Source organism: Vibrio owensii CAIM 1854 = LMG 25443 (genome assembly GCF_000817815.1).
GTDB lineage: Bacteria > Pseudomonadota > Gammaproteobacteria > Enterobacterales > Vibrionaceae > Vibrio > Vibrio owensii.
In genome coordinates this window covers 1-49,688 of the sequence record NZ_JPRD01000010.1, presented here as the reverse complement: position 1 = coordinate 49,688, position 49,688 = coordinate 1, and the positions used below count along the sequence as shown (strand labels likewise).

The window sequence follows — 49,688 nt, the reverse complement described above, 5'->3', positions numbered from 1 at the left end:
TCTGTTGCGGAAATAACGCCCAATTAAGGTGTGAAGCACGCGACCACATAACCCGATTTGAACGCCTTAATCACTAAACTAGACCCAAACCAAAAATGCCAAGCGTGCTGAATCACTCTTAAATTGTTTGTTATAAATTTTCTGCGACTTTTTTTGCACACCCTATAGGATCTTCATTAATGTCTCCGCCACGCAATCTTATACTTCTGATCCCAAGAGCCTCCAATTGCTCATCGATTTTTTTGTCTTTTGCTCGCTTTTTAGGGCTGCTATGGTAAGAATTTGAATCACAGAATACTGCCAATTTTTGTTCTCTAAAATAAAAATCTGCATCTGTGATTTGCCTAACTTCGCACTCTCTCTTGTTAGAGCTCAGCATGTGATGCAATGATGGATACGTGCTCCCATCTTCGAAAATTCCCGTTTGAATCTCAGGCTCTAACCCTATTGAGTCAAATGCTTGTAGCAAGAACAATTCTATAGGAGAGTCACACCCCCATATTTTCCTAGGGTTTATATTGTCAAACTTGTTGAAATAACGACGAATTCGATACTTTCGATACTTTTTCTTCAAGAATTCGTTGCAGTCCTTGAGTTCGACTAGGCATATATCGTCAAAATTCCAGTTTTCCGCTAGAGCATAAGTTCCAAGAGTAAAACCAACCATATCAGCGTATTCATCTATTTTGCCCATAGATATAAATGTACTGTACTTACCATACATATCATAACCGAGCTTAAAGGGGTTAAAACCTAAGTAAGAATCGTCACCATCAAGCTTATCTAGACGGAAGTTTCTAAAAAAACCAGCTTCAACTTTTGTCACTTTGCCTCTTTTACTCATCGGCTGTAAACAGATCGAGTATGGCTTTCCATATAAGACGCCGTCGACCTCTTTAAATCCATAAAGGTTTGCGACTATATTCACCATCTGAAAGCGGATATTTTTTTGCTCATAAATATCAATCAAACGCTCACTTGGTTGAACTTCAACCACATCCCCTTTCTTTTCAAAGTGGAATGATTCTAAAGGTTGAATACCGTCTAAATCATATAAATCAAATTGAAGAAAGTCGTGCAATGATGATTTGTCTACAGCTACAGGAATTGCAGGTAGTTCACTATAAAACTCGAATTCTTCAAGCTGCTTTGGTCTTTTTGTAATTTTGTTACTCATAACTTACCTAAAATTTATAACGCCCTGTTAAGGGGTGAGCAACGCAATACCGAAGCCCCCGCATACCACCTTAAACACAAAAACCAACGCATAGTGAAAATGCCACGCGTTGCGAATCCCTCTTGAACAGTTTGTTATAACTCTGATTTCGCCTTAATGTACAGCTTATTAACGCCGTCTGAATTAGAAAAGTCTACACAGTAAGCCAACTCGATCACGTTACCATTTTTTGATTTGTACTTAGACATATCGTCTGTGCCTAATAGCTCGCTTACCTCAAAGAATGACTCTAAAGGAAGCTCGGAGAACTCTCGATAGCCTTGCATTGCGGTTATCGCATCTTTCGCAACATCTGAGTCTTTGTAATAGGTAGCAATACAAGATGAGAGAGCGAAGTTTTTAAACAGTTGCTCATCACTTTGAGTACTGAGTGGGTTTGCGGTAACTCCGAGACTACAAAGAGCCATGCTTATACTGCTTACTAATCTTCTAATTTCCATAAATAAGCCTTTTTTGCGTCCGGAAAGTAACAGCTATCTGTACATCTTGAACCAGTCCAAATACTTGCATGACCTGATGCGTCTAACCAAGTATCTACATCAACAACTAAAATGCCCTTGTATTCAGAAAGTTTATTAGCATTGGGGCTTTGAACCACCAACTCTGGCTCACCAAATTTTTGATACAAAAAGTTGATCAAATCTTTCACACGATAGATGTACCAATTCCCCTGCCCACCGGAGACAGTTTTGTTTTTTATGTAGGGGACTTTGAAACCTGCATAGTTAAGTGCATATGACATACGTATCGCACAAGCATTTTCAAACCGCCCCTGCTCTGGCGTTAAAACATTAATATTGTGATTTACTTTACCACCGATAATGGCACCTACTTCAGACACATCTCTGTTTACCTTAGCAAAGGCAACTTTCATTTTTAGTAGGCTAGGACGTGCTGCCATGAAAATATCTCCCTATCAGTTATTTGTGCGATAAGGTCTCACAAAAGCAGCAGCGGCAGTAACAACAAGTAAACCGTTCTCGAAGGGCTTCAAGCTTAGCTGTGTAACAATGAAACTGACAAAAGAGTTATAACGCCCAATTAAGGTGTGAGCCACGCTAGCACTACACTAAAATTGGACGCCGTAAACACTGAACTAGACCCAAACCAAAAATGCCAAGCGTGGGGAATCACTCTTAAATTGTTTGTTAGCTTATCGAGGTGGTTGAGGTAGTTTTTTGCCTTTAAGAAGATTATGACAAATGACCCAGAAATTGACTTTTTTGACTTTACCCAGCTTTTTCTGCAATGGATATGCACTTTCAATATGAAATCGCATTTTACCTCGCTCTTTCCAAACTCGATAAACTATCTGATAAGTAACTTCTATCCCGTTAGAGTCTTCAAGCTTGCAACTACAGTATCGACTGTAACCACCATGGTAACAAAACTGTTCAGGTAAAGAGGAAATTATACCCGGAAGATGTTTGGAGAGTTCGTAGCGGTCAAGATCAAACATTCTCAAATCTTCGTTTGGAAAAGGATAGACCTGTTTATCAGAAGCGTTTTCACCAGACTTTAGTGAGCGGGTAAAAGCGTGATGGGAAAAAGTGAAATACAAAGTGTATTTCTCTGCACGTTCAGGATGAGTGAACTCATGTTTACAAGCATTGAGATGCTCAAAGGTATAGAGAGTACCTTCAAATTCAAACTCTTTCCAAAACTGATAAGCTTTATCTGGTAGGTTAAAGATTGGCTTAGCCATAGTTATTATTATTTTCCTATACCCTAGATATAACAAAGGCTCCAACTAGGGAGCCTTCGCCAAGAAATAATCTTGGATTCAGAACGTCATTACCGGACACTGCCTCGACCTTGGAAGGTTACGCGGTGTCATACCAAAAGGTATGTCTGCTGCACCGATAACTAAAGTATAACTATATTGACCGCTGCGTCAACAGTTATCGAAACAACATAGAAAAAACCGAACTTGGTGAGAGTAGCATATAAGTCGAAAATTATGAAGGCTAAAAAAGAGAAGCTAACGCCTTGTTAAGGTGTGAGGCACGCAATACCGAAGCTCCCGCATAACACCTTAACCACTAAAACCAACGCATAGTAAAAATGCCACGCGTGCCGAATCACTCTTGAACAATTTGTTATAAAGATTTTTTCTCAGTTGCCTTTTCATAGTCATTGAGTGCTCTATTGATGTGATACACAGAAAACAAGGCACTACCATCATTGAGCATATAAAAGCCTAATGGTAGGAAGATAACACCAGAAATAAGAAGGCTCGGCTCAAATCCAGTAACAATGGAGTAAATCGATAGTAAAAATGTTATGAACCCAAAGCCAGCTATCAGCAATCCAAACACCAAATTATAAGAAGCAATAACCTTATCTAGGACATTTAATCTGACCCGATACGACAAAAGTTCTACACCTGAAATATCAGGTAAAAGTTGGACTGTTTTCAAAACATGTCTGAAAGAGACCGTCGCCCCAACCCTTTCATTAAGTACATAAACTGCTTTTAACATTGGGAAACTAACACGGGTACCATGAATACCTTTAAAACACTCAATATCTAGCTCGTTTTTTAAATGAGTCTTTAGTTCTTCCGAGACACTCGGTTCTTGTAAAGCAGATAAAATTTGAGCCATTCTATTTTTTCTAAGCAAGAAGTAGTACTCGGTTACTCTAGGAGCATTTATAGCAATAGTTACGATCACTACAACAATCGCAATCCAGTAATCACCACTTTTTAGTAAGTCAACAACTAAGTCCATTTATCGTGAAAGTCTCCTAATCTTTATAACGCCTTGTTAAGGGGTGAGCAACGCAATACCGATGCCGCCGCATGCCACCTTAAACACTAAAACCAACGCATAGTAGAAATGCCATGCGTTGCGAATCCCTCTTGAACAATTTGTTATGTGGTTTTCCCACGTAGTCCTATTAAGTTTCCAAATGAATCCTCAACTTGGCACATTGAAAGACCATCTTCAATTTCCATTGGTCCGCGATAAAGGCGCGCACCTAGTTTTTGAAAATGAGCTAGAGCAACACATAAGTTATCTACTGACCAGTAAACAACTGTGCCACTTTTACCAGCACCAACCTTTTTATCTGCTTGGGCTATTTCTAGGGAGAAACCATTTAGATCAAGCGCTGTGAAGTCAAAGTCAGGATGATAAACCGGAACGGCTTCTGGAAAAGCTTTCTTATACCATTCAAGCCCTTTCGCTACATCTGGGACATGAACAAGAACCGCTGATGGATTCATAATTTCTCTCCAACCACATAACGCCCGCTTAAGTGGTGAGCAACGCAATACGATGTTTCCGCATTCCACCTAAATCACTAAAATCAACGCATGATAAAAGTGCCACGCGTTGCGAATCCGTCTTGAAGCGTTTGTTATGTGTATTGGCTTAAGTGATTCTCTATAAATTCGATATCAGCTCGATAAAAATCACCAAGTGGAATAGCACTTGGCTCAAGCCAAAAGAAAGTTTGCTGCCTAACTTCATCAATCATCTGAGGCTCAGTATCATTACCCGCACGTAAAACAACATAATGAATTTCACCACCAAAATCATTTTTAGCTTGATGACTACCGAGTCGCTTTAAACCTTGCAGTCCCGTTTCTTCCCACAGCTCTCTAACTGCTGCTTGATTCCCTGACTCACCAGGGTCAATAGAACCGCCTGGGAATTCAAATACCATTCCTTGCCCTCGTCTGAAGCGCTTTTGGATAAGAACTTTTCCATCTCTTACGACCACGCCCATCGCAATATTTTTCATGTGAACTTTCCTTGTTCTTCTAAATACACATAACGCCCTGTTAAGGTGTGAGCAACGCAATACCGATGTTTCCGCATACCACCTTAGTCACTTAAACCAACGCATGGTAAAAATGCCACGCGTTGCGAATCACTCTTAAACAGTTTGTTAGTTTTTTCCGTAACCCTTTAACCACTCAAGTAATTGCTCTTTGTCTGCCAAAGTTAAATCTAAATTCGTTGTTGCCTCATTCTCAATGAACTCTCTTGCTCCCGATGTAAAAGTAGATGTGGTTACGATGATTCCTACATTGCCGCCGGAACGAGAGTTTTTAACGCCATACAATGCTCTTACGATGTCTACTCCAACTTTATTGGTATCAGCATAATGCTTACATTCGATGATATATTTGGATCGTATACCGAGTTGGTCTTTATGGAACGCAATAACATCTTTGCCACCGTCTCTTGTACGTTTGGTTAACTCAACTTCAAAACCCTTATCTCGGAAAATTTCTGCAGTTACTTCTTCGAACTGACGAGGTTCTAATTCAGTAAGCCAAGCAGGCTCAGCTTGTAAAGCTATAACTAATTCCGATACAGAACTATAAAGGTCGAAGAGGTCTCTAGCTGAATAAATTTCACGAATATATTCGATATCGGGTTCGTTAAGGGCAGTTGCGCCATCACATTTGTCGATTATGAAATTTATAAGACCAATAGGATACTCAGAAACTTCGAAAGCCAAGTTGATCGGGCGGGCGCAGTCGTCACATTCAAAAGCGCAGGATAATTCGTAAATCTCCTCGTCACCCATTGAGCGCTCACTGCCACCAAGACACTCACAGTCAAACTCATCTATCGGTATTTCTCCATAAGATGAACAACTTGAACACTCATATTCAATCTCACCAACGAACTGCCACATCCACATAACTCCAAGAAAAAACTAACGTCGCATTAAGGGGCGAACAACGCGCCGCGTTGAGAGTCCCTCTTGAATGCTTTGTTAGGCAACAATAACGCTATACTTTGTTTTTACCAATTGATTTAACAGCACCTCTGATGACTCAAACTTTAATTTGGTTTTCTTATTTGATGTCCCAAACAATGAAATACCATTACCCAAAATAACAGGTATCGTCGTAACCGTAATTTCATTAAGTACACTTAAGTCAATTGCATTTTGAATCAGCATTCCACCATCAATATAAACCTTTTTTATGCCTTCAGATTTTAATTTCAATAACATTTCTGGCAAATCACCCGTTAGTAACTGTGCTTTATCAGCTAATTCAGAGTCAATGTGCAGTAATGAATTACTTGCTATATAAACAGTTTTTTCATAAGGCCAAAATCCAAATGATGCTACTTTTTGATATGTATTCTTTCCCATTAAGAGTGCATCAATCGATAACATAAAATCTGCAAAACCAAAGTCATTCTTATCTGGATTTTCAATTTCATCTAACCAATCAAGCTCACCATTAACTCCAGCAATATAGCCATCTAAACTTTGCGCCATATAAGCAACTACTTTCAATTTGCACCTCAGAAAAAATAATTATCCCTCTTTAATTATCCATCCCAATGAATAAATATCGAAGCTATTTTTGAAGCTTCATCAAAATCTAGATTTTTGCTGCCTAACGCCGCATTAAGGTGTGAGCAACGCTACCACGAAACCGAAACCATACCACCGTAAACACAAAACCCGACGATGGAATGAAAAATGCCAAGCGTTGGGAATCACTCTTAAATGCTTTGTTAGTTTGCCTTTCGCACAAATCGCATGATTTAATTATATTGACCATTTTGTGCGACAAACTATAATCTTACTGTAATTCCAAACTTGGAGACTGAGTATGCACACACTAACAGCAAATGATGCAAAGCGTAACTTTGGTGAGCTCCTTCTAAGCGCCCAACGTGAGCCAGTAAAGATTAGCAAAAACAGTAAAGATGCCGTGGTGGTAATGTCTATCAAAGACTATGAAGAACTAGAGGCAATGAAAACTGATTACCTTAAACATTGTTTCGAGTCAGCTAAACAAGACTTAGCACAAGGCAATGTTGTTGATGGGGAAGATTTCCTAAGCACCTTGTAACCCACTATGCAAAAGAATAAATACAAACTAAGTAAATTGGCTCAGGCTCATTTACGAAAAATTAAAAGCTATACCATCAACAACTTTTCTGAAATGCAGTGGAACAACTATAAAGATACATTGCTAGCTGGGTTTCAAATGCTTGCCGACAACCCAGCCGTAGGTCGCAGCTGTGACGAGATTTATCCAAGCAGTTTCTATTTTCCGGTAGGAAAACACACAGCTTACTTTACAAAGGAAGACGGTTTTATTTTAGTTGTGGCTGTACTTGGTCAATCGCAACTCCCACAAAACCACTTGTAGCTCAGACATCACCCTAAATAAAAACTGGGGTGATGATCTTGATTGGTAAACTAACGCCTTGTTAAGGTGTGAGGCACGCAATACCAAAGCTTCCGCATACCACCTTAACCACTAAAGCTAACGCATAGTAAAAATGCCACGCGTGCCGAATCACTCTTGAACAATTTGTTATGTGTTAGATTTTAAAGACTAATTTTTGTTTTTGAGCAATAAGATCAACATCTTCAAGTGGTTCATATTTCCATTTGGACAACGCTTGTACAGCTACCTTTTCAAAGATCCCCATTGGGGAGGACTCGATTACAACAATATCAGTCACATCCCCATTTTTAGTAATGTTAAACGTCATGACCACATACCCTGACAGGTTATTCTCTACTGCAACTTTGGGGTATCTCGGCGATACAAACTCTATTGGCTCTAAATCTAAATATTCCGATGAGTAAGTGTTTTCTACAGAACTTGAACACCCTGCTACTAAGATCAAGATAAATAGTTGCAAAAATCTCATAATCTCTCTCTGACACATAACGCCCTGTTAAGGTGTGAGCAACGCAATACCGAAGCTCCCGCATAACACCTTAATCACTCAAACCAACGCATGGTAAAAATGCCACGCGTTGCGAATCACTCTTAAACAGTTTGTTATGCCTCTTTTATCTATTGACACCAATTTTGTGCAAGTGAAACTGATTAGTTAATGCTATCGCTGAAGGCTTAAATTTCGCATCTTCGTTTTCATAATAAAAGTGTTCAATATCTACATCATAGTCAATTAGCGATTCTAAGTTTTTGATGACCTCATATTTATCACTACCCCAACCATCACTAACTACATTTAGCACTTTTCGATGGGAATCATCTAAACCATCAATATTGTTATAATGACCACCCAAGCACAACTCTACATTTTTAATTGCATGCTTAAAGCCTTTTATAAAATGATGCGCATTCGAGAAGTGCAATATAAACCTTCCATTAATGTCTTCTGTTAAAGTGATATTTTCTTTGACAGGTACTTTATTGACAGCCCTTTTTTTATCCGATGCCCCAATTGCGAAAGTCGTGTATCGACTTTTTATTCCATCTCTATTATCCCAGTAAGTACTCCGAAACAAGTTTTCACCATGCTGCCCTTCGACTTCACCAACAAAGCCATATGTGTGCCCTTTTCCATCTGAAATCATAATTAGCAAGTCTGAATATACGAAGCTTCGAGCAATGTTGCTAAGCGGATACGTAAAACCTTGAATAATTTTTTTTCGATTAAATGGCATAGTCTTGTTTGGAGTAAAAACTTTAACATTAGGATCCTCGTACTGCTCAATAGTAGAGTGAAGTGTAGAATCGTCTCCCAACTTAAACACATTAAGATATTGATACTCAAAGTCAGTAACACCATGTTTTCTTAACAAGTTACTAACCAACTCCTTAGTAACATCAACGCCATCAACAGAACGAAGAAAGTCAATCATCAAATACTCTAGCCCATGATTGCTAATATTCCCTCGCATCTGGTTAAGGAAGTTCGCTGGATGCTCTAAAACACCTCTATAACTTTGTAGTGAGTTACTTTTAAAGCGATACTTCAAGTTTTGCTGATAAACCAGAGTTTTCAAAATAGCACAATAAAACATTGCCCAGTATGAACTGGCGTCATTGGTAAATTTTGGTTTGATGAGTATCGTTTTAGACACAGTTAATACCCCATACTGAAAAAAGTGATAGCAAAATAAAGTACGTACAGAAATGATCGGAGGCATAACGCTTTCTATACGGCCTTCAGCCACCTTTCAGGCACGCTACCGCCTTCTTTCATTCCAAAAGAAAGTATGCATGCTAGCACTTATCTTTATGAAAGAAATAGAAATTCAGTATGAATCTGTGTGCTCACACACGCAATTAGACGGCGCATTGGCGCCTAATTGTCCATAAGGGGCTAAGTTAATAAGACTGTATAAATAACCAGTCAAATTGTAACCATGAAAAGTCAGTTTTTACTGAGTGTTAAAGAGCATATGATCTCGCGTCACTATGCGAAGAAAACCATTGAAGCCTACCTGTTTTGGATAAAGCGTTACATCGTCTTCCACCAGCTTGCCCACCCTTCCAAACTTTCTGAAGACGATGTCGAACGTTTTCTTAGTCATCTTGCTATTGATGAAAAAGTGGCAGTCAAAACACAGGCACTTGCGTTAAACGCCGTCTCATTTTTGTATCGAGAGTATTTCCAGATGCCACTTTCATTGAATATGAGGTTTCAAAAATCACTCACTGAGAAAAAGCTACCTGTTGTGCTAACAAGAGACGAAGTGCGCCGTTTTGTTCAACATATTGACCCGAAATACAAACTCCACATCCAGCTTTTGTATGGTTCAGGTTTGCGAATCATGGAGTGCTTACGATTAAGGATCCAAGATATTGATTACGACTATGGTGCGCTCAGAGTATGGCAAGGAAAAGGTGGTAAGAACCGAACAGTTACACTGGCGAAAGAGCTGCATGAACCACTCAAAGCACAAGTCAGTTTAGCGAGAGATTATTATCAGAAAGACCGTCACATGGGCGGTTATGCCGGTGTTTATATCTCTGATGGGTTACGTCGGAAGTACCCCGGTGCAGAATTGGATTTTAATTGGCACTTTCTCTTCCCATCAACCAAATTAAGCGTTGATGGCGATACCGGAGAGTTTCGACGACACCATATCAATGAGAGCGCAATACAAAGAGCTGTTAAACGAGCGACAAAAGATGCAGGAATCGAAAAATCAGTGACTTGCCATACCCTGAGACACAGTTTCGCGACTCATCTTTTAGAATCTGGCGCTGATATTAGAACCGTTCAGGAACAGCTAGGACATACTGATGTGAAAACGACTCAGATCTACACGCACGTCATCGAGCGCGGCGCAGGAGGCGTCTTGAGTCCGTTATCTAGCTTATGAAAAAGAAAAAGCCACCGAGTGACAGTAACACTCCGGTGGCTTTCACATTTAATTGGTTTAGCGACGCTCGCCCAATTTGACGTTGCCTTTGGAATCAAACCAAAGCGCTTGAGCGCGACGGCGGCCGAGCAGAATCGGGCCATCATCATAGAACAGAAAGTTCTTCCAATATTTCTTGAACGTCGACCACTTCGTCTCGATTACGTTGTATTTCTCATAACAGAAGTACACCGTGACGTCATCTTGCCAATCAATAAACGTCGCAATTTCTTCTGGTAACTCGGGTTCATCGGCTTCCCAAGCTGCCATCCAATCAACTTCTTCTGACCAATTAGACTCTTTCATTGGCCAATCAGACGAGCTCAAACGATCCATATCGGGACTTTGTGCACTAATGTTCTCTTTCCAGAACTGCGCGGCGCGAGCTTGACTCATCGGCTTGATAAACTCGAGGTCCTCTTCAGGCACTGGCATTGACTGGTGAGTAAAAATCCATTTTCTTTGGTATTCATCCAAAGGCAAATAAGACATTCAGTCTCCTTTCTTACGACTTCAACCAACCTTTCTCGGTGGCTTCTTCAATCAGTTCTTTGGCCTTGTCCCATAGGGTGACAGAACCAAATTCAATTCTTTTATTGATGGTTAACGCTTGCTCTCGCGTTACACCATGTTCTTTCCAACTTTGACCATCATTGTGGTAGTTGAGTAGCATCGGGATAAGGCGATCTAACGCTTTGGCGTATTTCGCATCATCACTTTGGGCCGCTTCAAATTCCTTCCACAGAGAGAACAACTCTTCACCCTGATCGCTTGGCAACATACCAAACAGACGCTCTGCCGCTCTCAGTTCTTTCTCTTCTTGTTCTTTTGAAGCAGCGACATCATAAACAAAGGTATCGCCTGCGTCGATCTCTACGACGTCATGGATAAGCAGCATTTTCATCACTCGAGCAATATCGATTGGCGCATTGGCATGTTCTTGCATTAATACTGCCATCAACGCAACGTGCCAACAGTGCTCACCACTATTCTCTAAGCGTCGGTCGGCACTCTTTACCCGAGTGCGACGAAGCACGCTCTTTAGTTGATCCAGTTCAATGAGAAGTGCTAACTGCTTATCCAATCTTTCCATTTATCGAGCCTCAGCTTTCCAGTTTGGGTTAGTTAACGATGTAAGCACATGATCTTGCCATTCACCGTTAATCAACAAATAATCTTTAGCGTAGCCTTCTCTCTCAAACCCAACGTGCTGCAACACCGCTTCACTGCGCTTGTTATGCGGCATGTAGCCCGCTTGAATGCGGTGTATCTTTTGCACGTCAAACATGTAATCACAGGCCATTCTTAATGCGCGGCGCATATAGCCATGACCTTGTGCGTCCTCTGCAAGGGAGTAACCCACATTGCAGGCATAGAATGGAAAACGAGTCAGGTTGCTGAAAGAGAGCGTGCCAAGCATTTTACCAGATTCGGCATGAACAAGCAGACAATAGTACCCCAAACCCATGCGATGTAATTCATTCAATTTGATCAGCTTTTGTAGCCAACCATTGACTGAGTAAAATGCTTCTTCGCGTTTCGGTTCGAAGGGCTTCAAGTAGTCGCGATTGCTTTGAAAATATTCTGCAATCATATCGGCATCGCCAATTTCTGCAGTACGTAGAAGCAAGTCGCCGTCCAACTTGTGGACGGCGATTGAAGAGCTTTTATCTTCCATTATGAATAACAACGTCCATTTAATTTCGGGGTCATTTGACAGATAGCCCAGTATTTACCGCGACTCTAGACTTTACGAATACCATAATCACGCAGCTTGTTCGCGATAGAGGTATGCGACACATTCAATCGCTTAGCAAGCTTACGACTCGATGGGAATGATTGATACAAACGCTCTAAAATCTGAGATTCGTAATCACGCATGATCTCATCAAGCGAGCCATCAAGATTCAATGTCGCGCTACCACCACCCATAGCTTGTGGCTGAGGTAAGTTGAAGTTTTCTGCCTTGAGGATATGTCCATCCAGCTCAGTCAGTGCGCGCAAAACCATATTGTCCAATTGACGCATGTTACCCGGCCATTGGTAGTTCGCTAATGCATCCACCAGCTCTTCATCTAGCTCCGGCTTGTCGATACCAAGTTGCTGAGCGTGTTTCGTTACGAACAAGTCCAGCAGCGGCGCTACATCGTTCGAACGCTTACGCAGAGGCGGAATATTCAAGGTCAGAACATTGAGGCGATAATACAAGTCTTCACGGAACTTGCCAGCCTCAGCAAGCTCTGCAAGGTTGTGCTTAGTCGAAGCGATAATGCGGACATCAACGTGCATTTCATCTTCAGCACCCACACGACGGAAGTTACCATCCTGTAAGAAGCGCAGCAGCTTGATTTGTAGATGCGAGCTCATCTCACCGATTTCATCAAGGAAGACAGTACCGCCGTTTGCTTGTTCGAAAATACCTTTGTGACCTTGTTCGTGATTAAACGACCCCGGCGCATGACCAAACAACTCGGTTTCGGCCACATCATCAGGCATGGATGCACAGCTTAAAACAAGGAAAGGTTTGCTCGCTCGGCCAGAGCGGCTGTGACATGCTTTCGCCAGCATCTCTTTACCTGTACCCGTTTCACCTTCAATCAATAGAGGCTGATCGAGAACAGACAACTTCTTTGCTTGGTTCATCAGTGCTTTGTGGCGATTTGATAAGCCGACAAAATGCTCAAAGCCAAGTTGATTATGAAGAGGGAGTATTTCTTCGATTTGCGCACCGTGTTGGCTCGAACGAATCGTCATCAAGGTACTAGCAAGTGTCGAGTTTTGCGCTTCGTCTTTTATGTAGACCGGCATCAATTCAAGAATGTAATCCAAGCCATCGATCACTAGGCTTTCGCGAGTGCGAGCGTTAACGCCTTCAGACCAGCGATTAAAACGAACACTTGGCAATAACATACCAATTTGCGTGCCGATAACATCTTGTTTGTGCTGACCAAGAAGAGAAAGTGCGGACATGTTTGCCATATCGACAGCGCCTTTGAGGTCGATAGCAAACACTGGGTCAGGCAAGTTATCCACCAATGAAAGCAGCTCTGTGTTATGGCGCTCCATTGGCATAAATTGGATTTTACGTACGTCTTTGACCCCCGGAATACGGCGGATCTCGGCCATCAATTCACTAAAGGTATCAAAATCAATATCTGGGCAGTTTAGGTAGATGATGCCGCTGATATCAATTTCGATACCACGTAGGTCGATGCTTTTAGACGCTAAAATATCGAGCAGTTCTCGGGTAAGACCGAGTCTATCTTCACAAAAGACTTCAAGACGCACTGAAAATATCCCAATTCACAACTGTCAGGAAAAGTTGACAGTAGTTTCTACCAAGCTTGGAATGGCGTCAAGCAATCCTCACCGTCAAAGGTGATATTGGTTACGGTTTCATCGTAATTGATGCAACTTTCGCCACTACCTCTTTACGAATGGCACCGAGTTTCACTTGGCGCTCTGGATACCAAGGTAATGGACGAAGTAGTGCCATGGATTTCAGGCCGAGACGCGCAGTCAAAATACCCACGCCTAACCCCTGCCCTGCTCGCGCGGAGATTTTCCCAGCGAGATCCATCGACATCAAATCCATGCTGGCATCAATAGCGAGTTCACTCGCACCCGCTGCCGCCATATTCACGAACACAGCTCGCAATAGCTTGATGCGAGAAGCGTAACCTAATTCAACGCCATACACTTTAGAAAGGTTGTCGATCATTTTGAAGTTACGCCATGCCACCAGCAACATATCAGCAGCAGCTAGGGGGCTGACTGCCACCAAAGCGGCGGACTCAGTAGCGTGCTGAGAAACAATTTTGGTTGCAAGTTTGTCTTGCTGACTGACAACCATAGAATCGTACATCTCAAGGATTTCTGCATCGCTATGAGCAGGATTCACGCTGTTTTTCCAACGATCAAAGCCAGGGTTTTCTGCCAGTACCCCGCTTTGCTCTGCTACCTTTTCACAGAATGCTTTACCCTTGCCGACACTTTGGCTATCGATAAGCGCTTCACTCTCTTCTTGCACACTAAAGTGGTTACGAAGTTTGCGCAGCTTCCATAACTCTTTGCCTAGCGCGCCCAAACCAAAAGAGGCAATGGTAGCGATAAAGCCAGCCCAACTTAGCGCTAACCAATCGGCAGTTTGTACTGCGGTAACGACAGAATCGACCGCTTGCCAACCGACTAAACCGGCAAAGGTGGCAAAGAGACCCGTTGTCAGCCATTTGCGACCCGATTTCGGACGGATGACCTGTTCGAGCTGCAATTCTTGTTCGGTTTCTTCCTGTTGCTCTTCAATCGCGACAGGTACGAAGGTTTCTTTTTCTGAAAACGTCTTTTGAGCCGTCAACTCAGGAGAAACACTCTCTTCATCTCCGTACATCGTTTTTTCTGAGAAGACTTGTTTTTGTTTTAATTCGCTCATTTCAATTTGTCTCCCAATAGGTATTCCAATGCTTTATCGAGGCGAATATGTTTCATCGGCTCGTCAGTCTCTGATGGCATTGGTCGGAAAGAAGTAAAATCAAAGCCACTGTTTTGCCAATAAGCCGCGTTAGGTAACTTCTTCGGCACTTCACCGGGGAACATCGTTATCGACTCCCCTTCAAGCGTTGTACCTTGCAAAGCTGGCACGGTCTTATCTCCCGAAGCAATAAAGCCGGAAGTCGTCGCCTGAATCGAAGCGATGCTCATACAGCTCATTTCTATGTTCTCGTACGCTGCGGTCTGCCACGCAGGATGCACCATCTGTTGAAGCAGAGAGACCAAATGCGGATGTTGATCTGGCGTCACGTGGTCGGCTTTTGTCGCAGCAAATAATACTCTGTCGATCTTTGGCGAGAACAAACGGCGCAAGAAACTACTTCGACCATATCGGAAGCTGTGCATGATCTGTTCAAGCGCTTGGCGCATATCGTAAAAGGCTTCATCACCGGCATTTAGCGGTTGTAAGCAATCTACCAACACGATTTGGCGGTCAAACGTAGCAAAGTGATGCTTATAGAACGCCTTAACCACCTTCTGCTGATACTCGTGATAACGCGCTTCCAACATTGCCAAGTTGCTACCCTTGGCAGGTTTCACATCGGTATCAAATCGACATGGGAAGAACTGTAATACTGGCGCCCCTTCAAGTTCACCCGGTAAGACGAAACGACCCGGCTGAACCCAATGTAAACCGCTGTCTTTGCAAGCATGCAAATAGTCAGTGTAACTTTTAGCGACTTTTTCTAGCTGCTTTTCATTCAATTCCGCAGCTAAATCCAATGCATCTAGCTCTGCCAGCCAGTCGGCAGCAAGCTCACTACGCTGCCCTTTTAACGCGTCAAATTGGGTCTGTGACCACGTCGCGAAATCCATATCGAGCAAAGGCAAATCCAATAACCACTCACCCGGATAGTCGATGATATCGACATTCAACACGGCGGTTTTACTCAGCAGCTTTTTGGTGGTTTTGTTTGGCTTGTATTTCAGTGCCAGTCGTATCTCGCTCACGTCGCGGGTCGGTACTGGCCATTGTGGTGGCGTGGCATGAATTTGGTTCATCGCATCATCGTAAGCAAAACGTGGAACCATCATATTGGATTGAGGCTCACGTTTAGCACCAATTAAACGTTTGTCGCGCGCGGCATTAAGCAACGGCAAATTGTCGTGAGTAGCGGTATGCAGCAATTGATTAACCAGAGAAGTAATAAACGCGGTTTTACCCGCACGCGATAATCCCGTTACGGCGATACGGACATTAGAGTCCATGCCACGGCTAATAAAGTCATTCACTTCTTGTGTTATTCTTTTCATCGTTTTTATTTATCTCATCAATTCTTGCTACGCAGTGTAATTTTACCAACCTTAATCAAAGATGAACAAAGTATTCACTGCAAAACCTATTTCCAAAAACGAAAAAGCCCCTGAGAATTTCAGAGGCTTAGAGATCTTAATGTCTTTACGTGAAGTCTAATCGTCTTCAATCAACTTGTAGATAACGAATAGGCAAACTTCCAGAATCAGCCATAACACACAAGTGATGGTGACGTATTTTTCATCGAAGATACTGATGCCGTGAAGAATCAAGTCGTAGCCAACAAAGCTACCGATCACAACAGCAAGAACTATTTGTAGAATTTGAATAAAACGAGGCATGCCGTCTCCTAATCATGTCAGCATAACAGTGAGATTTGCTATGCCTATAAGTTTATATTTGATTATATAGACAAAAAGTGCAGCTTTCGCTGCACTTTTGTCAAATGTTTGCTAGGTAAATCAGCACTTTGTCACATTCTCTCAATTGAGACGTTCGAATGATGACCAAGTCGATTACGCTTCCATCTCTTGGATTTTCACTTTCCAAGTATCCGGACCAATTTGGTGAGCGTTCGCGCCATTTGAATCCACAGCAACCGTTACCGGCATGTCTTCAACTTCAAACTCGTAAATCGCTTCCATGCCTAGGTCTTCGAATGCCACCACGCGAGCTTTCTTAATCGCTTTAGCAACGAGGTACGCCGCCCCGCCAACTGCCATTAAGTAAACCGCTTTATGGTTCTTGATAGATTCAACCGTTGCTGGACCGCGCTCTGCTTTACCGATCATGCCCATAATGCCAGTTTCTTCTAACATCATGTCTGTGAACTTATCCATACGAGTTGAGGTTGTGGGACCTGCAGGACCTACTGCCTCATCACCGACGGCATCAACAGGGCCAACGTAATAAATGAACTTACCCTTGAAATCAACGCCAGCAGGTAAACCTTCACCCGCTTCTAGCATGCCTTGGATACGTTTATGTGCCGCATCACGACCAGTTAGAATCTTGCCAGATAGCAGTACCGTTTCACCGGTTTTCCACTCTTGAACATCTTCTTTGGTCACTGTGTCTAAGTTCACACGACGAGTATTCGCGCCCGCTTCCCAAGTGATGTCTGGCCAATCTTCTAACTTAGGTGGCGTTAGCTCTGCTGGACCATTTCCATCAAGTGTGAAGTGAACGTGGCGCGTTGCCGCACAGTTCGGAATTAAACACACTGGCTTAGAAGCAGCATGCGTTGGCGCGGTTTTAATCTTCACATCAACAACCGTTGTTAAACCGCCTAGGCCTTGCGCACCGATACCCAGCTTATTCACGCGATTGAAAATATCAAGACGAAGCTCTTCTTCTGCGTTTTGAGGGCCACGATCAATCAAGTCTTGAATATCAACGTGTCCCATCAGAGATTCTTTTGCCAATACCGCAGCTTTTTCAGCGGTACCGCCGATACCAATGCCAAGCATGCCCGGTGGACACCAACCTGCGCCCATTGCTGGTAGGGTTTTCTCTACCCATTCTGCAATGTCGTCAGATGGGTTTAGCATCACCATCTTGGTTTTGTTTTCAGAGCCGCCGCCTTTCGCCGCGATTTGGATTTCGACTTTATCGCCTGGCACCATATTGATGTGCACAACTGCTGGCGTGTTGTCTTTGGTATTGATTCGCTTGCCCGCAGGGTCCATCAGAACCGAGGCACGCAATGGGTTATCCGGATTCGTGTAAGCCTGTCGAACGCCTTCATCCACCATTTGCTGAACCGTCATGTCGGTCGAATCCCATTGAACGTCCATACCGATGTTCACGAAACAAGTCACGATGCCTGTGTCCTGACAAATCGGTCGATGGCCTTCTGCCGACATACGGGAGTTAATTAGGATCTGAGCGATAGCGTCTTTCGCTGCTTGGCTCTCTTCACGGTGGTAGGCTTTTTCAAGGGCTTGAACAAAGTCTAGCGGGTGGTAGTAAGAAATATACTGTAGCGCATCAGCAACACTGCTGATGACATCCTGCGTGCGTATTACCGTCATTGCATGCCTCATTATTGTTATGCTTTGCTTCCATTATTGGCTTGGCTTCTGTCGTGTTTGTTGAGCTTATTGCCCTTAAATGAGCTTCGTTTTATGTAAACAATTGTCGAACGGCTGATATCGACACACGAGTTATTGAAGTCGCCTTCTCATATAGTAAAACCACCTCAAAGCCTTTGTATAGAGGTAGTTTGGCGCTATATCCAAATAACCCCCATATACAAGTTCATAGCGGCGCCACTTAGAGAACTCAGTTAGTGAATCGTTGTAAAACACTTACGAAAGTTCAAACGCAAAGTACTCTTAAAGCAGTGGCTTGCTCCCGAAGGGCGAGTTGCTTTGGCTCGCATACAGTGTTGACGATTCTTGATTTAGACCCACTAAAACATGCAAATCGTCGTCGCGTATGCAAACCAAATCATTCTCGCTGAATCATGTATCTAGAGATTATTTGGGTATAGTGGCGTTTATGATACTCTTGCTGCCCATGACATGCCATGCAGTGAACGAACTCTTTGTCACAATTTAAACAAATGAACAACATGGATACGCAATTGCTTGATTTTAAGGCATTGGATTACGCCAACGACCTCGCTATTTCCCTATTTTCTCGTATCGAACAGCAGCCTTGGGCGATGCTTTTACGCTCCGCTTCTGAGACGCACATCGACAGCCGATTTGATGTATTGGTCGCCAATCCAATCGCAACGCTAGAGACCATCGCTGGCGATACGCAAATCAAAACAGACACGCAAGAATACGTCTCTCAAGATGACCCGTTCTCGCTATTAGACGAGCTCCAACAACAGCTTTTGCCAAACCTTGAGTTGGGCGCAGATTGGGATCTACCGTTTGTCGGCGGTGCGCTGGGTTATTTCAGTTACGACCTGGGCCGCCGTGTAGAATCTATGCCAGAACTTGCAACTAAAGACCTTCAAACGCCAGACATGGCTGTTGGATTGTATGAATGGGCATTGGTGGTAGACCACAAACTAGAAAAAGCTTGTCTTGTAGGCCAAAACATTGAGCAAGCGTTGCAATGGCTTAATTCACAATCTCCAGCTGATGTTGAAGACTTTAAGTTGATTGGCGATTGGCAATCGAACATGACGCAAGCGTCTTACGCTTCACGTTTTGACCGTGTTCAAGAATATTTGTTGAGTGGTGACTGTTACCAAATTAACTTAGCCCAACGTTTTAACGCCCCTTATCAAGGAAGCGAGTGGCAAGCTTACACAAAACTAGAAGCGGCGAACCAAGCCCCTTTCTCTGCGTTTATTCGTATGCCTAATTCAGCAATCATAAGCGTTTCACCAGAGCGTTTTTTGGAGCTGAAAGACAACGTCATTGAAACCAAGCCAATCAAAGGCACACGTCCACGTAGTCAAAATACAGAGCTCGACCAAGCCAACGCCCATGATTTGCAGACGGCAGAAAAAGATCAGGCCGAAAACCTGATGATCGTCGACTTGTTGCGTAATGACATTGGCCGCGTCGCGTCACCGGGCAGCGTTCATGTGCCAAAGCTATTTGATATTGAAAGCTTCCCTGCGGTACATCACTTAGTTAGTACCATCCGTGCCGATTTGGATACACAATACAGCGCAGCCGACCTGCTTCGAGCTTGCTTTCCGGGCGGTTCAATTACTGGCGCGCCAAAGGTACGTGCAATGCAAGTCATCGAAGAATTAGAACCACATCGTCGCAGCGCATATTGTGGCAGTATCGGTTATATCTCGCGTCATGGTCGTATGGATACCAGCATCACGATTCGTACTCTGGTTGCGGAAGATAACAAGCTCTACGCTTGGGCTGGCGGCGGCGTCGTAGCAGACAGTGATTGCGCAGCAGAATATCAAGAGACGCTAGATAAGCTGTCTAAGATCTTACCGGCGCTGAAGTAACTTAAAGCGCTTTTAAGTACTCAGAAAAACGGCTCTGTAGTAATAACAGAGCCGTTTTTGCTAAGCATTGTTTGTCGCTGATCAAGAGGACTTGTGCATCATTCGTCGAGCCACTTACACATGATTTGTTCTATATCAGCAGCGGTGTAAGGCTTGGTGAGAATGTCATCCATGCCCGATTCAATGCACTTTTGTCTCTCTTCTAGGGTTGTTCCTGCAGTCAGCGCAATGATTGGCTTCGTGAAGCCGTCTTCGCGCAAATGTACCGTCGCTTCATAACCGTCCATTTCTGGCATACGACAATCCATAAATATTAGCTCGTACTCTTTCTCTTTTACCGCGTCGAGCGCTTCTAGGCCGTTGTTTTTTAAATCTGGTTTGATATCGAGCTTTTTGAGCATTTGCGTGACGATCACTTGGTTCATACGAATGTCGTCTACCACCAGCACCGAGCGTCCTGCCAGTTCGATATATTTACCGACAGACACGTCACCTGCGGCCCTTCCCTGTGCTTCGCCTTGTTCGAGCGGCACAACAACTTTAAAAGTAGTGCCTTTGCGTGGCTCACTGACGAAACTGATTTCACCATCCATCAAATCGACTAAGTTCTTGCAGATTGCCAAACCTAAACCAGAGCCTTCAAAGCTTCGCTTCGTGGAACGGTCAGCTTGTACAAAAGGGTCAAACAGCGCTTTCTGCGCCTCTAAAGGAATACCAATGCCTGTGTCTTCCACTTCGAAATGCGCATAACCATCGACCCACTCGACGCGTAGAACCACGCCACCGAGATGAGTGAACTTAATCGCGTTACCTATTAGGTTCACTAAAATTTGGGTGATGCGTTCGAAGTCACCCACAAGAAATTCTGGAATACCGAGCTTTTTGTCGATCGAAAAATGAATGCGTTTTTCCGCCGCTTTCGCAGCAAACACACCGGTTAATGCATTCTCTAAGTCCTTCCAAGCAAAAACTTTATCGATGATTTCCATCATACCTGCGTTCATTTTACTGAAATCGAGCAAATCATTGATGATGACACGAAGTAAATCACCGGATTGAATCAAGTTACCAAGGTATTGTTGCTGTTCATCCCCCAGCTCGGTTTTGCTCAGCAACTCTGCACTACCCAAAACGCCGTTTAACGGAGTACGGAGTTCGTGGTTGATCATCGCGACAAATTCTTTGGTTGCTTTCTCAGACGCTTCTGCCCGCTTACGCAGCTCGACCTCTCGCTCTAAGCTCAAATGTCGGCTGATAACCCCGTGCACTAGATCGGAAACCAACACCATTTGTTTGGAAGTGAACTCTTGATCGACTTGATCAAGAGCGACAGAAAAGATCAGCTCACCCAAGATCGCTGAGTCAATAATGATCGGTAAATAGAGGCGATTATCTATCCAATGAGGCTTGGTTTGTATCGCGTTTTCATGAGCGAGCACGAGATGGCCAAACTGATGGCGACGCAACGATGAGAGATGCTCTTGGCTCAAAGATAAGTAGGCACCGGAAACCACCGAGTTTGATGTCAGTTGCTCCAAGAAACTGGCAATCATGGTCTCGTCAAAGGTGCTAGAAAGGAACGTTCGTCCAAACTTGATCAGCGTTGCATCGATTTGTTCTTCAAACTCGAATTTACGTAAGTCGTTCTCAGACTTCATCTCGAGTTTTTTCAATGCGACGCTCAGTTGCTGATTGGACTCATACAGCTCTAAGCTCTTTTGCTCTAACAGTGTTTCTGCCGCTTTTCGTGACGCGACTTCTCGTTTGAGTTTCCTTTCTAGTGAGGAACTTCCCGTCATATTGCCTTATTGAGCCTCCAGCCAAAAACGTACTTGGCTTCCGTCATCCGATTGGTTTTGATGTTTAACAACGACACTCTCATTGAAGTGGTTCGCACAACCTTGTATCAGACCGACACAAACATGCGCCATGCAACGTGCGCTTCGATAATCAAACACCATTTCTGATTCTGTTTCATTAATAAAATCAAACTGCGGTGGATTGGCGTCTGGGTAAAGCTTTTTCACTTCGACATGAATAAAGTCTTCTACATGGCGCACAAATTGGAACGTGGTGGTGCACTGTTGAAGACTGGCATGGTTTGGAATGGACTTAAGTAGATTTTGAAATACACACTCACCAAACACTTCTTGAAGCTTTTCTGGCGGAATGTCAGATACTTTGCTGAGGTTAACGATCAACTTAACAAGGTCTCGGTGGTCATAACTGCCTACCGAGGTGTAAATACCTTCATCGTTAGACAGGTCCAAGACTTGGTCAAGCACTTCCAGACCAAACTTGTCCTCCACTAACTCCATGAACTCTGTGAAAATTATCCCTTTCATCGTCTTCAACTAACCTTATAGTGACGTCTTAAAATAAAGAATGGTGTATAACTCTATAAGTTTCAAATTAATATGCGCACAACGCCATCAAAAGCACACTCAACTTGGGGATAAGGATTTCACTTTGGTCATCGATAAATCAACACTGTTACAGAACTTCCAACTGCAACTGCCAACGGGCTATCACCGTGAGTCTCTTGGGCGCTTAGCTCACCTCAAAGAAAATACCTTACGAGATGCCGCTGTCTTGATTGGATTTGTTGAACGTGAAGAAGGTCTTCAAGTCATTTTGACCAAGCGCGCCGAGCATCTGAGACATCATCCGGGGCAGATCAGCTTCCCTGGAGGAAAATATGAGAATGACGATCACACCTTGGTCAATACCGCTCTTAGAGAGGCAGAAGAAGAAATTGGTATTCACCAAACGCATATACAGGTTTTTGGTCAGTTACCTAAGCTACCTACTATTAGCCAGTTTAATGTGACGCCATTTTTGGCCTTCGTTTCACCAGACTACACAACTCGCATTGACCAAAATGAAGTCGCGGAAGTTTTTGAAGTGCCAGCCAACCATATTTTGAACCCAGAGAAGCTTTACAGTACAAAATTCAACCTAAGAAAGACAAGTCACCGCGTGTTTGCAATCCCCTACCAGCGTCATTTTATCTGGGGAATGACAGCACAAATTATCGAATCGATGCAAAAACACATCATTTCTAACTAACTGTCTTATCAATGGCAACTCCCCCATCAAGCCAAACATTATGTGCACCTATATTAATAAAAAGTTATTTTTCAAACATCAATTCACATTAGTTTAATTTGATTTTTATAAGGTAAACGCTTGCGGTGAGAAAAATTTATACACCAACCGCTTCAGATAAGTTTTTCTAATTCCACTCATTAGCAATAATCACGTGTAGCACGCCATTTTCGTGATAAAAAGCAGGTTTTTGACATATCATTCAATAAGCTCGAGCAATACATGATTTAGATCTAATTTTCCTAGTGCAAAATCTTGCAAAATTGGCCCCGACTTATTTCCTGTTCCCAAAATGAGTAACTCAAAAATGAATACAACTACTTCTGCGGCTTCAACCGCACAATCGTCTAGTAAGTTTTCTTACAAAGACTTCACCTGGTGTTTGTCCCTATTTGGTACAGCAGTAGGTGCAGGTGTACTTTTCCTTCCAATTAAAGCAGGTGCTGGCGGTTTCTGGCCATTAGTTATCCTAGCTCTAATCGCGGCACCAATGACTTGGTTCGCACACAAATCTCTAGCTCGTTTCGTACTTTCTGCGAAAAACCCTGAAGCTGATATCACTGACACAGTAGAAGAGCACTTCGGTAAAACTGGCGCAAACCTTATTACTTTTGCTTACTTCTTCGCTATCTACCCAATCGTACTAATCTACGGTGTTGGTATCACAAACACGGTTGACTCTTTCCTAGTTAACCAAATGGGTATGGAATCTATCCCTCGCTGGCTACTATCTGGCGCGTTAATCGCTGCTATGACTGCGGGTGTAGTATTCGGTAAAGAGCTAATGCTGAAAGCAACATCAGCAATGGTTTACCCTCTAGTATTCATCCTACTAGCGCTTTCTTTCTACCTAATTCCTGACTGGAATACGTCAATGATGGAAGTGTCTCCAAACTGGGGCGAAATGCCTTCAATCGTTTGGCTAGCAATTCCAATCATCGTATTCTCATTCAACCACAGCCCAATCATCTCTCAGTTCTCTAAAGAACAACGTCGTGTATACGGTGATGACGCAGTTAAGAAAACTGACGCGATCACTGGCGGTGCAGCGATGATGCTAATGGGTTTTGTAATGTTCTTCGTATTCTCTGTAGTACTTTCTCTTTCTCCAGAGCAACTAGCATCTGCGCAAGAACAAAACATCTCAGTACTGTCTTACCTAGCTAACGTTCACGAGTCTCCACTTATCTCTTACATGGGTCCTCTAGTGGCGTTCGCAGCAATCACTTCAAGCTACTTCGGTCACTTCCTAGGCGCACACGAAGGTCTAGTTGGTCTAATCAAATCTCGCTCTGAAACTCCTAAGAGCAAGATCGAGAAAGCATCTCTAATCTTCATCGTTGTGACTACTTGGATCGTTGCTATCGTTAACCCAAGCATCCTAGGCATGATTGAAACAATGGGTGCACCGATGATCGCTGCAATCCTATTCTTGATGCCTGTATTCGCTATGAACAAAGTTCCTGCAATGGCGAAGTACAAAACTTCAGCACCTGTACAGATTTTCACAGCAATCTGTGGTCTTGCAGCAATTAGTTCTGTAATCTACGGCGCTCTTTAATCACCGCTCTCTATAAAAGCGTGATTAATTCAAGAATATAACGATAATAAAAAGCCTCCCAACTCCCCTTGGGAGGCTTTGTTCTGAGGTAATCGATATGATTAGTGTTTTTGACATCTATAAGATCGGCGTTGGTCCTTCAAGCTCACACACTGTAGGTCCAATGAAAGCGGGTAAAGAATTTATTGATGATTTACGCTCAATGGGAAAATTGCGCGACATCACTAAAATCACCGTTGACGTTTATGGTTCACTATCACTGACAGGGAAAGGTCACCACACGGATATCGCGATCATCATGGGTCTTGCAGGCAACTCCCCTGAGAAAGTAGATATCGACTCTATTCCGAGCTTTATCGCTCGCGTAGAAGAAACTGAGCGCCTACCTGTTGGCATGCACTGTCATACAGTATCGTTCCCGAAAGATGGTGGTATGAACTTCCATACTACTAACCTTGAGCTTCACGAAAACGGCATGCAGATCCACGCTTGGATCGAAGACGAAAAAGTGTACTCAAAGACTTACTACTCTATCGGCGGTGGTTTCATCGTTGATGAAGAGAACTTCGGTAAAGAAGTAGAGAACCCAATCAAGGTTCCTTACGAATACACAACTGCAGAAGAGCTTGTTCACCAGTGTAAAGAAAGCGGTCTTTCTATTAGCGCATTGGTAATGAAGAACGAACACTCTCTGCACTCTGATGAAGAGACTCGTACATACTTCGCAAACATCTGGCGCACAATGCGTGAGTGTATGGATCGCGGTATGAACGAAGAAGGTATTCTGCCTGGTCCACTACGCGTGCCTCGTCGTGCAGCAGCACTTCGTCAGCAACTGCTTACTTCTGAAAAGACAACAAACGATCCAATGTCGGTTGTTGATTGGGTAAACATGTTTGCTTTCGCAGTAAACGAAGAGAACGCAGCAGGTGGTCGCGTTGTGACAGCACCAACGAACGGTGCGTGTGGCATCATCCCTGCGGTACTGGCTTACTACGATAAGTTCATCCAAACTGTGACTGAAAAAGATTACATCCGTTACTTTGCGGCTTCTGGCGCAATCGGTGGTCTTTACAAGCGCAACGCGTCTATCTCTGGTGCAGAGGTTGGCTGTCAGGGTGAAGTTGGCGTGGCATGCTCTATGGCGGCAGCAGGCCTTGCTGAGCTTATGGGTGGTAGCCCTGAGCAAGTATGTATGGCTGCAGAGATCGCAATGGAGCACAACCTAGGTCTAACGTGTGACCCTGTTGCAGGTCAGGTACAGGTTCCATGTATCGAGCGTAACGGTATCGCGGCAGTAAAAGCGATCAACTCGACTCGTATGGCACTACGTCGTTCTTCAGCTCCAACGGTTTCTCTAGATAAGGTTATCGAAACCATGCTAGAAACAGGTAAAGACATGAACGCGAAATACCGTGAGACATCTCAAGGCGGTCTAGCAATCAAAGTGATTTGCTAATCCCTCCTCTCTGAATTGAAAAGCCCGAGCCATGTGCTCGGGCTTTTTTTCATTTGCTTTTTTCCTTTAAAACCCCACCTAAGAAAAATTCCCTCTAGATTGAGCTTTATAAAAAAATCTAAAATCACGACTATATCCAGAAGTTTAGGATATGCCCGTAGAAGGTCACATACCTGCTAACCCAATATTGATAACGTATTCAAAAAATAATCCTGGAGCGCTTTAACACATGATTAGGTTTGAACTTGGAAACCAAATCTGCGTTTGCTTGTCCGAAAAAGAACTTTCATTACAGCTCAACAACTCCATTCATTCCGCTATCCCCGTCAACAGAATTGAATATTTAATCCTCAGCACCATTGCCGCTTTTGGTAGCTTAAACGCGCCTATCAGTCAGAGGAAAATCGAAAAGAAGTTGTCATCGCAACATCACTTGATGTTGCCGGAAAATGGATTTAAGAACGCTGTTGCGTCGATACGAAAGAAGTTCAGACAACTGACGAAGAACCACGTCGAGACGCAAAAGTCTCTCATCGAAAACATCCACCGGAAGGGATATTTTGTGCCTTACGATAGCCAACATACGCAAAAAGATGGACTACTGCAACAATCAAGAATCCACAAACACGCACTGCACAGCGTTAGAATGGCGATAGGCATTTGTTTGCGAAGCCGAGCGCTCTACTTCAATTTGCTGTTTTTTATCACGTTTACCATGCTGCTTTATGTCGCCGTGTGTTTTTACACCATCAGTACCATCGTTAGACAAAACTATTTCGATGGCGCGATGGACTTTGCCCACGACCTTGCTCAGCGCAGCTGTTTTGAACATGAAGACCAGCTTCGTGGTTTATTCGATAACGTGCAATTGGTTGAGTCCGCTTTAATGACAGACAAGCACAATATTCGCTGCTTAGTCACGCCAGAAGCTGTGGTTCCGGTCAACGAACGAGACCGTGAGACTTGGTTAAACAACGACAGTTACACCACACACTCTTTTATTTTCGATGGAGCTCAAGTTCTTGTTCGAGTGAAGAACATTAATCTGTCGAATAACATTGAGAGCCACATGTCTCGCATGTTCTTATCCGGGATGAAAGTGTGTACTAACACCGGTACAGCGTTAGAAATCGGTGATACTCGTGGGCAATCCTTCCTCTACAACGTCAACGACAATGGCTATAAAGAGATCTATTACGTCTCTGGCCCTATTACGAGCATCTTGATTTTGAGCTTCATACTAATGTTCGCTATCAGGCATAAGAAGCTACGCTCCCTGCTGACTTACATGTGGGCAATCCGCGAATTCAATCTCAAGCTAGAGCCAATCCACAATACGTCTAACCGGCAGAATATCCATTACGAGGTGTTGTCCCGTTTTAAAGTTAAAAACACTCAACGTTTTATAGAGAGTTTGATAGCGAACGGATTGCTGATAAACCACACGCTACTGGTGATTAAAACCGTCTTCGGTGACTCGAAATCGCTGCTTGCGCCATTGAGCATTAATGTGTGCCCTTCTCTGCTTGAAGGCCATAACTTTACCCGTTTGTATCGACAGCTTAACCAACTCGATTGCTCACTGCTGACCATTGAAATCACCGAGAATGCCTCAATGTATTACACCCGAGAAATCTTCGACAACATCAACAAGCTTAAAGAGATGGGTTGTAAGATCAGCATCGACGATTTTGGTACTGGGAATAACAACGTTGAGCTTATCAGCCACATCACGCCCAACTACCTTAAGATTGACCGTTTGTTTGTGATGAACTTGAAGCAAGATGATAAAAAGGTAGAGACACTACGCCAGCTGATTGCCATGGGTCATACCTATCACTGCACGGTTATCGTAGAAGGGGTTGAAACTGCAGAATGTGCGCATCTCCTCACCACATTGGGCGCCCACATCCATCAAGGTTTCTACTATCCACTTTGCCGCTAGTTCCCTCAATTTATTGACAAGATCTGTACATAACCAGATTGCGTACTTTTAATATCCACAACTATAATGGCAGTATTGTGTTTACCGCCTCTGAATAGATTCAGAACATGATCGCCATTAAACCTGCCAAGCTAAAGGATTTTGCTAGCTTGATGCAATTGGAAGTGCATGAAAATCAAAAAGGATTTTTTAAGCCATTTGAACAGGCTTACCAAAATAGGACGAAATCAGAAGTCTTTTATACCATCTTCCACGACTACTTAACTGTTGGGTACTTGGTGATTGATAAAGCATTTGCTCAACACGCTCCTTTTGCGAAGCGTCATGAATTGGGCCTGAGTTACATCATGATCGACAAACGATTCCAACAACAAGGAATTGGTACATCGACACTGCAAAAGTTGATGATGTATGGCTACGCGATTGATGCGGAGAGCAACTCGGTGTGCGCAACGGTCGCAAACCAAAATAAAGTCGGTATTAAACTGTTTGAATCGGCGGGGTTTGAAAACACCCAGAAAACGATTTACGAAGAGAGTGGAAAAGCGCTGATCTTGCGCCACGCATTAAGCTGATTTGCCCCTAAAATGAAAATAGGCAGGTTCTTTATGAGCCTGCCTATTTACTAAGTCATACTGCCATTACTTCCGCTTGCCAGCCGTAACCTGTGTATTCTTTTGCTAATTCTTCAGCAACAAACGTTGATACCACCACTTCAACCCACCTACTGTGTGAGCCTGTGCGGTAACGCAGTTTTACCATTTTCATTAAAACCTCTCCGGACTATGATTAAGCGGCGGAGACTTGCTCGCCATTCACCAATAACTATAATTTTAAAAAAAGCCAAGATATCCATGCAGTTGGAGCTCTTTGCTCATACGTGCGTGAACTCTCTCCTTGAGATAAAACGGATATAGTGTATGTTATTCGAAAAACTTCGAATTAATGCGGGAGCCATTCTGCAGAATGATATGAACAGGATGTAGAGTAAAATTACTGCATTTATAAAAAACGATAAGATGAGCCAGTTTTTATGGGCAGCGATATAGGTAAAACGACAGGAACCAGTTTTGAAGCACTCATGATGCGTCAAGCGAAGAGTTTGACGACTTCTCATGCAGATGAATGTCAAAGCCAACTCGAACAATTCATGCTTGAAGCAATGGATTGGTTTGAGATCGATCGCATGACGATGTTCCCGAACTCCATGCTTTTCTTCAATCAAGGGAAGACCCTTTCCGTTGCGCGAGCACCTCACAAGATACTGACGGCTGAACAAGTCGGCGTGGAAGACGGTGAGCGCTACCTGCGCCTGATTGGCAACTCTGAAGAGATTCAAATCTTCGACAAAAACAAGCTCGCCACTAGTGATGTTGTCGTTTTACGTATGCTTTCTGCCCAAGGCGCATGTTGCCACTATACGATTCCATTGACTCAATTTGGTCAACGTTGGGGCGGACTGTCTTTTACTTTGTTTGGTAGTGGTCGCTGTGGATTAACCGAAACGCACTTGGAGCAAGTGACGTTCATTTCCCATATGTGGTTATCCTTCTGGCAGCACTCAAAGCTTCACCGCAGTTTGCATCGCCCAGATATGAAGACGGATAACGAAAACCATCGAATGCTAAGGTTGAGTCACCGTCAATGCGATGTGCTGGGTTTGCTGGCGAAAGGCTTATCGGCAAAAGAAATTGCCACCGAGTTGAACCTCAGCCCTCGAACCATAGAATCACACAAGTATCGACTGTTGGATATGTTAGAACTCGATAGTCATGCGGATTTGGTGCAGTTCGCGCTTCGCAACGGCATAGGTTACTAACGCATCTTACTCTGTCGACATTTGGCCTAGGTTAGCCATTTAACCTAGCTAAAAAAGAGCGGTTCTAGATAATCAGATAAAGAAAAGGCAAGCCGCGTGGCTTGCCTTTCTAATAGGAATGCAAAGGGAACTTACTCACCCTTGTAGATACAACCTGCTGTACAGGTTTCTTTGATCTCTACTTTGCTCAGTAGAGGCAGGCTTGGCTTAAGTTGTTGCCAAATCCACTTCGCTAGCACTTCACTAGTCGGGTTTTCTAGACCTTCGATATCGTTCAAGTAGTAGTGGTCTAGACGGTTGTAAATTGGCTTGAATGCCGCTTTGATCTCTGCGAAATCAACAACCCAACCTGTATGCGGATCTACTTCACCTTCTACATAAAGACGAACAAGGAAAGAGTGCCCGTGTAAGCGTCCACACTTGTGACCTTCTGGTACGTGTGGCAAGTGGTGTGCCGCTTCGAACATAAACTCTTTGTATAATTCTGTTTTCATCTTGATTCTCAGGCTTTAAAAAGACACGCAATACTAAGGAATTCACCCTTTAATGACAACCTTTATCAATAGCTGCCACAAAGCTTACGAGCGCAATCGTTAAAGTCAGTCAGTGAGGATGTCATCACACAAAATACTCAAAAATAAAAAAGGCAATCACCTATGAGGAGATGATTGCCAAAGTCTGGAAAATGCCAGAAAAGTGATGGTTTAGGAATCTAACGCAGGGCCGGTGGTTAGATTACCCGTGCCTTCACACGCGCGTTTGAAATAAACGTGTGAAAACGGACGCTACCCTAACCTATTTCGGGTTAACGATGGGTTAAAGGCGCAAATTACTGACCCAATTTGAGCCCATTTTTTTCACTGTCGCATTTTTGGCACCACGCCAAACAATTGATTACACACTACTTACATCACATTTACATAACCCTACTCTGTTTGGGGTCACATTCATTCGGGCTATTCATTGCTCAAAATTCGCTAACCCCTTAATATTGTGGCGTTCGTTCCAAATACACTTATAAAAATATGCGCTCAACTATAACCTTCAAGCTCCTACTCGCTCTTATCGCAGTATTCACTTGTGTACTCGCGGTATCGACGGGCTACCAGTACTATCAACAAAAAATGCTCATCAATAATGTCCTTAGTGAACAGCTCCATGATAAGGCGAGCAACTACTTCGATAGCCTAAATATGATGATGCTAACCGGCACCATGTCGCAGAAAGAAACGTTGCGTCAAAAAGCCCTAGCCCAAGAAGGCATAGAGCAGGTACGCGTCTTACGTGCTGATACCGTCTCTAAATTCTATGGTCCTGGTGATGCCAATCAAAAGCCTGTTGATGATATAGACCAACGAGCACTTAGCGGAGAGTTAGTGATTGAGCCAATCAGTGCGGATTGGGGAAAAGGATTGGTTGTTGCATTACCAATGAAGTCGAGCGAAAACTACCGTGGTACGAACTGTGTTTCTTGCCATATCGCTCCTGAGGGTGAAGTACTTGGTGCAATTCGTCTTGAGTACAATATGAACCACGTCAACTCGCTGATTAACAAGCAAGCTATGTTTGCAATGGGCATCATGTCGGTGATCGCGTTTGTCGGTTTCTTGATCACCATGGGGCTGATTCGCAAGATCATTGTTCGCCCTATTCAGAAAACCTCACGATTTATGTCTAACGTGAGTGCCAGCAAAGATCTCTCTAAGCGTATGGAACACAGTCAAAAGGATGAAGTTGGGCAACTTTCCGATTCTATCAACTCCTTTATGGATACGGTCTGTGAAAGCCTCGAGCAGGTTCGCGAGACTTCACATTCCCTCGCAGGTTCAGCAAATAGGCTCACCGATGTTGCTCAATCCACTGATGAAGCCGCCGATAATCAACAAGTCGAAACCAACGAAGTCCAGACCAACATTACAGGAATGCTTGACCAACAAAGTGTTGTCGAGCAAGCGACTATTGATGCCACAACGTTAGTCAATCACACCGTCGATGTCGCAACGAGCAGCGCCGGCCAAGCGCATCATGTCAGCGAAGACATCAAGAGCTTAGTCACCGACATCGACAAAGTGCGTGAAAAGATAACGACGTTAAATCAACAAACGGAAGAAGTGTCTTCTATTCTTGGCGTGATCAAAGGCATTGCAGAGCAAACCAACCTACTTGCTCTTAATGCCGCAATAGAAGCAGCTCGCGCAGGCGACCAAGGCCGAGGTTTTGCTGTCGTCGCTGATGAAGTACGTAATCTTGCCTCCCGTACAGCGGAAGCGACCAGCAATATCGAAACCATCATTTCGCAATTCCAACAAGGCAGCGAAGAGTCTCTCAGTTCGGTCGGTAGTGTGTGTGAGTTTGCCCATCAACGCTCTCTCGATGTCGAAGCATTGTCGGCAACAATGAGAAACGTGGTGGATGAAATGCATCAAGTGTTGAAGCACGCCGAAAACATTCAGCAGCAGACTCAAACCACTTCTGGTGTGAGTAAACATATTCAAGCGAAAGTCGATACGATTACCTTGCACGCTAACGAGACCTCTCAATCCGCATCGCATACTCGCGAGATCAGCGTCGACTTAGAGCACCTTTCTGAGCGTTTGGAGTCATTACTTAACCAATTTACCCTGTCGGAAGAACAAAGGAGGAATAAATAGGAAAATTCTCCCCTCCAAAATGAATATAAAGGTTGAAGCTGACGATTTGACAGGTAATATGTTTCGATGAATCTAAAAAAATTCTATCCAACTCAACGCTTCGCTTGTTTTTTGCACAATTTTGTTTAGAGACAAGCACTTTTAAGTGTTGAGTTGAATTTTTACCTCAATGGAGAATATTGAAAACATGACTTACGCGCCTGTATCAGACGTTTTGAAAGGTCAGCTAGCAGTAGACAGTGAAGTAACTGTTCGTGGCTGGATCCGTTCACGTCGTGATTCCAAAGCTGGAATCTCTTTCCTTGCCATTTATGACGGCTCTTGTTTCGACCCGATTCAGGCCGTGGTCCCTAATAATCTTAATAATTACGACAACGAAGTACTAAAGCTAACTACTGGCTGCTCTGTTGAAGTAACTGGTAAGATTGTTGCCTCTCCTGCGAAAGGTCAAGACTTCGAACTAGCAGCAACAGACGTTAAAGTTGTAGGCTGGGTTGAAGATGCTGACACTTACCCAATGGCAAAAACTCGTCACTCTATCGAGTACCTACGTGAAGTAGCGCACCTACGTCCGCGCACAAACGTAATCGGTGCAGTAGCACGTGTACGTAACTGTCTATCTCAAGCGATCCACCGCTTCTACCACGAGCAAGGTTACTTCTGGGTATCTGCGCCACTGATCACAGCTTCTGATGCTGAAGGTGCTGGTGAAATGTTCCGCGTATCTACGCTAGACATGGAAAACCTACCTCGCACTGAAGAAGGCAAAGTAGATTACAACGAAGATTTCTTCGGTAAAGAAACGTTCCTAACTGTATCTGGTCAGCTAAACGCAGAAGCTTACGCTTGTGCACTAAGCAAAGTTTACACGTTCGGTCCTACTTTCCGTGCTGAAAACTCAAACACGAGCCGCCACCTAGCGGAATTCTGGATGGTTGAGCCTGAAGTAGCGTTCGCAGAACTAGACGACGTAGCTAAACTGGCTGAAGACATGTTGAAGTTCGTGTTCAAAGCAGTGCTTGCAGAGTGTCGTGATGACCTTGAGTTCTTTGCTCAACGCATCGACAAAGAAGCGATCACTCGCCTAGAGCAGTTCGTTTCTTCTGACTTCGCGCAAGTTGACTACACTGACGCAATCCAGATCCTTCTTGATTCAGGTCGTGAGTTCGAATTCCCAGTTGAATGGGGTATCGACATGTCTTCTGAGCACGAGCGTTTCCTTGCTGAAGAACACTTCAAAGCGCCTGTAATCGTTAAGAACTACCCGAAAGACATCAAAGCATTCTACATGCGTGCTAACGATGACGGTAAAACCGTTGCAGCGATGGATGTACTAGCACCAGGCATCGGTGAAATCATCGGTGGTTCTCAACGTGAAGAGCGTCTAGACATCCTAGATGCACGTATGCGTGAAGTGGGTATCGATCCTGAGCACATGAGCTGGTACCGCGACCTACGTCGTTACGGCACAGTGCCACACGCAGGCTTCGGTCTAGGCTTCGAGCGTCTAGTATCTTACGTAACAGGTATGGGCAACGTTCGTGACGTGATCCCATTCCCACGTACTCCTCGCTCTGCGAACTTCTAATCGCCACTGAGTGATACAGAATTAAAAAGACCTCCCATGTGGAGGTCTTTTATTTTGTCTTTAGCGAACGTAACTCAGTTAAGTGACACACTCACGTTCTTGCCGTTAACACTGCCGATGGTCAAAGGCGATTGTCTTTCACCTTGCTTTATCAGTACTTTCGTATTGACCTGAGCGGTAGAGCGTTGAAGCTTACTTGCTTGTATCACGGACACTTCCAGCGTGTAATCTGGAAGGAGCTTATCGACAGAACCAGAAAAGTCGATGCGTTCTTGTTCATTGTCAATTAGTGCTTCAAAGTGATTGTCTGGTTGAATCTCAGCAACAAGCTGGGTTTGGTCGTAGTTCAACGTGACTGACTTGGGCTCACTATTTTGGTTTGCTGAAGCACCAAGTGCCGCAAGGCACAGCGCAAGTGATAACACTCTCTTCATTCCGCTCTTCCCTATTGTTTGTAATGAGTCGTTAAGGCTCACTCTCATCATCTTTATCAGCGTTAGCTGCGTATTTAACACCTAACACGCACAAGCCAAACATAATAAAGGGAATAACGGCGGCTGTGTACTCCGTCCACGCCATATGAGAAAAAGATTTCGCTAAAATAAGGTGAGCAAACACCAACAAGAAAGCGCTAAAAACCGCTACTGCGATCAATCGTAACTCATGTTTTACCAACTGCTTTTTCATCATCACTCCTTGTATAGAGATTTCTAGTGATGATTGAAGCACAGCTAGTTGGAAAAGCGCTGATACAGTTTGACCAAAAAACACTAAACAGTTGCTTCGCGCACAAGACTGCCTAACTTTTTGATCGCACTCTCTAAATGCTCGCTATCGGCAAAAGAAGTATTCAACCTCAAATAGTGCTCAAGCTTCTCGTCGACAGAAAACAATTTTCCATAAGCGACGGTCACCTGCTCCTTCAAGAGTGTTTGATAAAGTTGTTTACTGTCCACCTCTTGAGGCAGTTCTAGCCACAAGAAATAACCACCTAAAGGCAGGTGATAATTCACTGTCTGAGGAAGGTGCGTTTTGATGAGGGCTACGAAGCGCTCTTGTCGCAGCTGCAACGTTCTACGTAACTTTCTTAGATGATTATCGTAACTGTCGTTTTGAAGATAATGCGCCACGCCCTGTTGGATAGGCGCACTGCCAGAAAGCGTCGACATTAACTGCAGTTTTTGAATCGGTTCATTAAAGCGTTTGTTAACCACCCACCCCAAGCGATAACCGGGACAGAGGCTTTTTGATAGTGAACCACAGTGGAGCACTCGCTCTTGAGTGTCGAAGCTTTTCAGTGATGCCGGTTTTTTATCCGCGAAATAGAGCTCAGCGTAGACGTCATCCTCGATCAGATACACATCATACTGGTTCGCAAGCTCGACGATACGCTGCTTGTTCTGTTCAGAAAGCGAAGTACCTGTCGGATTATGAAAGTTCGTCATTAACCAGCAAGCGCGCACATCGCTATTGGTAAACGCCCACTCTAGTTGCTCTATCGAGTGGCCATGCTGCGCATCAACAGTGATCTCGATTACGTTCAAACCGAGTCGTTCAATCGCTTGTCGTGCCCCATAGAAGGTCGGCGATTCAATCACAACCGTATCTCCAGAACGAGTCACTGCTTGTAAGCTAAGGTTCAGTGCCTCTAACGCACCCGAAGTAATCACGATATCGTCATGGGTTAAGTTCAGGCCTTGTTGAATGTAGCGCTGCGCAATCAGCCGGCGTAGCGATTCACTGCCTGGAGGAAGATTATCTAACAGCGTATCTGGCCCCATTTTTCTCCCAGAACTGGCGAGGTTACGGTTTAACGCTTCCAACGGAAACAAGGCTGGATCAGGAAAAGCCGAACCAAGCTTGATAGACTCTGGTGACCCTTGATGTTTCAAAAAATCATAAAGCTCATCATTAACCGAGGCACGATATACGTTTTTTCTGCGCTCTTTGGCTCTAGCCTATCCAACTCTGCAGTAACGAAGTAACCAGACTGAGGTTTGGCGACCACCCAACCTTGCGCTTCAAGCAATTGATAAGCTTGCAGTACTGTTCCTGCGCTCACCGAATGGTTACGACTCGTCATTCGCACCGAGGGCAGTTTTTCTCCTGCTCTCCACGTATTTTTTTGGATCTGAGATTTAAACAACTCAGCCAGTTGGCGATATCGGTTCATGCTTCCCTCATTCCTGACTATCGAGCGCACATTAGCATACTTCGCGCCTTTATAACGACATCACACTTATCAAACTCGAAACGTAATTAATCAATCTTAGTGATATCAATTCCCGTTACGAAATGAGAATTTATGTTCCATACTTTCAAAGGCATGAAATTCTGCGGGAGGAAATGATGAAAATGTTTACGATGGATGACCTCTCTTATCGAGGTGTACATAAAGGCGTTCACAGTTGGGATCACCCAGAAGGCAACAACCCTTACTACTGGCATCCAGACTGGCTTCACATTGCAGAAGACGCACTGGGTGTTCACCCTAAGGCTGAGTTAGAGGTACCTGAGGGTGAAACCGCGACAGAAGAACATGCGAAAGCGGCGATCATCAAACATCTGAACGGGCAATAGGGTAAATTAAGTACCTATTTTTCAGGTGGTTATTGCCATGAAGAATCAATAAATCTATCTGAATGAGAGCTGTGCAGCGGATTGGATTATTTATCAGCAAGATAAATCGATAGCAGTCACATTAATTCCGATAACATCTGTTACATTTATAGTGTAATGGTGACGCACACCTCAACTCATGACTATGAGAGACGATAATAATGACGAAATACAACGAAAACGATATCCAATACAAAGGCGAATCTAACGGTGTTCACTCTTGGAGCACTTCGTCAGGTCAGCCTTATTACTGGCACCCAGATTGGCTGCACGTAGCTGAAGACGCAACAGGTTCTCACCCTAAGCAAAAACTAGAAGTAGAAGCCTCTGAAGCGCCAACAGAAAAGCATGCCCTAAAAGCAATTCTTAAACACATGAATGACTGGGCAACAGGTAAGCTGTCTTCTAACCCAGACATCGAAACCAATGCACACGAATCTGAAATGAATCTGAAGAAATAAGCTCTGCGCTTGTTAACATCAGAGACAAAAATAGAGCCCCGCAATGTCGGGGCTTTCTTCTGTCTGCCGATATCATTTTTGGCCTAGTTTCACTCCAGCCAACATTGAACTTTCAACGATTGGCTCAGTGACAAAAAAGTCCACTATGGTAACAAACGGCGAATGTTCTCTAAGTGCGCCAGTATTTCTTGCTTGTCATAAAGTGTATCCGCCTTTGCTGATGTGCTTTGCCGTTCAACCAAGCTGACCGGCAAGACTTCTGGCACAACGCCTTGCCCTTTCTCCATCTGGCTCAGTACAAGTTTGACCGCCCTTCGTCCAAGTTCATTAAAATCTTGCTTAACCGTCGTCAGAGGTGGTGAGAAAAACTGGCTGTCTTGAATGCCATCGAACCCAACCACAGACACGGTTTTAGGTACATTAATACCCGCCTCCGAAAGCGCGCATAACACGCCAAGCGCCATTTGATCATTCGCCACCAATACAGCATCAAAAGGTACACCTTTTAACACGGCGTCTTTAACTGCGTTATAGCCACTGGCTGCTTGCCAATCCCCCTCATAGTACGCCGCTTGCACCAGTTCATGTTGCTGAATCTGTGATTGCCACTCTTGGTAACGAATCTGAGAAGCGGTGGATGCCTTGGGGCCAGAAATGCACACAAAGGATTCGCGCTTGTGCTCAATCAAATGAGAGATAGCCAAATTTGCCCCAGCTTTATGATCACAACTGAGAGAGTTGACGGGTGTCCCCTCTGGAACATCAATAAAAACCAACGTGAGCTGACTGAACTGCTCCACTAGATTCTCTGCCATCTCTCTGGTTACCGGGGCGTTGATGATAATGGCGTCAACTTGTTGGGCAATAAGCTCTCGGATTGCACTACGGAATTCCTCAATGGAGTTGTCACCTAACACTGCCAGCGCCGTCGCGTAATCCATCTCGTGCGCTTGGTTGCGAACGCCATTAGCAATAAGAGCCACTCCGTGCAGTGAGATATCCAAAGAGACAATACCGATGATCCGCGACTTCGCTCGGCTCAACATTTGTGCCCCTTTGTTCGGCACGTATCCAAGCTTTTTGATTGCGTCGTTAACTCGCTTTCGTGTTTCTTCTGCGACGTTATCCGCGCCGTTGGTTACGCGCGATACGGTTTGCGTCGAGACACCTGCTAACCGTGCAACATCTTTAAACGTGACTGCCACTGCGTTCTCCTATTCTGATTTACTGTTCACTCTACCAAATTCATCCGAATGTTCTCGTGAACAATGTCGTAAAAAACATGAAAAAATGTTCCCGAAAACAGCAGATCTAGCACACAAAAGTGCGTTCTAAAACCTGTTCAAAGTCACATTTAAACGGCTATTTAATCGAAATAAAACCAAACGAGCGCATGATTATTTGCAAATTAAATGTTTGCGAAAACAGAGAAACAACATGCAAAAAATTGTTCACTTAAAATCCAAGAATCACAGCATGATCATTAAAGTGGATCGTGTTCCTGAAATCCTTCATTGGGGCGCAAAGATCGCTCAAATCGATCCCGATTTAATGCTCTCAACCGAACGTCCGATCTCGCAGGCTCGTCTTGATGTCGACGTACCCTTATCACTCTGTCCTGAGCTTGGTAGTGGTCACTTTAATGCGCCTGGGATTGAGGGGCATCGCAATGGCGAAGACTGGGCGCCAGTGTTCACAACCACATCCATTGAGCACGATGACAACAGCGCGACATTTACTCTGCAAGATGACATCGCTGGTCTTGAATTATTGATTGAGCTACAACTGGACTTTAACAGTGATGTGGTACAAAAACGCATCACCGTAACAAACACGACTGCTGGTGAGTATTGCTTGGGTAAGCTCTCCTCTACTCTGCCACTTCCTAACCATGCAAACGAGCTGATGACGTTCCACGGGCGTTGGTGTCATGAGTTTCAAACTCAGCGTTTAAGCTTTGAGCATGGTGGCTTTATGCAAGAAAACCGTCGCGGTCGCACCTCTCACGAAAACTTCCCAGGTTTGTTCGCGGGCACTAATGGCTTTAGTGAACAATTGGGGCAAGTTTGGGGCTTCCATCTTGGTTGGAGTGGTAACCACCAACTGCGTGCCGATGTTCGTAGTGACGGTCGTCGCTTTGTTCAAGCTGGTGAACTGCTACTGTCTGGTGAAAAACGTCTACAAAGCGGTGAAACCTACCAATCACCATGGCTTTACGCGACATACAGTAACTTGGGTTTGAATGGAATATCAGAGCGATTCCACGAGTTTGTTCGTGCCAATATTATTCAATTTCCAAACAACAAACCTCGCCCTGTTCACTTAAACACGTGGGAAGGCATCTACTTCGATCACAAACCTGAATACATCATGCAGATGGCAACCGAAGCTGCCGAGATGGGTGTCGAGCGCTTCATCATTGATGATGGTTGGTTCATAGGTCGTGATGGCGAACGCGCTGCACTCGGTGACTGGTACTTGGATGAAACAAAGTACCCAAATGGTCTTGAGCCTGTCATCAAGCACGTAAACAACAAAGGCATGGAGTTTGGTCTTTGGGTTGAGCCAGAGATGGTCAGCCAAGACTCAAATCTATATCGCCAACACCCAGATTGGGTATTAAGTCTGCAAGGCTACCACCAGCCCTCCGGTCGCTGGCAATACGTCTTGGATTTGCAAAACCAAGATTGCTTCAACTACCTGTTTGAACGTTTGAATGACTTACTGACTCGTTACAACATCGGCTACCTGAAATGGGACATGAACCGTGAATTGGTTCAACCGGGGCATCAAGGTAAACCTGCTGTACATGGTCAAACGAAAGCGCTTTACCGCTTGCTGGACGAGCTTCAAGCAACACACCCTGCGGTTGAAATTGAGTCTTGCTCTTCGGGTGGTGGTCGTATTGATTTTGAAATCCTTAAACGCACTCACCGTTTCTGGGCTTCTGATTGTAACGATGCGCTGGAACGTCAAGCGATTCAGCGTGGTATGAGCTACTTCTTCCCACCTGAAGTCATGGGCGCTCACATTGGTCCTGCAGAGTGTCACTCAACCAATCGTCGTCATGCGATCAACATGCGTGGTGTGACAGCGTTAAGTGGTCACATGGGTGTGGAGCTCGATCCAGTAAAAGAAAGCGCGGAAGAAAAGCAAGCGTTTGCTCATTACATTCAACTGCACAAACAGTATCGCGATTTGCTTCATTCGGGACGTACTTTCCGCATCGACCCTGCCGATCAAAACCAGAACATCTATGGCGTTGAGAACGGACAAGAGATGCTGATTACGGTGTGTCAGTTAGCAATGCCAAATCATGCGCTGCCATCTCCACTTCGCGTTAGCTGTGCGGATGAAAATGCCCGTTACGAAGTCAAGATTGTTGAAATGCCAAAAACCAGCTTCCAGTTGATGAAGCAACGTCCGCAATGGCTAGACAAAACCCTGACGTTAAGTGGCGATAACTTAAAGGAAATTGGGGGGACGCTTCCGATTCTCGACCCAGAATCGGCGCTCATTGTTCACCTTAAGAAAATTTAAACCTCTACCTGTACCCTCTAGCGACCGGGTTTCAACTTCGCGTTGTTCCTGATAAAACACTCCTATACGCGCTAGAGGGACACCCTGCAACTAACAAGCAAAACTTAATTGCTTAACTTGTTAAGGAAACAAAATGTCTATTACAGTATTACTTTCGTTCTTGCTGTTTACAGGCTTTGTTGTGGTGTTCACTTACAGCAAAGTTAAAAACGATAAAAACACCTCTCAAGACGGCTTCTTCCTTGGTGGACGAAGCTTAACAGGCGGTCTGATTGCCAGCTCCTTGATTCTAACCAACCTGAGTGCCACCAGCTTTGTTGGTATGAGCGCGCAATCTTACACCCACAACATGAGTGTGATGGGCTGGGAAGTGGCATCTGGCGTTACACTGGTTATCATTGCGCTGCTGCTTGTCCCACGCTACCTTAAGCAAGGTATCACCACTATTCCTGACTTCTTAGAAAGCCGTTACGACATGTCGGTGAAGAAGTTCGTTACCCTGTTGTTCTTGTGCCAATACGTCATCAACATTCTTCCTACCACTCTTTACGCTGGCGCGGTGGTACTGGGCGAAATCTTTGATGTGCAAGGTTTGCTGGGTATTTCTGAGTTCAGCTCTATCGCCCTTATTTCTGCCACTATTGGTTTGCTGGGTTTCTTCTACGCGATTTACGGCGGTCTAAAAGCCGTGGTAATTGCAGACACGATCAACGGCGTAGGCTTGATCACCGGCGGTTTGATGATCCCTGTATTTGGTCTGATGGCATTAGGCGGCGGTAACTTTATGGAAGGTTTAGACGTATTGCTGACGGCCGCCCCAGAAAAGCTGCAATCCGTAGGTAAAGAGACCGACCCACTGCCGTTCTCTACCCTATTCACAGGTCTATTGCTGGTCAACTTGTACTACTGGGGTACTGACCAATCAATTATCCAACGAGCACTTGGCGCGAAAAACCTGAAAGAAGGTCAGAAAGGTGTGATTCTCGCGGGTGCGATTAAAGTTATCTCTCCACTGTTTCTAATCATTCCGGGCATCATTGCGTTCCATATGTTTGGAGCAGATGCGGGCAACCCAGATACGATGTACACACGCTTGGTGAACGAAGTATTGCCTAAGCCGCTTGTTGGTTTCTTTGTTGCAGTCATGTTCGGCGCTATCTTGAGTACCTTTAACGGCGTATTGAACAGCTCAACCACCTTGTTTGCTTTGAACGTTTACAAACCATTATTTGGCAAAGACAAATCGGATGAGGAGTTAGTCGGGAAAGGTCGTATCTTCGGCGTTATCATTGCGATCATTTCAGTCTGTATTGCCCCTTTCATCATGTACGCACCAGAAGGCTTGTTCCAATACCTACAAATGGTTGCTGGCTTCTTTAGTGTGCCTATCTTCACTATCGTGTTTGTGGGCTACATTTCAAAACGTGTTCCAGCTATTGCCGCTAAAGTTGCTTTGGTCGTGTTTGTTAGCTCTTACGCTGCGATGCAATTGGTCTTTGGTACACCAATTCACTTCCTACACCAATTGGCGATTCTATTCGTCGTGTGTACTGCGTTGATGTTTGCGATTGGTCACTTCATGCCGCGTGATACCGACTACGTAATGCCAGTGAATGAGAATATCGATGTGACGCCATGGTCATTCCGCTTTGAAGCATCAGCGGTCATCATCTACATGGTATTGGGCGCTTACGTGATGTTTTCAGACTTCGGTTTTGTCTCAAGCGATCCAACTATCATGCAAGTGTACGGCTTCTGTGGTCTGGTGTTGATGTTCGGTGTGGTTTCTAACTACTTCATCAAACGCAGAAAGCACAAAGAAGTGTCAAAGCTTAATGACATGTACATGCCTTAAGTCGACATAGATTGCACACATAAAAATCGGAGCACTGGCTCCGATTTTTGTTTTCTACCGAAACTTCGTCATCAACAACGAGCTTTTGAGGAAAGAAATGTCTCTTCGAGGTACTTTTTAACCTTTCGGATTTTTCGAGGTAAACGCAACATCGAAAGAACAAATACATACAGAAGAATGATTTGAATAAAACATTAAATAAATTACACGAATACATCATCAGACCTTATAAAACCTAGAAATCTCGATATTCATGCAATCATCTCTTCGCCGGCCTGTTCAGATCAATGAAGCCCCTTTTAGGCAGCGTCTAATTGCGGTTTTACTTTCAAGTTAAAGATACACCCCGTTTCCCTTTCCCTCTCCATATAGCGCTTAATGAAATCTATCGCTAGAATCGCAGGTCTTTGATTTTACAAGTGACAGATCAATCAACAGCATCGATAACATAACCAAATTCCTCTCTAGAAGCGCAACCAAGAGTGAAAATAATGATGTTGAGGATGTTCCTAGAAAGGTTAATCATGGCGAATACTAACTACAACGCACCGCTTACATTGCAACTTTATTTGGCCGCTGCATTCTTTTTTGGCACCTATGGCGGACGCGTATGTCCAATGCTCAGTACGCTCAGCGTTTACGAAGTCATTTTGCACTGCGCCGTGGTGTTTACTTTCATCTATTTAGTGCGCCACTTTATTCTCGCAACACACCCGTTAATTGCACAAAACCGCCAAGCTAAGCTAGATACGATTTTATTTACTGCGGTTAGCATCCCTTTCGCGGCTTATTACAACCTTCAGTATGACTTTACGTTCGATAGTAATGTAAAGGTCTTGTTTGGCATGGGGCTGTTTGGCTTCCTGACAGGTTCTATCCTCCAACTGCAAAGCAAGTTGTCTCAATTTAATGACTTGCGCCAGCAAAACCAATTCGATTTTGTCCTCTCAGGGCAACGTCAATCTATGGTCAAACAGATGATCGGAATGATGATCGCTTTGCTGATTACCTTAACGGCGATTTTGACCATGGTCGCTGTAAAAGACATTTATTGGCTAGAACAGAATCCGGAACAAATCGCCAATGGATTAGGGAAAATTAGTTTCATTAAGGAGCTGGTTTACATAGCTCTTGTCGTTGGTGGATATGTGATCGCGATAATGATTCTTTGGACTCGCTTAATGCGGAAGATTTTGTTTAGTCAAGAACAAGCATTATTGGAAGTCACTCAAGGCAAGGTGACTCAACGCCTTCCTATATTCCAACATGATGAGCTTGGCTCAATGGCCTGTCTCACCAACCAAATGCTAGACAGCTTGCAAGTTTCGCAAGACGAGGTGAAAACGACGCGTGACGTTGCCATTGTCAGCCTATCCGCCTTGGCAGAATCTCGCGATAACGAAACTGGCGCGCATATTATGCGAACGCAGGAATACGTCAAAGTGCTGGCAGAGCACTTAAGCCAGTTTGAACAACATCGTATGTTACTGACTCCCAATTACATTGAACTGTTGTATAAATCGGCTCCACTTCACGACGTGGGTAAAGTCGGCGTGCCTGATAACGTCTTACTCAAACCGGGGAAATTGACCGGTGAAGAATTTGAGATCATGAAGGGTCATGCTGAAATTGGTGCCGAAGCGTTGTCAATTGCAGAAAAACAGCTAGGAAGTAGCTCATTTTTGCGAGTTGCGAAAGAGATCGCGCTAACACACCACGAAAAGTGGGATGGAAGCGGTTATCCGAACCAACTTTCGGGAGAAGCAATCCCACTATCTGGTCGACTCATGGCGTTGGCAGATGTCTACGACGCGCTGATTTCAAAACGCGTTTACAAGCCAGCGTTCAGTCATGACAAGGCGAAAGCGATCATTCTGGAAGGCCGTGGCAAACATTTCGACCCTCAAATCGTCGATGCTTTTCTTGCTGTCGAAACACAATTTCAACAAATCGCTCATCAATATCAAGATGAACAAAACATAGCCGCTTAGTTACTTATCCCCCCTCTTATAACGCATCTTAAGAGGGGTTTTTATGTCAAAAGCATTGGTTATGTTAGATTTCTGTTTCAAATCAAAACTTTTTTAAGTTTTCTTTTCACTAACTGTTGTAACGAATATTGCTGAAAGGTATAAATGTCAGCAGACCCCTTCGATTAACATGGATGAAGATTATGTTTGAAAAAGTAGTTGCCGCTCCGGCCGACCCTATTCTTGGACTCACTGAAGAGTTTAAAAAAGCTGCTCGCGCTGAAAAAATTAACCTAGGCGTTGGTATTTACAAGAACGAACAAGGCGAAACCCCTGTTCTTGCGACTGTTAAAAAAGCCGAAGCCGCACTGATTGAAACTGAAAAAACCAAATCTTACCTAACAATCGAAGGTACAGCAGAATACGGTCTAGCAGTGCAAAAACTGCTTTTCGGCGCAGATGCTGAAATCGTTGCTGGTAAGCGTGCTAAAACAGCACAAGCACCAGGTGGTACAGGCGCTCTGCGCGTTGCTGGCGAATTCATCAAGCGTCAACTTGGCGAAGTGAAGATCTGGATCAGCAACCCAACTTGGGCAAACCACAACGGCGTGTTCACTGCTGCTGGCATTGAAACCGCGCAATACAGCTACTACAACGCTGAAACAAAAGACAAAGACTTTGATGCGATGCTGACAGATCTGCAAGCTGCATCAGAAGGCGATGTTGTTCTTCTGCACGGCTGCTGCCACAACCCTACTGGTATCGATCCAACGCCAGAAGAGTGGGAAACACTGGCTAAGCTAGTAGCAGACAAGAAACTGCTTCCTCTATTTGACTTTGCATACCAAGGCTTCGCGAAAGGCGTAGAAGAAGACGCAGCTGGCCTTCGTATTTTCGCGAAATACAACAAAGAAATCCTTGTAGCGAGCTCTTTCTCTAAGAACTTCGGTCTTTACAATGAGCGTGTAGGTGCGTTCACTCTAGTTGCCGAATCAGAAGAAGTAGCGACAACTGCATTCTCGCAAGTGAAAGCGATCATCCGCTCTATCTACTCTAACCCACCAGCGCACGGCAGTGCAGTTGTGACTCACATTCTTGGCGATGCAGAATTGCGCGCAGAATGGGAAGCTGAAGTAGCAGAAATGCGTGACCGTATCCAAGAGATGCGTGAGCTGTTCGTTGCAACTCTGAAAGCAGAAGGTGTAGACGCGGACTTCAGCTTCATCGAGCGCCAAAACGGTATGTTCTCGTTCTCTGGTCTATCTAAAGAACAGGTGAACCGTCTGAAGGAAGAGTTTGCAATCTACATTGTTGGCTCTGGCCGTATCAGCGTAGCAGGCATGACGAAGTCAAACATGGGTCCTCTATGTAAAGGTATCGCTGCGGTTCTATAATCGTCCTCTAGCGAAAACCGCTTAAAAAGAGAAAAGGTCAGCAATTGCTGACCTTTTTAGTTTCTGCTGTTTTGTTTAAAACACCGCGATAGAAATCGCGATGTTTTTATCTTCTGCTACTAGTAAATAAACTTGAAGCTAATGCCTACTTCATTGATATGATCAGAAGGTTGGCCTTCATAATCCGTATCGCGGAATTGGTAGTAAAGTCCAGTACCGATAACATGATGCCACTGGTAGTTGAAGCCAATTTTGTAGTTGTTCTCGTCAACAATATCGCTGCGGTTTAAATGTACTTCCGCCGTAGCCATTAGCTTCTCGCTGAATAGATAATTCGCACCGATGGTGACACCTTGAATAAACTCACTGTCAGATGAAATGGTGCGGTCTGTGTTATCATCCGTTGCTTTCGCTTTAATCGCACCAAGGCCGTAAATACCATACACATCAACCTGCTCATTGATGCCATAACGATAACCACCACCAAACATTAAACGGTCAATGCGCAAAGTGAAATCGTCTGGGTGGAAAAATTGTGCGGAATAATCCACATTGAGCAGCCAGTTATCACGAACCAAATAATTGCCACCCAACCCTAGCGTCGTGGCGTTGGAATTATCCAGCCATTCTTCATTTGTGGTTCCGGCACCGACATCTAAATTGATATGCTCGTAACCAAATTTTTCTGCTTGTTCTGCTTCTGAGGCAACGCTCATTATTGGTAATGCTACAAGAGGTGCAGCGAGTAATAGTCTTACCATTCTACTTCCTTCCATGAGTGTCATCCAAAACTCTTCTATAAACGCCATTGTATTGATTTAATTCGGCATCTTGATGACAGCGTAGCCGAATTAATTAGGATTTGCCGTGCGACTTGTCTGAATCTTATCATTGCGCACGAAAAACAGTGATCCGATAAGATTCTGTTTTAAAACTAAGTTAAGATTACCCTATCACTTGCAAACCAAAAGGCACCTTAATGGAAGCAGAACTTCTCGAGATATATAACTTTCTCGCCAAGTATCCCCCATTCAACGAGCTTCCGGAAGAAACGCTCACCAAAGTGACAGAGAACATCGAAATCTCTTACTACCGTCAAGACACTCCTATCATTCATTTCGGCGATCAGATCCACGATCTTTACATGGTTCGTAGCGGTGTGGTTGAAGTCTATCGACGTAAAGGTGAACTGTATAACCGGCTCGACGAAGGCGACCTTTTTGGTCAGATGGGTCTTCTTACCAACAACAAAGTTCGCTTCCCTGTAAAAGCGATTGAAGACTCCCTGCTCTACTGCATTCCTCAAGATATCTTCCAAGAACTGTACGATAACTTCGATTCATTCGCAGATTTTGTTGAAGTAGAAAACAGTGCTCGTTTGCGCCAAGCAGTTTCAGAGAACAACGACGCGAACGATCTAACGACCTCGAAAGTAAAAACACTCCTGACACGTGACGCGCCAACCATCGAGCGTGGCCAAACGATTCAAGAAGCCGCACAATTAATGGCGCAAGATAATGTGTCATCACTGCTGATCGTTGACCCTGATTTTGTGCTCGATGAAGACGATCCACAATCCCCTGTCGTCGGTATTATCACTGACCGCGATTTATGTACCCGGGTCTTGGCAGAAGGTTTGTCGCCTCTCGATGAAGTATCAACGGTCATGACGACCGAGGTTATCTCACTCGATCACAACGCTTACGTTTATGAAGCGATGCTGACCATGCTTCGTTACAACGTTCACCACTTGCCAGTTGTAAAAGATCAAATGCCTATTGGCATCATCGAAGCGACCGACATTGTTCGTTACGAATCGCAAAACTCGTTGTTGTTAGTAAGTAGCATCTTCCAACAACAAACCATCGAAGATTTAGCCATTGTCGCTGACGAAGTGAAAAGCAGTTTTGTTCGTCTGGTTAACGAAGACGCCAACTCTCACATGGTTGGCAGCGCGATGTCAGTCATTGGCCGAAGCTTCAAGCAACGCCTACTCGAAATGACAGAAGAAGAATTGGGCCCACCGCCAATCCCTTATTGTTTCCTAGCCCTTGGTTCTATGGGCCGTGATGAGCAGCTATTGGTCACAGACCAAGACAACGCCATCATTCTCGACGATACCTATCAAGAGGAAAAACACGGGAAATACTTCGAAGCACTCGCGCAATACGTTAGTGATGGTTTGAACGTGTGTGGCTACAAATATTGTACCGGTGACATCATGGCGACCAACCCAGAGTGGCGCATGACACGTTCAGAGTGGGAAGCGTGCTTCGCCGATTGGATTGACGATCCGAATCCAAAAGCCTTGCTCAATGCGTCTATCTTCTTCGATTTGGATGGCGTTTATGGGCGCTTAAAATGGGCAGAACAATTAACGAGCTTCATTGTTCGACGCGCGCGTAAGAACAACCGCTTCCTCGCGTGCTTGGCTCGTAACGCGTTGAACCGAACCCCACCACTGGGCTTCTTTAAAGACTTTGTGATGGAAAAAGATGGCCAACACAAAAATTCAATCAACTTAAAACGTCGTGGCACAGCTCCTCTTGTGGACTTGATTCGTGTTCACTCGCTGGCGGTGGGGTCACGCGCTCAGAACTCATTTGAACGACTCGATGACATCATTGATGCAGGCATTTTGCCGAAAGGCCGTGCTCAGGATTTGAAAGACGCGATGGAGTTCATCTCTATGGTACGTATCCGTCACCAAGCGATTGATGTCGAATTGGGTATTGAACCAGATAACAACATTGAACCTGAAAATCTGTCGGACTTCGAACGCCGTAACCTAAAAGATGCGTTCCAGATCCTCAGCAATGGTCAGAACTTCCTTAAGTTCCGTTATCAGGCCAGCAACAAGTTTAAGTGAGGCGTGGAATGATAAAAAAGTTGTTTCAAAAGCCGACCATTCAATGGCATACCAAGTTTCAACACAAGTTGGAGCAAGCGAAAGATGATCGGTTAATTGCCTTTTATGGCAAGGCGTTACCCGCGCCAGAAACCCCGCTGTCCCAAGTGGAATTCGTGGCACTCGATTTCGAAACCACGGGCTTAAATCCGCAGAAAAATGGCATCATCACCATTGGTTTGGTGCCTTTTAATCTCAACCGAATTTTCTTGCGCCAAGCGAAGCACTGGAAAGTACGCCCACAAGAAAAACTCGATGAGGAATCGGTCATCATTCACGGTATTACTCACAGTGAATTGATTGACGCTCCGGATTTGGGTGAGATTCTCGGGCCATTACTTGAAAGCTTGGCGGGAAAGATTGTCGTAGTGCATTACCGCCGTATTGAAAGAGAGTTTCTCGCTCAAGCGTTGCGCACTCGTATCGGCGAAGGCATTGAGTTCCCTGTTTTGGATACGCTGCAAATTGAAGAAGACATTCAACAAAGAACATCTGGTGGTTTGTGGAATAAGCTAAAGGGTAATAAGCCGAAATCCTTACGTTTAGCACAATCACGACGTCGTTATGGCCTCCCGGATTACACGCCACACCATGCGTTAACGGATGCCATTGCCACCGCTGAATTACTTCAAGCGCAAATTGCCCACCACTACAGTGAAGAGCAACCCATCAGTAGCTTGTGGCTGTAGCGAAGCGAGAAGCGAGAAGCG

The 49,688-nt window shown here is 44.3% G+C and carries 47 protein-coding genes and 1 pseudogene; 20 read left to right on the top strand and 28 right to left on the bottom strand.

Going from position 1 to position 49,688, the window contains the following annotated elements; translation table 11 throughout:
- Positions 1-130: 130 nt before the first annotated feature.
- The 9 genes from H735_RS05115 to H735_RS05075 all read right to left on the bottom strand — a co-directional run bounded on the left by H735_RS05115 (position 131) and on the right by H735_RS05075 (position 6,508).
- Positions 131-1,177: an endonuclease domain-containing protein gene (locus H735_RS05115; RefSeq protein ID WP_020198148.1), complete on the bottom strand. Its 1,047-nt coding sequence runs from the start codon at positions 1,175-1,177 to the stop codon at positions 131-133.
- Between the two features lie 134 nt (positions 1,178-1,311).
- Positions 1,312-1,644: a T6SS amidase immunity protein Tai4 family protein gene (locus H735_RS05110; RefSeq protein ID WP_020198147.1), complete on the bottom strand. Its 333-nt coding sequence runs from the start codon at positions 1,642-1,644 to the stop codon at positions 1,312-1,314.
- 14 nt (positions 1,645-1,658) lie between these two features.
- The gene (locus tag H735_RS05105) at positions 1,659-2,138 is read right to left on the bottom strand and encodes a type VI secretion system amidase effector protein Tae4 (RefSeq protein WP_020198146.1); all 480 of its coding nucleotides are present in this window, start codon (positions 2,136-2,138) and stop codon (positions 1,659-1,661) included.
- Positions 2,139-2,390: 252 nt separating this feature from the next.
- A complete protein-coding gene (locus H735_RS05100; protein WP_020198145.1) occupies positions 2,391-2,942 on the bottom strand; it encodes a hypothetical protein in 552 nt (183 codons plus the stop codon).
- A 394-nt stretch (positions 2,943-3,336) separates the two neighbouring features.
- A complete protein-coding gene (locus H735_RS05095) occupies positions 3,337-3,969 on the bottom strand; it encodes a hypothetical protein (RefSeq protein WP_020197841.1) in 633 nt (210 codons plus the stop codon).
- A 143-nt stretch (positions 3,970-4,112) separates the two neighbouring features.
- Complete coding sequence (locus H735_RS05090) at positions 4,113-4,466, bottom strand: VOC family protein (RefSeq protein WP_020197842.1); 354 nt, start codon at positions 4,464-4,466, stop codon at positions 4,113-4,115.
- 134 nt (positions 4,467-4,600) lie between these two features.
- A complete protein-coding gene (locus H735_RS05085) occupies positions 4,601-4,987 on the bottom strand; it encodes an NUDIX hydrolase (protein ID WP_010648800.1) in 387 nt (128 codons plus the stop codon).
- A gap of 147 nt (positions 4,988-5,134) precedes the next feature.
- Positions 5,135-5,893 (bottom strand): restriction endonuclease, encoded by a 759-nt coding sequence (locus H735_RS05080; RefSeq protein ID WP_020197843.1) that lies wholly within the window; start codon positions 5,891-5,893, stop codon positions 5,135-5,137.
- 81 nt (positions 5,894-5,974) lie between these two features.
- Entirely contained in the window at positions 5,975-6,508 is a 534-nt protein-coding gene (locus H735_RS05075) for a dihydrofolate reductase family protein (protein WP_152447688.1), read from the bottom strand.
- A gap of 322 nt (positions 6,509-6,830) precedes the next feature.
- Between H735_RS05075 and H735_RS05070 the strand changes: the two genes are divergently transcribed.
- Positions 6,831-7,073 carry a type II toxin-antitoxin system Phd/YefM family antitoxin gene (locus tag H735_RS05070; protein ID WP_020197845.1) on the top strand — a complete coding sequence of 81 codons (243 nt, stop codon included), beginning with the start codon at positions 6,831-6,833 and terminating at the stop codon, positions 7,071-7,073.
- A 6-nt stretch (positions 7,074-7,079) separates the two neighbouring features.
- On the top strand, positions 7,080-7,376 hold the full coding sequence (locus tag H735_RS05065; protein WP_020197846.1) for a type II toxin-antitoxin system RelE/ParE family toxin: 297 nt from the start codon (positions 7,080-7,082) through the stop codon (positions 7,374-7,376).
- Between the two features lie 175 nt (positions 7,377-7,551).
- On the opposite strand, the gene H735_RS05060 is transcribed toward H735_RS05065, so the two are convergent.
- Together H735_RS05060 and H735_RS05055 are read right to left on the bottom strand one after the other, a co-directional pair.
- Positions 7,552-7,887 carry an energy transducer TonB gene (locus H735_RS05060; protein ID WP_020196921.1) on the bottom strand — a complete coding sequence of 112 codons (336 nt, stop codon included), beginning with the start codon at positions 7,885-7,887 and terminating at the stop codon, positions 7,552-7,554.
- A 145-nt stretch (positions 7,888-8,032) separates the two neighbouring features.
- Complete coding sequence (locus H735_RS05055) at positions 8,033-9,166, bottom strand: hypothetical protein (protein WP_238320671.1); 1,134 nt, start codon at positions 9,164-9,166, stop codon at positions 8,033-8,035.
- A 192-nt stretch (positions 9,167-9,358) separates the two neighbouring features.
- Here H735_RS05055 and H735_RS05050 point away from each other — a divergent pair, with 192 nt between their 5' ends.
- Complete coding sequence (locus H735_RS05050; protein WP_027726770.1) at positions 9,359-10,321, top strand: integron integrase; 963 nt, start codon at positions 9,359-9,361, stop codon at positions 10,319-10,321.
- A gap of 57 nt (positions 10,322-10,378) precedes the next feature.
- Here H735_RS05050 and H735_RS05045 read toward each other — a convergent pair whose 3' ends face one another.
- The 8 genes from H735_RS05045 to H735_RS05010 all read right to left on the bottom strand — a co-directional run bounded on the left by H735_RS05045 (position 10,379) and on the right by H735_RS05010 (position 18,196).
- Positions 10,379-10,852, bottom strand: coding sequence for a DUF2947 domain-containing protein (locus H735_RS05045; RefSeq protein WP_020196924.1), 474 nt, complete (start codon positions 10,850-10,852; stop codon positions 10,379-10,381).
- Positions 10,853-10,865: 13 nt separating this feature from the next.
- On the bottom strand, positions 10,866-11,453 hold the full coding sequence (locus tag H735_RS05040; protein WP_020196925.1) for an HD domain-containing protein: 588 nt from the start codon (positions 11,451-11,453) through the stop codon (positions 10,866-10,868).
- Complete coding sequence (gene rimJ, locus H735_RS05035) at positions 11,454-12,038, bottom strand: ribosomal protein S5-alanine N-acetyltransferase (RefSeq protein ID WP_020196926.1); 585 nt, start codon at positions 12,036-12,038, stop codon at positions 11,454-11,456.
- Between the two features lie 65 nt (positions 12,039-12,103).
- Positions 12,104-13,648, bottom strand: a complete 1,545-nt coding sequence (gene tyrR, locus H735_RS05030) for a transcriptional regulator TyrR (protein WP_020196927.1) — start codon at positions 13,646-13,648, stop codon at positions 12,104-12,106.
- A 100-nt stretch (positions 13,649-13,748) separates the two neighbouring features.
- Positions 13,749-14,789, bottom strand: coding sequence for a YcjF family protein (locus H735_RS05025; protein ID WP_020196928.1), 1,041 nt, complete (start codon positions 14,787-14,789; stop codon positions 13,749-13,751).
- Entirely contained in the window at positions 14,786-16,162 is a 1,377-nt protein-coding gene (locus tag H735_RS05020) for a YcjX family GTP-binding protein (RefSeq protein ID WP_020196929.1), read from the bottom strand. The genes H735_RS05025 and H735_RS05020 overlap by 4 nt, the downstream gene beginning before the upstream one ends.
- Positions 16,163-16,318: 156 nt before the next feature.
- Positions 16,319-16,504, bottom strand: coding sequence for a hypothetical protein (locus tag H735_RS05015; protein ID WP_009706856.1), 186 nt, complete (start codon positions 16,502-16,504; stop codon positions 16,319-16,321).
- A 174-nt stretch (positions 16,505-16,678) separates the two neighbouring features.
- Positions 16,679-18,196: a fumarate hydratase gene (locus H735_RS05010; RefSeq protein WP_020196930.1), complete on the bottom strand. Its 1,518-nt coding sequence runs from the start codon at positions 18,194-18,196 to the stop codon at positions 16,679-16,681.
- A 533-nt stretch (positions 18,197-18,729) separates the two neighbouring features.
- On the opposite strand from H735_RS05010, the gene pabB reads away from it, so the two are divergent.
- Positions 18,730-20,100 (top strand): aminodeoxychorismate synthase component I, encoded by a 1,371-nt coding sequence (gene pabB / locus H735_RS05005; RefSeq protein ID WP_042979601.1) that lies wholly within the window; start codon positions 18,730-18,732, stop codon positions 20,098-20,100.
- Positions 20,101-20,198: 98 nt separating this feature from the next.
- Here pabB and H735_RS05000 read toward each other — a convergent pair whose 3' ends face one another.
- Positions 20,199-21,899 carry an ATP-binding protein gene (locus H735_RS05000; protein WP_020196932.1) on the bottom strand — a complete coding sequence of 567 codons (1,701 nt, stop codon included), beginning with the start codon at positions 21,897-21,899 and terminating at the stop codon, positions 20,199-20,201.
- Positions 21,900-21,905: 6 nt separating this feature from the next.
- Entirely contained in the window at positions 21,906-22,445 is a 540-nt protein-coding gene (locus H735_RS04995) for a heme NO-binding domain-containing protein (protein ID WP_009706860.1), read from the bottom strand.
- A gap of 124 nt (positions 22,446-22,569) precedes the next feature.
- On the opposite strand from H735_RS04995, the gene H735_RS04990 reads away from it, so the two are divergent.
- The 5 genes from H735_RS04990 (at position 22,570) to H735_RS04970 (ending at position 28,748) form a co-directional block, all read left to right on the top strand.
- Positions 22,570-23,169 (top strand): CoA pyrophosphatase, encoded by a 600-nt coding sequence (locus H735_RS04990; protein WP_020196933.1) that lies wholly within the window; start codon positions 22,570-22,572, stop codon positions 23,167-23,169.
- A gap of 346 nt (positions 23,170-23,515) precedes the next feature.
- Entirely contained in the window at positions 23,516-24,769 is a 1,254-nt protein-coding gene (locus tag H735_RS04985; RefSeq protein WP_009706862.1) for an aromatic amino acid transport family protein, read from the top strand.
- Positions 24,770-24,866: 97 nt separating this feature from the next.
- On the top strand, positions 24,867-26,228 hold the full coding sequence (locus tag H735_RS04980) for an L-serine ammonia-lyase (protein WP_020196934.1): 1,362 nt from the start codon (positions 24,867-24,869) through the stop codon (positions 26,226-26,228).
- A 229-nt stretch (positions 26,229-26,457) separates the two neighbouring features.
- Complete coding sequence (gene tpdA, locus H735_RS04975) at positions 26,458-28,173, top strand: cyclic di-GMP phosphodiesterase TpdA (protein WP_027726771.1); 1,716 nt, start codon at positions 26,458-26,460, stop codon at positions 28,171-28,173.
- 107 nt (positions 28,174-28,280) lie between these two features.
- The gene (locus H735_RS04970) at positions 28,281-28,748 is read left to right on the top strand and encodes a GNAT family N-acetyltransferase (RefSeq protein ID WP_009706864.1); all 468 of its coding nucleotides are present in this window, start codon (positions 28,281-28,283) and stop codon (positions 28,746-28,748) included.
- A 55-nt stretch (positions 28,749-28,803) separates the two neighbouring features.
- On the opposite strand, the gene H735_RS31320 is transcribed toward H735_RS04970, so the two are convergent.
- Positions 28,804-28,941, bottom strand: a complete 138-nt coding sequence (locus H735_RS31320; RefSeq protein ID WP_009706865.1) for a hypothetical protein — start codon at positions 28,939-28,941, stop codon at positions 28,804-28,806.
- Between the two features lie 265 nt (positions 28,942-29,206).
- Here H735_RS31320 and H735_RS04965 point away from each other — a divergent pair, with 265 nt between their 5' ends.
- Positions 29,207-29,992: a response regulator transcription factor gene (locus tag H735_RS04965; protein WP_020196937.1), complete on the top strand. Its 786-nt coding sequence runs from the start codon at positions 29,207-29,209 to the stop codon at positions 29,990-29,992.
- Between the two features lie 131 nt (positions 29,993-30,123).
- On the opposite strand, the gene queD is transcribed toward H735_RS04965, so the two are convergent.
- On the bottom strand, positions 30,124-30,486 hold the full coding sequence (queD, locus tag H735_RS04960; protein WP_005376896.1) for a 6-carboxytetrahydropterin synthase QueD: 363 nt from the start codon (positions 30,484-30,486) through the stop codon (positions 30,124-30,126).
- Positions 30,487-31,017: 531 nt separating this feature from the next.
- On the opposite strand from queD, the gene H735_RS04955 reads away from it, so the two are divergent.
- Together H735_RS04955 and asnS are read left to right on the top strand one after the other, a co-directional pair.
- A complete protein-coding gene (locus H735_RS04955) occupies positions 31,018-32,643 on the top strand; it encodes a methyl-accepting chemotaxis protein (RefSeq protein WP_020196938.1) in 1,626 nt (541 codons plus the stop codon).
- 187 nt (positions 32,644-32,830) lie between these two features.
- Entirely contained in the window at positions 32,831-34,231 is a 1,401-nt protein-coding gene (gene asnS, locus H735_RS04950) for an asparagine--tRNA ligase (RefSeq protein ID WP_009706868.1), read from the top strand.
- A 74-nt stretch (positions 34,232-34,305) separates the two neighbouring features.
- On the opposite strand, the gene H735_RS04945 is transcribed toward asnS, so the two are convergent.
- The 3 genes and pseudogenes from H735_RS04945 to H735_RS04935 form a co-directional block, all read right to left on the bottom strand.
- A complete protein-coding gene (locus tag H735_RS04945) occupies positions 34,306-34,665 on the bottom strand; it encodes a hypothetical protein (RefSeq protein ID WP_020196939.1) in 360 nt (119 codons plus the stop codon).
- Between the two features lie 31 nt (positions 34,666-34,696).
- The gene (locus H735_RS04940; protein WP_009706870.1) at positions 34,697-34,918 is read right to left on the bottom strand and encodes a hypothetical protein; all 222 of its coding nucleotides are present in this window, start codon (positions 34,916-34,918) and stop codon (positions 34,697-34,699) included.
- 83 nt (positions 34,919-35,001) lie between these two features.
- Positions 35,002-36,404 (bottom strand): annotated as a pseudogene (locus H735_RS04935) (aminotransferase-like domain-containing protein).
- 176 nt (positions 36,405-36,580) lie between these two features.
- Between H735_RS04935 and H735_RS04930 the strand changes: the two are divergent.
- Positions 36,581-36,811 carry a hypothetical protein gene (locus tag H735_RS04930; RefSeq protein ID WP_020196940.1) on the top strand — a complete coding sequence of 77 codons (231 nt, stop codon included), beginning with the start codon at positions 36,581-36,583 and terminating at the stop codon, positions 36,809-36,811.
- Positions 36,812-37,011: 200 nt separating this feature from the next.
- Positions 37,012-37,311: a hypothetical protein gene (locus H735_RS04925; RefSeq protein ID WP_005438842.1), complete on the top strand. Its 300-nt coding sequence runs from the start codon at positions 37,012-37,014 to the stop codon at positions 37,309-37,311.
- A 143-nt stretch (positions 37,312-37,454) separates the two neighbouring features.
- On the opposite strand, the gene H735_RS04920 is transcribed toward H735_RS04925, so the two are convergent.
- On the bottom strand, positions 37,455-38,516 hold the full coding sequence (locus tag H735_RS04920) for a LacI family DNA-binding transcriptional regulator (protein ID WP_020196941.1): 1,062 nt from the start codon (positions 38,514-38,516) through the stop codon (positions 37,455-37,457).
- 232 nt (positions 38,517-38,748) lie between these two features.
- Here H735_RS04920 and H735_RS04915 point away from each other — a divergent pair, with 232 nt between their 5' ends.
- The 4 genes from H735_RS04915 to H735_RS04900 all read left to right on the top strand — a co-directional run bounded on the left by H735_RS04915 (position 38,749) and on the right by H735_RS04900 (position 46,070).
- A complete protein-coding gene (locus H735_RS04915) occupies positions 38,749-40,851 on the top strand; it encodes an alpha-galactosidase (RefSeq protein WP_020196942.1) in 2,103 nt (700 codons plus the stop codon).
- A 133-nt stretch (positions 40,852-40,984) separates the two neighbouring features.
- Positions 40,985-42,706 (top strand): solute:sodium symporter family transporter, encoded by a 1,722-nt coding sequence (locus tag H735_RS04910; protein WP_005438848.1) that lies wholly within the window; start codon positions 40,985-40,987, stop codon positions 42,704-42,706.
- A 524-nt stretch (positions 42,707-43,230) separates the two neighbouring features.
- Positions 43,231-44,697 carry an HD domain-containing phosphohydrolase gene (locus H735_RS04905; RefSeq protein WP_027726772.1) on the top strand — a complete coding sequence of 489 codons (1,467 nt, stop codon included), beginning with the start codon at positions 43,231-43,233 and terminating at the stop codon, positions 44,695-44,697.
- 182 nt (positions 44,698-44,879) lie between these two features.
- Positions 44,880-46,070, top strand: coding sequence for an amino acid aminotransferase (locus H735_RS04900; protein WP_020196944.1), 1,191 nt, complete (start codon positions 44,880-44,882; stop codon positions 46,068-46,070).
- Positions 46,071-46,189: 119 nt separating this feature from the next.
- Here H735_RS04900 and H735_RS04895 read toward each other — a convergent pair whose 3' ends face one another.
- Positions 46,190-46,831 (bottom strand): outer membrane beta-barrel protein, encoded by a 642-nt coding sequence (locus tag H735_RS04895; RefSeq protein ID WP_020196945.1) that lies wholly within the window; start codon positions 46,829-46,831, stop codon positions 46,190-46,192.
- A 218-nt stretch (positions 46,832-47,049) separates the two neighbouring features.
- On the opposite strand from H735_RS04895, the gene H735_RS04890 reads away from it, so the two are divergent.
- Positions 47,050-48,939, top strand: a complete 1,890-nt coding sequence (locus tag H735_RS04890; protein ID WP_020196946.1) for a DUF294 nucleotidyltransferase-like domain-containing protein — start codon at positions 47,050-47,052, stop codon at positions 48,937-48,939.
- A gap of 8 nt (positions 48,940-48,947) precedes the next feature.
- Positions 48,948-49,667: a 3'-5' exonuclease gene (locus tag H735_RS04885; protein WP_020196947.1), complete on the top strand. Its 720-nt coding sequence runs from the start codon at positions 48,948-48,950 to the stop codon at positions 49,665-49,667.
- Positions 49,668-49,688: the final 21 nt, after the last annotated feature.

What these genes read in the sequence shown, in the direction of transcription:
- H735_RS05015 (WP_009706856.1), bottom strand. Translation starts at nt 16,504, where the DNA reads ATGCCTCGTTTTATTCAAATTCTACAAATAGTTCTTGCTGTTGTGATC.
- pabB (WP_042979601.1), top strand. Translation starts at nt 18,730, where the DNA reads ATGAACAACATGGATACGCAATTGCTTGATTTTAAGGCATTGGATTAC.
- H735_RS05080 (WP_020197843.1), bottom strand. Translation starts at nt 5,893, where the DNA reads ATGTGGCAGTTCGTTGGTGAGATTGAATATGAGTGTTCAAGTTGTTCA.
- H735_RS04965 (WP_020196937.1), top strand. Translation starts at nt 29,207, where the DNA reads ATGGGCAGCGATATAGGTAAAACGACAGGAACCAGTTTTGAAGCACTC.
- H735_RS04985 (WP_009706862.1), top strand. Translation starts at nt 23,516, where the DNA reads ATGAATACAACTACTTCTGCGGCTTCAACCGCACAATCGTCTAGTAAG.
- H735_RS05020 (WP_020196929.1), bottom strand. Translation starts at nt 16,162, where the DNA reads ATGAAAAGAATAACACAAGAAGTGAATGACTTTATTAGCCGTGGCATG.
- H735_RS05000 (WP_020196932.1), bottom strand. Translation starts at nt 21,899, where the DNA reads ATGACGGGAAGTTCCTCACTAGAAAGGAAACTCAAACGAGAAGTCGCG.
- H735_RS04945 (WP_020196939.1), bottom strand. Translation starts at nt 34,665, where the DNA reads ATGAAGAGAGTGTTATCACTTGCGCTGTGCCTTGCGGCACTTGGTGCT.
- H735_RS04930 (WP_020196940.1), top strand. Translation starts at nt 36,581, where the DNA reads ATGAAAATGTTTACGATGGATGACCTCTCTTATCGAGGTGTACATAAA.
- rimJ (WP_020196926.1), bottom strand. Translation starts at nt 12,038, where the DNA reads ATGGAAGATAAAAGCTCTTCAATCGCCGTCCACAAGTTGGACGGCGAC.
- tpdA (WP_027726771.1), top strand. Translation starts at nt 26,458, where the DNA reads ATGATTAGGTTTGAACTTGGAAACCAAATCTGCGTTTGCTTGTCCGAA.
- H735_RS04900 (WP_020196944.1), top strand. Translation starts at nt 44,880, where the DNA reads ATGTTTGAAAAAGTAGTTGCCGCTCCGGCCGACCCTATTCTTGGACTC.
- H735_RS05095 (WP_020197841.1), bottom strand. Translation starts at nt 3,969, where the DNA reads ATGGACTTAGTTGTTGACTTACTAAAAAGTGGTGATTACTGGATTGCG.
- H735_RS05105 (WP_020198146.1), bottom strand. Translation starts at nt 2,138, where the DNA reads ATGGCAGCACGTCCTAGCCTACTAAAAATGAAAGTTGCCTTTGCTAAG.
- H735_RS04885 (WP_020196947.1), top strand. Translation starts at nt 48,948, where the DNA reads ATGATAAAAAAGTTGTTTCAAAAGCCGACCATTCAATGGCATACCAAG.
- H735_RS05040 (WP_020196925.1), bottom strand. Translation starts at nt 11,453, where the DNA reads ATGGAAAGATTGGATAAGCAGTTAGCACTTCTCATTGAACTGGATCAA.
- asnS (WP_009706868.1), top strand. Translation starts at nt 32,831, where the DNA reads ATGACTTACGCGCCTGTATCAGACGTTTTGAAAGGTCAGCTAGCAGTA.
- H735_RS05025 (WP_020196928.1), bottom strand. Translation starts at nt 14,789, where the DNA reads ATGAGCGAATTAAAACAAAAACAAGTCTTCTCAGAAAAAACGATGTAC.
- H735_RS04925 (WP_005438842.1), top strand. Translation starts at nt 37,012, where the DNA reads ATGACGAAATACAACGAAAACGATATCCAATACAAAGGCGAATCTAAC.
- H735_RS04895 (WP_020196945.1), bottom strand. Translation starts at nt 46,831, where the DNA reads ATGGTAAGACTATTACTCGCTGCACCTCTTGTAGCATTACCAATAATG.
- H735_RS04915 (WP_020196942.1), top strand. Translation starts at nt 38,749, where the DNA reads ATGCAAAAAATTGTTCACTTAAAATCCAAGAATCACAGCATGATCATT.
- H735_RS05085 (WP_010648800.1), bottom strand. Translation starts at nt 4,987, where the DNA reads ATGAAAAATATTGCGATGGGCGTGGTCGTAAGAGATGGAAAAGTTCTT.
- H735_RS04910 (WP_005438848.1), top strand. Translation starts at nt 40,985, where the DNA reads ATGTCTATTACAGTATTACTTTCGTTCTTGCTGTTTACAGGCTTTGTT.
- H735_RS05100 (WP_020198145.1), bottom strand. Translation starts at nt 2,942, where the DNA reads ATGGCTAAGCCAATCTTTAACCTACCAGATAAAGCTTATCAGTTTTGG.
- H735_RS05110 (WP_020198147.1), bottom strand. Translation starts at nt 1,644, where the DNA reads ATGGCTCTTTGTAGTCTCGGAGTTACCGCAAACCCACTCAGTACTCAA.
- H735_RS05045 (WP_020196924.1), bottom strand. Translation starts at nt 10,852, where the DNA reads ATGTCTTATTTGCCTTTGGATGAATACCAAAGAAAATGGATTTTTACT.
- H735_RS05070 (WP_020197845.1), top strand. Translation starts at nt 6,831, where the DNA reads ATGCACACACTAACAGCAAATGATGCAAAGCGTAACTTTGGTGAGCTC.
- H735_RS04995 (WP_009706860.1), bottom strand. Translation starts at nt 22,445, where the DNA reads ATGAAAGGGATAATTTTCACAGAGTTCATGGAGTTAGTGGAGGACAAG.
- H735_RS05090 (WP_020197842.1), bottom strand. Translation starts at nt 4,466, where the DNA reads ATGAATCCATCAGCGGTTCTTGTTCATGTCCCAGATGTAGCGAAAGGG.
- H735_RS05010 (WP_020196930.1), bottom strand. Translation starts at nt 18,196, where the DNA reads ATGACGGTAATACGCACGCAGGATGTCATCAGCAGTGTTGCTGATGCG.
- H735_RS31320 (WP_009706865.1), bottom strand. Translation starts at nt 28,941, where the DNA reads ATGAAAATGGTAAAACTGCGTTACCGCACAGGCTCACACAGTAGGTGG.
- queD (WP_005376896.1), bottom strand. Translation starts at nt 30,486, where the DNA reads ATGAAAACAGAATTATACAAAGAGTTTATGTTCGAAGCGGCACACCAC.
- H735_RS05115 (WP_020198148.1), bottom strand. Translation starts at nt 1,177, where the DNA reads ATGAGTAACAAAATTACAAAAAGACCAAAGCAGCTTGAAGAATTCGAG.
- H735_RS04980 (WP_020196934.1), top strand. Translation starts at nt 24,867, where the DNA reads ATGATTAGTGTTTTTGACATCTATAAGATCGGCGTTGGTCCTTCAAGC.
- H735_RS04905 (WP_027726772.1), top strand. Translation starts at nt 43,231, where the DNA reads ATGGCGAATACTAACTACAACGCACCGCTTACATTGCAACTTTATTTG.
- H735_RS04970 (WP_009706864.1), top strand. Translation starts at nt 28,281, where the DNA reads ATGATCGCCATTAAACCTGCCAAGCTAAAGGATTTTGCTAGCTTGATG.
- H735_RS04940 (WP_009706870.1), bottom strand. Translation starts at nt 34,918, where the DNA reads ATGAAAAAGCAGTTGGTAAAACATGAGTTACGATTGATCGCAGTAGCG.
- H735_RS05050 (WP_027726770.1), top strand. Translation starts at nt 9,359, where the DNA reads ATGAAAAGTCAGTTTTTACTGAGTGTTAAAGAGCATATGATCTCGCGT.
- H735_RS05065 (WP_020197846.1), top strand. Translation starts at nt 7,080, where the DNA reads ATGCAAAAGAATAAATACAAACTAAGTAAATTGGCTCAGGCTCATTTA.
- H735_RS04955 (WP_020196938.1), top strand. Translation starts at nt 31,018, where the DNA reads ATGCGCTCAACTATAACCTTCAAGCTCCTACTCGCTCTTATCGCAGTA.
- H735_RS05060 (WP_020196921.1), bottom strand. Translation starts at nt 7,887, where the DNA reads ATGAGATTTTTGCAACTATTTATCTTGATCTTAGTAGCAGGGTGTTCA.
- H735_RS04890 (WP_020196946.1), top strand. Translation starts at nt 47,050, where the DNA reads ATGGAAGCAGAACTTCTCGAGATATATAACTTTCTCGCCAAGTATCCC.